39 protein-coding genes and 1 pseudogene (1 of these 40 cut by a window edge) are annotated in these 46,229 nt (G+C 66.2%); 22 read left to right on the plus strand and 18 right to left on the minus strand.

Annotation, left to right across the window (positions count from 1 at the left end):
• From sfnG to WT97_RS33610, 3 genes are all read right to left on the minus strand, one after another.
• A protein-coding gene (gene sfnG / locus WT97_RS27145) for a dimethylsulfone monooxygenase SfnG (protein WP_060354742.1) crosses the window boundary here: on the minus strand, positions 1-660 show its 5' portion. It extends 444 nt beyond the left edge of the window; only the first 660 of its 1,104 coding nucleotides appear in the window; the start codon lies at positions 658-660; its stop codon lies off the left edge, out of view.
• Between the two features lie 37 nt (positions 661-697).
• Entirely contained in the window at positions 698-1,258 is a 561-nt protein-coding gene (gene msuE / locus WT97_RS27150; protein ID WP_060354743.1) for an FMN reductase, read from the minus strand.
• A 184-nt stretch (positions 1,259-1,442) separates the two neighbouring features.
• Positions 1,443-1,745: a hypothetical protein gene (locus tag WT97_RS33610; protein ID WP_257128562.1), complete on the minus strand. Its 303-nt coding sequence runs from the start codon at positions 1,743-1,745 to the stop codon at positions 1,443-1,445.
• On the opposite strand from WT97_RS33610, the gene WT97_RS27155 reads away from it, so the two are divergent.
• Together WT97_RS27155 and dhaL are read left to right on the plus strand one after the other, a co-directional pair.
• On the plus strand, positions 1,735-2,871 hold the full coding sequence (locus WT97_RS27155) for a sigma-54-dependent Fis family transcriptional regulator (RefSeq protein WP_060354744.1): 1,137 nt from the start codon (positions 1,735-1,737) through the stop codon (positions 2,869-2,871). The genes WT97_RS33610 and WT97_RS27155 overlap by 11 nt on opposite strands.
• A gap of 247 nt (positions 2,872-3,118) precedes the next feature.
• On the plus strand, positions 3,119-4,819 hold the full coding sequence (gene dhaL, locus WT97_RS27160; RefSeq protein WP_060354769.1) for a dihydroxyacetone kinase subunit DhaL: 1,701 nt from the start codon (positions 3,119-3,121) through the stop codon (positions 4,817-4,819).
• A 16-nt stretch (positions 4,820-4,835) separates the two neighbouring features.
• Here dhaL and WT97_RS27165 read toward each other — a convergent pair whose 3' ends face one another.
• The gene (locus WT97_RS27165; protein WP_060354745.1) at positions 4,836-5,123 is read right to left on the minus strand and encodes a DUF1330 domain-containing protein; all 288 of its coding nucleotides are present in this window, start codon (positions 5,121-5,123) and stop codon (positions 4,836-4,838) included.
• A gap of 263 nt (positions 5,124-5,386) precedes the next feature.
• Between WT97_RS27165 and WT97_RS27170 the strand changes: the two genes are divergently transcribed.
• Together WT97_RS27170 and WT97_RS27175 are read left to right on the plus strand one after the other, a co-directional pair.
• On the plus strand, positions 5,387-6,772 hold the full coding sequence (locus WT97_RS27170) for an MFS transporter (protein ID WP_059498781.1): 1,386 nt from the start codon (positions 5,387-5,389) through the stop codon (positions 6,770-6,772).
• Positions 6,773-7,074: 302 nt separating this feature from the next.
• The gene (locus WT97_RS27175; RefSeq protein WP_060354746.1) at positions 7,075-8,007 is read left to right on the plus strand and encodes an MBL fold metallo-hydrolase; all 933 of its coding nucleotides are present in this window, start codon (positions 7,075-7,077) and stop codon (positions 8,005-8,007) included.
• A 140-nt stretch (positions 8,008-8,147) separates the two neighbouring features.
• On the opposite strand, the gene WT97_RS27180 is transcribed toward WT97_RS27175, so the two are convergent.
• From WT97_RS27180 to WT97_RS27215, 8 genes are all read right to left on the minus strand, one after another.
• A complete protein-coding gene (locus WT97_RS27180) occupies positions 8,148-9,542 on the minus strand; it encodes an aspartate aminotransferase family protein (RefSeq protein ID WP_060354747.1) in 1,395 nt (464 codons plus the stop codon).
• A gap of 20 nt (positions 9,543-9,562) precedes the next feature.
• The gene (locus WT97_RS27185; protein ID WP_060354748.1) at positions 9,563-11,041 is read right to left on the minus strand and encodes an NAD-dependent succinate-semialdehyde dehydrogenase; all 1,479 of its coding nucleotides are present in this window, start codon (positions 11,039-11,041) and stop codon (positions 9,563-9,565) included.
• Between the two features lie 121 nt (positions 11,042-11,162).
• Positions 11,163-11,633, minus strand: a complete 471-nt coding sequence (locus tag WT97_RS27190) for an Lrp/AsnC family transcriptional regulator (RefSeq protein WP_059498785.1) — start codon at positions 11,631-11,633, stop codon at positions 11,163-11,165.
• A 1-nt stretch (position 11,634) separates the two neighbouring features.
• Positions 11,635-12,684, minus strand: a complete 1,050-nt coding sequence (doeB, locus tag WT97_RS27195; RefSeq protein WP_059790243.1) for a N(2)-acetyl-L-2,4-diaminobutanoate deacetylase DoeB — start codon at positions 12,682-12,684, stop codon at positions 11,635-11,637.
• Between the two features lie 3 nt (positions 12,685-12,687).
• A complete protein-coding gene (doeA, locus tag WT97_RS27200) occupies positions 12,688-13,896 on the minus strand; it encodes an ectoine hydrolase DoeA (protein WP_060354749.1) in 1,209 nt (402 codons plus the stop codon).
• Between the two features lie 10 nt (positions 13,897-13,906).
• Positions 13,907-14,911 carry a cyclodeaminase gene (locus WT97_RS27205; RefSeq protein ID WP_060354750.1) on the minus strand — a complete coding sequence of 335 codons (1,005 nt, stop codon included), beginning with the start codon at positions 14,909-14,911 and terminating at the stop codon, positions 13,907-13,909.
• A gap of 1 nt (position 14,912) precedes the next feature.
• On the minus strand, positions 14,913-15,884 hold the full coding sequence (gene eutB, locus WT97_RS27210) for a hydroxyectoine utilization dehydratase EutB (protein ID WP_060354751.1): 972 nt from the start codon (positions 15,882-15,884) through the stop codon (positions 14,913-14,915).
• A 107-nt stretch (positions 15,885-15,991) separates the two neighbouring features.
• The gene (locus WT97_RS27215) at positions 15,992-17,404 is read right to left on the minus strand and encodes a PLP-dependent aminotransferase family protein (protein WP_060354752.1); all 1,413 of its coding nucleotides are present in this window, start codon (positions 17,402-17,404) and stop codon (positions 15,992-15,994) included.
• 602 nt (positions 17,405-18,006) lie between these two features.
• Between WT97_RS27215 and WT97_RS27220 the strand changes: the two genes are divergently transcribed.
• From WT97_RS27220 to WT97_RS27250, 7 genes are all read left to right on the plus strand, one after another.
• Positions 18,007-18,486, plus strand: coding sequence for a MarR family winged helix-turn-helix transcriptional regulator (locus WT97_RS27220; RefSeq protein WP_059498791.1), 480 nt, complete (start codon positions 18,007-18,009; stop codon positions 18,484-18,486).
• Positions 18,483-20,606, plus strand: coding sequence for an FUSC family protein (locus WT97_RS27225; protein ID WP_060354753.1), 2,124 nt, complete (start codon positions 18,483-18,485; stop codon positions 20,604-20,606). Before WT97_RS27220 ends, WT97_RS27225 begins: the two co-directional genes overlap by 4 nt.
• A gap of 34 nt (positions 20,607-20,640) precedes the next feature.
• The gene (locus WT97_RS27230; RefSeq protein WP_059498793.1) at positions 20,641-20,853 is read left to right on the plus strand and encodes a DUF1656 domain-containing protein; all 213 of its coding nucleotides are present in this window, start codon (positions 20,641-20,643) and stop codon (positions 20,851-20,853) included.
• 1 nt (position 20,854) lies between these two features.
• The gene (locus WT97_RS27235) at positions 20,855-21,823 is read left to right on the plus strand and encodes an HlyD family secretion protein (protein WP_059498794.1); all 969 of its coding nucleotides are present in this window, start codon (positions 20,855-20,857) and stop codon (positions 21,821-21,823) included.
• Positions 21,820-23,316, plus strand: a complete 1,497-nt coding sequence (locus WT97_RS27240; RefSeq protein WP_060354754.1) for an efflux transporter outer membrane subunit — start codon at positions 21,820-21,822, stop codon at positions 23,314-23,316. The genes WT97_RS27235 and WT97_RS27240 overlap by 4 nt, the downstream gene beginning before the upstream one ends.
• Positions 23,317-23,499: 183 nt before the next feature.
• Positions 23,500-23,925 carry a molybdopterin-binding protein gene (locus tag WT97_RS27245; RefSeq protein ID WP_060036986.1) on the plus strand — a complete coding sequence of 142 codons (426 nt, stop codon included), beginning with the start codon at positions 23,500-23,502 and terminating at the stop codon, positions 23,923-23,925.
• Between the two features lie 75 nt (positions 23,926-24,000).
• Entirely contained in the window at positions 24,001-24,588 is a 588-nt protein-coding gene (locus WT97_RS27250; RefSeq protein ID WP_060354755.1) for a nitrogen fixation protein NifQ, read from the plus strand.
• A gap of 668 nt (positions 24,589-25,256) precedes the next feature.
• Here the strand turns inward: WT97_RS27250 and WT97_RS27255 are convergent.
• Positions 25,257-25,928, minus strand: coding sequence for a ProQ/FinO family protein (locus tag WT97_RS27255; RefSeq protein ID WP_059498798.1), 672 nt, complete (start codon positions 25,926-25,928; stop codon positions 25,257-25,259).
• A gap of 636 nt (positions 25,929-26,564) precedes the next feature.
• Between WT97_RS27255 and WT97_RS27260 the strand changes: the two genes are divergently transcribed.
• Positions 26,565-27,149, plus strand: coding sequence for a DUF2889 domain-containing protein (locus tag WT97_RS27260; protein ID WP_059498799.1), 585 nt, complete (start codon positions 26,565-26,567; stop codon positions 27,147-27,149).
• A 104-nt stretch (positions 27,150-27,253) separates the two neighbouring features.
• Here the strand turns inward: WT97_RS27260 and WT97_RS27265 are convergent, their stop codons facing one another.
• Together WT97_RS27265 and WT97_RS27270 are read right to left on the minus strand one after the other, a co-directional pair.
• Entirely contained in the window at positions 27,254-27,745 is a 492-nt protein-coding gene (locus WT97_RS27265) for a flavodoxin family protein (protein WP_060354756.1), read from the minus strand.
• Between the two features lie 173 nt (positions 27,746-27,918).
• Positions 27,919-28,572: a TetR/AcrR family transcriptional regulator gene (locus WT97_RS27270; RefSeq protein ID WP_059790263.1), complete on the minus strand. Its 654-nt coding sequence runs from the start codon at positions 28,570-28,572 to the stop codon at positions 27,919-27,921.
• Between the two features lie 83 nt (positions 28,573-28,655).
• On the opposite strand from WT97_RS27270, the gene WT97_RS27275 reads away from it, so the two are divergent.
• From WT97_RS27275 to WT97_RS27290, 4 genes are all read left to right on the plus strand, one after another.
• Complete coding sequence (locus WT97_RS27275) at positions 28,656-29,780, plus strand: MBL fold metallo-hydrolase (protein ID WP_059790266.1); 1,125 nt, start codon at positions 28,656-28,658, stop codon at positions 29,778-29,780.
• A 129-nt stretch (positions 29,781-29,909) separates the two neighbouring features.
• Positions 29,910-30,926, plus strand: a complete 1,017-nt coding sequence (locus tag WT97_RS27280) for an AraC family transcriptional regulator (RefSeq protein ID WP_060354757.1) — start codon at positions 29,910-29,912, stop codon at positions 30,924-30,926.
• Positions 30,927-32,511: 1,585 nt separating this feature from the next.
• Positions 32,512-33,207 carry a ParA family protein gene (locus WT97_RS27285; RefSeq protein WP_006497839.1) on the plus strand — a complete coding sequence of 232 codons (696 nt, stop codon included), beginning with the start codon at positions 32,512-32,514 and terminating at the stop codon, positions 33,205-33,207.
• Complete coding sequence (locus WT97_RS27290; RefSeq protein WP_059790273.1) at positions 33,200-34,231, plus strand: ParB/RepB/Spo0J family partition protein; 1,032 nt, start codon at positions 33,200-33,202, stop codon at positions 34,229-34,231. The genes WT97_RS27285 and WT97_RS27290 overlap by 8 nt, the downstream gene beginning before the upstream one ends.
• 91 nt (positions 34,232-34,322) lie before the next feature.
• Here WT97_RS27290 and WT97_RS27295 read toward each other — a convergent pair whose 3' ends face one another.
• The gene (locus WT97_RS27295) at positions 34,323-35,639 is read right to left on the minus strand and encodes a replication initiation protein (RefSeq protein ID WP_034208836.1); all 1,317 of its coding nucleotides are present in this window, start codon (positions 35,637-35,639) and stop codon (positions 34,323-34,325) included.
• Positions 35,640-38,076: 2,437 nt separating this feature from the next.
• On the opposite strand from WT97_RS27295, the gene WT97_RS27300 reads away from it, so the two are divergent.
• The gene (locus tag WT97_RS27300; protein WP_059498804.1) at positions 38,077-38,391 is read left to right on the plus strand and encodes a hypothetical protein; all 315 of its coding nucleotides are present in this window, start codon (positions 38,077-38,079) and stop codon (positions 38,389-38,391) included.
• Positions 38,392-38,513: 122 nt separating this feature from the next.
• On the opposite strand, the gene gcvA is transcribed toward WT97_RS27300, so the two are convergent.
• The gene (gcvA, locus tag WT97_RS27305) at positions 38,514-39,458 is read right to left on the minus strand and encodes a transcriptional regulator GcvA (RefSeq protein ID WP_060354758.1); all 945 of its coding nucleotides are present in this window, start codon (positions 39,456-39,458) and stop codon (positions 38,514-38,516) included.
• A gap of 141 nt (positions 39,459-39,599) precedes the next feature.
• Here gcvA and WT97_RS27310 point away from each other — a divergent pair, with 141 nt between their 5' ends.
• From WT97_RS27310 to WT97_RS27320, 3 genes are all read left to right on the plus strand, one after another.
• On the plus strand, positions 39,600-40,898 hold the full coding sequence (locus WT97_RS27310; protein ID WP_060354759.1) for an adenylosuccinate synthase: 1,299 nt from the start codon (positions 39,600-39,602) through the stop codon (positions 40,896-40,898).
• A gap of 259 nt (positions 40,899-41,157) precedes the next feature.
• The gene (locus WT97_RS27315) at positions 41,158-42,108 is read left to right on the plus strand and encodes a LysR family transcriptional regulator (protein WP_059790278.1); all 951 of its coding nucleotides are present in this window, start codon (positions 41,158-41,160) and stop codon (positions 42,106-42,108) included.
• A 291-nt stretch (positions 42,109-42,399) separates the two neighbouring features.
• A complete protein-coding gene (locus WT97_RS27320) occupies positions 42,400-43,371 on the plus strand; it encodes an aliphatic sulfonate ABC transporter substrate-binding protein (protein ID WP_060354760.1) in 972 nt (323 codons plus the stop codon).
• Positions 43,372-43,431: 60 nt separating this feature from the next.
• Here WT97_RS27320 and WT97_RS27325 read toward each other — a convergent pair whose 3' ends face one another.
• A complete protein-coding gene (locus WT97_RS27325; RefSeq protein WP_257126042.1) occupies positions 43,432-44,286 on the minus strand; it encodes an AraC family transcriptional regulator in 855 nt (284 codons plus the stop codon).
• A 713-nt stretch (positions 44,287-44,999) separates the two neighbouring features.
• Here WT97_RS27325 and WT97_RS27330 point away from each other — a divergent pair.
• Both WT97_RS27330 and WT97_RS34355 read left to right on the plus strand, forming a co-directional pair.
• Positions 45,000-45,893 (plus strand): LysR family transcriptional regulator, encoded by an 894-nt coding sequence (locus tag WT97_RS27330; RefSeq protein WP_060354762.1) that lies wholly within the window; start codon positions 45,000-45,002, stop codon positions 45,891-45,893.
• Positions 45,894-46,104: 211 nt separating this feature from the next.
• Positions 46,105-46,229, plus strand: a pseudogene (locus WT97_RS34355) (efflux transporter periplasmic adaptor subunit); the annotation flags it as partial.

The raw sequence follows: 46,229 nt of genomic DNA on the forward strand, positions 1-46,229 counted from the left end.
CAGGTTCTCCGGCGTATTGCCGTTCGTGAAATACCAGTCCGACACGCTCGCCGCGTTGTCGCGCGCCGCGCGCGAGCTGCCGCCCTGGAAGATTTCCGGATGCGGCTTCTGCAACGGCTTCGGGCTCAGCGTGTAATCGTTGAAGCGGTAGAAGTCGCCCTTGAACGTGAAGTTGTCCTGCGTCCAGATGCCCTTGAGGGCCTGGATGAATTCCTTCGAGCGCCGATAGCGTTCGTCGTGCTCGAGCCACGGCTCGCCGATCGCGGTGAATTCGCCCTTGAACCAGCCGCTCACGACGTTGATCGCGATGCGCCCGTTCGAGATGTGATCGATCGTCGCGAGCTGCTTCGCAACCACGGCCGGATGCCACGGCCCCGGCAGGATCGCCGCGAGCACCTTGAGCTTGGTCGTCGCATGCAGCAGCGCCTGGCTGAACGACACCGATTCGTGCTGGTATTCGGCGCCGTAGCCGGCCGTGAAGCGGATCTGGCTCAGCGCATAGTCGAAGCCGGCCGCTTCGGCCGTGCGCGCGAGCTTCTGGTTGTATTCGAGGCTCCAGTCGGTGCGTTGCTCGATCGTGCTGACGACGAGGCCGCCGCTGACGTTCGGCACCCAGTACGCGAATTTGACGCCGTCGGCGGAAGGGTCGGGAAGGCTCATGAAAATGTCCTGGTCGAAGGGGAAACGAAAAAGCGGCTTACGCGGCCGCGGCGGAAAGCGCGTGCGGGCGCAGTTGCGGCACCGCGCGGTCGACGGCGAGCGCGATGCGCTCGCGCAACGCCTGGCTGGCGATCTGGTACCGGTCGAAATCGCCCTCGGACGCGTACACGCCGATCGGCAGCGTGCGCGCCTGGAAGAAGCTGAACAGCGGGCGCAGCTGGTGGTCGATCACGAGCGCATGACGCTCGCTACCGCCGGTGGCCGCGAGCAGCACCGGCACGTCGACGAGCGCGTCGTGGCGCACGAGGTCGAACAGATGCTTGAAGAGGCCCGTGTACGACGCGCGATACACCGGGCTCGCGACGACGAGCGCATCGGCCGTCTCGATCGCGCGAATCAGCGCATCCAGATCGGCCGGCACCTGCGCGCGCGTGAGCGCGCCGGCCAGCCGGCTGCCGATCTCGCCGAGTTCGATCCGCCGCGCGTCGATCGGCAGCGCGGCGCCGAGCGCCGCGACGATCGCGTCGGTCAGCGCCAGCGTGCGCGACGGCCGCTGCAGGCTGCCCGATATCGCGACGACGTTGAGGGGGTGGCTCATGCGATGCGTTCCCGTGGTGAAGCCGCGTGCAGTGCGGCGATACCGGTTCGGGTCAGCAAGGAGCGTGCCATTGGCGCGGATGCGTGAAGGAAATTTCATCCGGATGACGAAGTTTTTCGCTATCGCCTGCCGGAACTGGCGTTCCGCCAAATGCGCGATAGTGGCAAGCATCCCGACTCACGCGTCACATCGATATTCCGCACCACGATGAACCGTGCGCAGCGGATTTGCTGATGCACTGCTGATCAGGCAGCAACGCATCTCGCGCGCCAGCGTCGAATTCGATGCTTGGACGTCGTCGCACCGCCGCTCGTGCGCGCCATTGCAGGTTCCGCAGCAATCGCGCTTTGGTTATCAGAAATCGATGCTTTTCGCGCGCGGCGAAACGTTCAACACTCTGCTGACTACGCAGCAGCCAGACCGCGGCGCCCGCCGGCACGGGCCCGCTTTGCCCGGCCATCCAACGGTTCATCGCCATGACTTCCATTTCCGCATCGCCGCGCCCGCTCAACCTTCGCGTCGTCACCGCGTCCCGCGACCCGGCCGGACTTCAGCCCGCCGAGCACGCGGCGCCGGTGCTCACGTTGCCCGAACGTCACGCGCCGGCCCGCGCGCACGCGCTGGTGTTCGCGGATCCGCGTTCGCTCGCGCTGCTCGAACAGGTTCGCCGCGTCGCGCCGAGCGACGCGAACGTGCTGATCGTCGGCGAGACGGGCACCGGCAAGGAGCTGATCGCGCGCCACGTGCACGCGCTCGGTGCGCGTCGCGACGGGCCGTTCGTCGCGGTGAACTGCGGCGCCTTCTCCGAAACGCTCGTCGACAGCGAACTGTTCGGTCACGAGAAAGGCGCGTTTACGGGCGCGTTCAGCGCGAAGCCCGGCTGGTTCGAAGCCGCGCACGGCGGCACGCTGTTTCTCGACGAAATCGGCGACCTGCCGCTCGCGATGCAGGTCAAGCTGCTGCGCGTGCTGCAGGAGCGCGAGGTCGTGCGGCTCGGTTCGCGCACGGGCATTCCGGTCGACGTACGGGTGGTCGCGGCCACCAACGTCGACCTGCAGCAGGCGGTCGCGGCCGGGCGGTTTCGCGGCGACCTGTTCTACCGGCTCAACGTCGTGCAGCTCGCGGTCCCGCCATTGCGCGACCGCCCGGGCGACATCCTGCCGCTCGCGCGCCACTTCTTCGACATTTACCGCGACCGGCTCGGCGACGGGCCGCGCCGCATCGATGCGCGCGCCGAGCGCCGGCTCGAGGCACACGGCTGGCCCGGCAATATCCGCGAACTGGAGAACGTGATCCATCACGCGCTGCTGGTGAGCCGCCACGATGCGCTGCAGGACACCGACCTGCACATCGCGCCGCCGTGCCTGCCGACCGTTTCCGCGCCGGCAGCCGATTCGTCCGCCGACGCGCAGGCAGCGCTCGAACACGCGCTGCGCGACCTGTTCGACGGCGGGCACGGCAACCTGTTCGAACGTATCGAGGACACGGTAATGCGTGTCGCGTTCGAATTCAGTCACCGCAACCAGATCCGGGCCGCGCAGCTGCTCGGCATCAGCCGCAACGTGCTGCGTGCGCGGCTGATTCGCGCGAAGGCGATCTCCGCGCTGAAGTAGCGGCGCCAGCGCGCGCCGCCGTTCCGCTCCGGCGCCATGGCAACGCGATCCATGTCGCAACGTTCGAACCTGATGTATCGTGGCGCGAAGCGTACGCTTCGTTGCCCGATCCGCGCCGGTCGCCCGCCATGCGACCGTCGGCGACGGCAACCGGTCACGCACGATCTTCCGCAACACGAAAACGAAAGTCGTCCGGCGCGCGTGCGCGCCCGGCCGAGCCCTGTTCACCCGTCCGGAATCCGTCGCCATGAAAAAGCTTGTGAACCGCCCGTCCGACGTCGTGCGAGAAATGCTGGAAGGCATCGCGCGGCAATCGCCGCATCTCGCGATCCTCGGCGACGAGCACGTGCTCGTCCGCCAGCCGCTGCCCGAGCCGTCGCAGCGGCCGGTCGCGATCCTGTCCGGCGGCGGCAGCGGCCATGAGCCCGCGCACGGCGGCTATGTCGGCGAAGGGATGTTGAGCGCGGCCGTGTGCGGCGAAGTGTTCACGTCGCCGTCGACCGACGCCGTGCTCGCCGCGATCCGCGCGAGCGCCGGCCCGAACGGCGCGCTGCTGATCGTGAAGAACTACACCGGCGACCGGCTCAATTTCGGGCTCGCCGCCGAGCTCGCGCGCGCGGAAGGCATTCCGGTCGAAACCGTCATCGTCGCCGACGACGTGTCGCTGCGCGGCCGCGTCGAGCGCGGCCAGCGACGCGGGATCGCCGGTACCGTGCTGATCCACAAGCTAGCGGGCGCTGCCGCCGCGCGCGGGTTGCCGCTTGCCCGCGTCGCGAGCATCGCGCGCGACGCGGCGGCCGAGCTCGGCACGATGGGTGTCGCGCTCGACGGCTGTACGATCCCGGGCGCCGACAAGTCGGGCTTCAGCCTCGCCGATCACGAGATCGAGCTGGGCCTCGGCATCCACGGCGAGAAAGGCGTCGAGCGCCGCGCGCCGCTGCCGGCCGATGCGCTGGCCGACACGCTGTTGTCGGGCATCGTTGCCGATCTCGTGCTCGATCGCGACGAACGCGTTGCGCTGTTCGTCAACGGCCTCGGCGCGACGCCGGACATGGAGCTCGCGATCATGCTACGCGCCGCGTTCGACAACCTGAGCCGGCGCGGGATCGTCGTCGCCCGCGCGTGGGCCGGCACGTTCCTGTCCGCGCTGAACATGCCCGGCTGTTCGATCTCGGTGCTGCGGCTGAACGACGAGCGCGCGGCGCTGCTCGATGCACCGACGCAGGCGCGCGCATGGCCGGGCGGCGGCCTCGTGAACGCGCGGATCCGCGTGGCCGCGACCGCGTCGCAGGACGCGCCGCAGCCGCCGCTCGATGCGGCCGGCCGCGCGTGGGCCGCGCGCCTGCAACCGGCGCTGCACGCCGTGGCGCAGACGCTGATCGACCACGAGCAGACGCTGACGGATCTCGATGCCGCAGCCGGCGACGGCGATCTCGGCGCGAGCATGCGGCGCGCCGCGCAGGCGATCCTCGAATTGCCCGACACCGCGTACGGCACGCCGTCCGGTGCGCTCGCGGCGCTCGGCGCCGCGTTGCGCCGCGCGATCGCCGGCAGTTCCGGGCCGTTCTATGCGACCGCGCTGCTGCGCGCGTCGCGCCGGCTGGCCGATATCGCCGAGCCGTCGCCGCGCGACTGGGCCGCGGCATTCCGAGCGGCGGTGGATTCGATCGGCGAACTCGGCGGCGCGCGGGCGGGCGACCGGACGATGCTCGATGCGCTGGTGCCGGCCGTCGACGCATTCGGCCGCGCGCTGGACAGCGATCGCGATCCCCCGAGCGCATGGACGGCGGCCGTCGAAGCGGCCGAGCAAGGTGCGCAGGAAACGGCGCGCATGACGCCGCGCGCGGGGCGGGCAAGCTATCTGGGCGAGCGGGCGATCGGTACGCCGGACGGCGGGGCGGTGGCCGTCGCGTACTGGTTGCGGGCGTTGCAGCCGCACGTCCGGTAACGGCGCGCGGCCGCGCTCAGACGCCCTCGACCAGCACCGCGCGATAGCGGGCGCCCTTGAACCGGTGCTGGACGACCCGCTGGTATTCGGAGCCGTGATACCACGCGTGCGCGGCCTCCTTCGACGGGAACTCGACGATCACGACGCCTTCCGGGCCGTCCCCCTCGAGAATCTCCTGCGGCCCATATGCGGCGAGCACCTTCACCGGATGGCCGGCAAGGGTCGCACCGACCTGGCTCGAATAGGTGTTGAGCTCGCGCTGGTCCTGCGTGCTTTCCCGCGTAAAAACGATGTAAGTCGCCACGATATGCGCTCCTGATGAATGGTGAAAAAAGGGACGCCACGCACTGCACGGTCCGACGAATCCTGCGCGGCAGCGCGCAGCTTACCGCCGTTCGCCGCCCGGCGCCGCGAAGCGCCAACCGCGGCCTGCGCGGGCCGCCCGCCTCGGCACGGGAAAACCCCGATCCCCACATCGTCCTATGACATCGGGCATCGCAAATTGGCGGGATTACTTTGATCCTCGTCGGCGCCCGCCCGGGCGCATGCTGATAGCGAGGATCCCTCATGCGATACGTGCCATCGTGGACTTCAGTTTCCGCCGCGTCGTCGACTCCCGACGACGCGACCATCCAACGCGGCGACGAGCCGCACTGTCTGCCTCGGGTCGCGATCGCGGCCGCCGCCCTCGGCAATGCGACCGAATGGTTCGATTACGGTATTTACGCGTACGGTCTCGCGTACATTTCCGCCGCGCTGTTTCCCGGCAACACCGCGAGCGCGACGCTGTTCGCACTCGGCACGTTCGCGATCTCGTTCCTGATCCGCCCGCTCGGCGGCCTGTTCTGGGGGCCGCTCGGCGACCGGCTGGGCCGCAAGCGCGTGCTCGCGCTGACGGTCCTGACGATGTCGGGCGCGACGTTGCTCGTAGGCCTGCTGCCGAGCTACGCGACGGCCGGCTGGCTCGCCCCGGCCGCGCTGATCGTGCTGCGCATGGTGCAGGGATTCTCGACCGGCGGCGAATATGGGGGTGCAGCCACCTTCATCGCCGAATACGCGCCCGATTCGCGGCGCGGCCTGTGCGGCAGCTTCCTTGAATTCGCGACGCTCGCCGGCTTCTCGCTCGGCGCGTTCCTGATGCTCGGCTTCGCGCTGCTGCTCGGCGATTCGGCGATGCATGCGTGGGGCTGGCGCCTGCCGTTCCTGGTCGCGGCGCCGCTCGGCCTGATCGGCTTCTATCTGCGCTCGCGCCTCGAGGAAACGCCGGTGTTCCGCGAACTCGAGGAACAGGCGCACCGCCGCGAGAAAAACGTCGCCGCCGCGCTGCCGATCCGGTTGCTGCTGGTGCGCTATGCGAAGCCGCTGGTGCTGCTCGGCGGGCTCGTCGTCGCGTTGAACGTCGTCAACTACGTGCTGCTCGCGTATATGCCGACCTACATGCACAAGGAGCTCGGCGTCAGCGAGAACATGTCGCTGCTGATTCCGCTGATCGGCATGCTCGCGATGATGGTGCTGCTGCCGTTCGCCGGCTGGCTGTCGGACCGCGTCGGCCGCAAGACGATGTGGTGGATCTCGCTCGTCGGGCTGTTCGTCGCGGCCGTGCCGATGTTCACGCTGATGACGCACGGTCCGCTCGGCGCCTTCATCGGCTTCGCGGTGCTCGGCGTGCTCTACGTGCCGCAGCTCGCCACCATTTCCGCGATGTTCCCGGCGATGTTCCCGACCCACGTCCGGTATGCGGGCATGGCGATCGCGTACAACGTGTCGACGTCGCTGTTCGGCGGCACCGCGCCGATCGTCAACGACTGGCTGATCGGCAAGACCGGCAACGCGCTGATCCCCGCTTACTACATGATGGCCGCCTGCGCGGTCGGGCTGATCGCGCTGCTGGCGGTGATCGAGACGCGCGGGTGTTCGCTGCGCGGCGACACCCTTCCCGGCCAGCCGGGCTGACCCGCGCGCCGGCGGCGCCCGGCTTCCCATAAACGGCATCCATTGCATCGCCCGCCGTCCGGCAACGGACGGCGGGCGATGTGCATTTCGAGCGGCGAAGCCCCGCTGACGGATTGTTGTCGCCCGGACAACACGATGTGCACGCGTGCAGCGCTGTTGGCGTATGTCGGCCGTCACTACAATCGCTGGCGACGCTCGATCGAAATCAGGTCGAACCGAAGCGCGCGATCGTCACGATCGCGCTCGCGAACCGCGCGGCGTCGCGCGGCTCGATCCCCACTCGACGAACAGGATTACTGAACATGAACGCACCCATCCGCAACGTCCAGCCCGTCATCGCCCACCTGGGCAACGAAGGTTCGGGCGAGCTCGTCTCGTCCCGTTACGCCGTGCGCATCGGCGAGGTCGACGTCGTGCTGATCAGCGACGGCGTGCTGCCGCTGCCGACTTCCACCATGTCGACCAATGTGAGCGAAGCGGACCGCAACGCATGGTTCGACGGCCGCTTCCTGCAACGCGACATGCTCGACTGGGCGCTCAACATCGCGCTCGTGCGCAGCGGCGACCGTCTGATCCTGATCGACTCGGGCGTGGGCGACGGCTTCGAATACTTCACGCGCGCCGGGCGCTCGGTCATGCGTCTGGAATCGGCCGGCATCGACCTGGCCGCGATCACCGATATCGTGATCACGCACATGCACATGGACCATGTCGGCGGGCTGAACGTCGACGGCGTCAAGGCGAAGCTGCGCCCGGACGTCCGCATTCACGTATCGGCCGCGGAAGTGGCGTTCTGGAAAAATCCCGACTTCAGCAAGACGGTGATGCCGGAAACCGTTCCGCCCGCGCTGCGCAAGGCAGCGGCGCGGTTCGTGGAACTCTATGGCGAAAACATCGTGCAGTTCGACCGGACCGTGGAAGTCGCCGCGGGCGTGTCGGCGCGGGTGACGGGCGGCCATACGCCGGGGCACTGCGTGGTCGACGTCGCATCGAACGGAGAAAGGCTGACGTTCGCGGGCGACGCGATTTTCGAGGTCAACTTCGACCATCCCGACTGGCAAAACGGCTTCGAACACGATCCGGACGCGGCGGTCGACGTGCGTATCGCGCTGTTCAACGAAGCCGCGGACACCGGCGCGCTGCTGGCCGCGGCCCATGTCGCGTTCCCGTCCATCGGCCATATTGCAAGGCACGGAGACGGGTTCCGTTTCGTTCCGGTCGTGTGGGATTACTGAGGGACGGTCGGTAGCCGACGTGCACCGCAGGCGATGCACTGACGGCTTTTCCAGACCGTATCGGCAAGAAAAACGCCGCCGCACTTGCATGCGGCGGCGTCGCCTCGCGCGCCGGAGCGCGCATCAGGGCCGCTTGAACATCACGCGACGGTCGACAGGTTCCGCTCGGCGACCTCGTCCACTGCATCCTTGACGATCGCGACGATCTCGTCAGCCTCTTCCCGCGTCATCACGAGCGGCGGCGCAAAACCGAGAATGTCGCCATGCGGCATCGCACGCGCGATCACGCCGCGCTGCAACGCGGCCGCGGACACCTGCGCACCGATCTTCAGTGCGGGATCGAACGGCGTGCGTGCGTCCTTGTCGGCCATGAACTCGAGCGCGGCCAGCATGCCGACGCTACGCACCTCGCCGACGAGCGGATGCGCACCGAATGCGTCGCGCAGCTTCGCCCCGAAGTACCCGCCGACGTCGGCCGCGTTGCCGACGAGATTCTCGCGCTCCAGGATCGCGAGATTCGCGAGCGCGGCGGCCGCGCATACCGGATGGCCCGAATACGTCCAGCCGTGCCCCATCGGCCCGTGCTCCTGCGAGCCGCGCGCGATCACGTCCCACACCTTCTCGCCGACGATCACGCCCGACAGCGGCGCATAGGCGCTCGTCAGACCCTTCGCAACTGTGATCAGATCGGGCTCGATCCCGAAGTGCTGCGCGCCCATCTTCGAGCCGAGACGCCCGAACCCGCACACGACTTCATCGGAGATCAGCAGGATGTCGTGCCTGCGCAGCACGGCCTGGATCGCGGGCCAGTAGCCGGCGGGCGGTTCGATGATGCCGCCCGTGCCCATCACCGGCTCCGCGATGAAGGCGGCGATCGTGTCGGCGCCTTCGCGTGCGATCAGCTTCTCGAGTTCGTCGACGCAGTACGCGACGAACTGCGCTTCGTTCATGCCGGCCGGCGCCTTGCGATACCAGTGCGGACACACCGTATGCTTCACGCGATCGATCGGCAGGTCGAAATGCTGGTGGAAACTCGGCAGGCCGGTGAGGCTGCCCGTCACGATGCCCGAGCCGTGATAGCCGCGTTCGCGCGAGATGATCTTCTTCTTGTTCGGGCGGCCGAGCACGTTGTTGTAGTACCAGACGAGCTTGACCTGCGTCTCGTTCGCGTCGGAACCCGACATCCCGTAATAGACCTTCTTCATCCCCGCCGGCGACCAGTCGATGATGCGCGACGACAGCTCGATGATCGCGTCCGACGCGTGGCCGACGTACGTGTGGTAGTACGCGAGCTGCTTCGCCTGTTCGTACATCGCGTCGGCGACTTCGGTGCGGCCGTAGCCGATGTTCACGCAGTAGAGGCCGGCGAACGCGTCGATATAGCGCTTGCCCTGGTGATCCTCGATGCGGATGCCCTCGCCGCCGCGCACGATCTTGCCCGGCAGCGCGCCGGTCTCGTGGTCGTATGCGTGCGTCGACGGGTGCATGAAGTGGGCGCGGTCCTCGCGCAGCAGTGCGTCGATCGATTTTTGCATGATGTGCTCCTTTGAATGGGTCAGGCCGTCGCCGCAACCGGCAGGCCGAGATTGCCGAGGCAGAAGTACTTGGTTTCGGTGAACGGCTCGAAGCCCTCGGTGCCGCCTTCGCGCCCGAGGCCCGATGCCTTCATCCCGCCGAACGGAATCGGCGCGCCGGTGAATTTCACGCCATTGACCGACACCATCGCGAAATCGAGCCGCCGCACAAGCTGGAAGATCGTGTCGATGCGTGTCGCGCATACGTAGGCGGCGAGGCCGTACTCGGTGTCGTTGGCCGTTTCGACGGCTTCGTCGAGCGTGTCGAACGCGCTGACGGCCGAGATCGGCGCGAAGTTCTCCTCGTCGACCACGCGCATGCCGGGCGCGGCATCCGCGATCACGGTCGGCTCGTAGAACCAGCCGCCGAGCGCATGCGGCCGCCCGCCCGCGACGATGCGCGCGCCTCGCGCTCGCGCATCGTCGACGCGCGCCACCGTCGCGTCGAACGCGGCCTGATGCATCAGCGGACCGACGTCCACGCCCTGCTCGAACGCCGGCCCCGTCTTCAGCGCGCGCACCGCGTTCGCATACCGTTCGACGAACGCGTCGTACAGCGGGCGCGCGACGAGTATCCGGTTCGCCGCGCAGCAGTCCTGGCCGGACGTCTGGAACTTCGCGCCGACGGCAATCCGCACCGCCTCATCGACATCCGCATCCTCGGTCACGATGAACGGCGCATTGCCGCCCAGTTCGAGCGCGATCTTGCGGATGCCGGCCTTCGCGGCGGTTTCGGTCACGAGCCGGCCGACGCGCGTCGAGCCGGTGAAGCTCACCGCACGCACGCGCGCGTCGCCGACCAGCGTTTCCATCGCCATCTGCGGCTCGCCGAGCACCACGTTGAACACGCCGGCCGGGAAGCCGGCCTCGTCGGCGAGCTGCGCGAGCGCGAGCGCCGAGAACGGCGTTTCGTGCGCGGGCTTCACGACCACGGTGCAACCGACCGCGATCGCGGCCGCCGCCTTGCGCGTAATCATCGCGGCCGGGAAATTCCACGGCGTGATCAGCGCCGCGACGCCGACCGGCTCCATCACGGTACCGAGATGCGCGCCGTCGATGTGGGTCGGAATCGTGCGACCGGCCACACGCTTCGCCTCGTTCGCGAACCATTCGACGAAGCTCGCCGCATAGCGGATCTCGCCGCGTGCTTCGGCCAGCGGCTTGCCCTGTTCCAGCGACAGCAGCGCGGCCAGATCGTCGACGTGACGCAGGATCAGCGCATGCCAGCGCAGCAACGCCGCGCTGCGCACCGCTTGCGGCGTCCAGCGCCAGCTTCCGTAGGCGCGCTGCGCGGCGTCGACGGCCGCGACGATCTGCGCGCGTTCGAGCATCGGCACGTGGCCGATCACCGCCTGATCGGCGGGGTTGACGACGGCGACCGTCGCGGCACTATCGCTGTGGATCCAGCGACCGTCGACGTAGCAAGTCGACTTGAACAGAACAGGGTGTCCGGGCAGCATGCTGCGTCTCCTCGTTGGTGGGCACGGACTTCATTGTGTCGCGCCCGCGCATGCGGAAATTTCGGTTTGCACCGCCGGAAATGCCGGTTTTTTCCGTATTGCCGCGTGCCGGCGCGAACTTTCACAGCCAGTCCGGCGCGCCGCCGGATCCGCACTTCACCACCTTCGTCACGATGTACGTGAAGTAGCGCTCGATGCCGAGGTCTTCCATCAGCAACGCATCGATGAAGCGCTGGTAATGGTCGATGTCGCGCGCGATCACGTGCAGCACGTAGTCGACGCCGCCGCCCGTCGCATAGCACTGCGCGACCTCGGGCGCCGCGGCCACACGATCCTCGAAGCGCCGCATGTCGGGCGCGGTGTGCCGCGACAGTGTCACCTCGACCACGATGCGGCTGCCGGAGAACGCGCCGATCCAGTCGACGTCCGCGCGATAGCCGCGAATCACGCCGCTTTCCTCCAGCTTGCGCACGCGCTCCCACGCCGGCGAAATCGACAGGTTCACGGCCTCGGCGAGCTTCGACTTCGTGATGCGCCCGTCGCGCTCGAGCAGGCGCAGGATCGCGAGGTCGTATCGGTCGAGCTTGACCACGTTATGCGTCGCTCCAGGCCGCCACCGGGATGTTGCGCTCGACGATGTCGGCCACCACCGCGATCGTGTCGCCCGTCTGCACGATGCCCGGAAAATGCCGCGCGGCGAGCAGCCCGCGCCGCCGTGCGACGTACTCGACCGGCGTGACACCCGTGCGGTCGATGTCGTGCACGCGCGCGAGCACGTCGCCGGCTTCGACCTCGCTGCCGAGATCGACGCACATCTCGAGCAGGCCGCGATGCTCGCTGGTCGTGTAGCAAGCGCCGTCCGGCATGTCGAGCAGCGTCGTCGTACGCGGCGCGCCGCCCGCGCCGGCGCGCTCGCCTTCGCGCCGCGCGAGCACGCCGGCATGCGCGAGAAAGCCGCGCACGCCGCGCTCGGCGATCGCGACGCTCGCCGCCGTCGACGTGCCGCCGCCGCCCAGCTCGGTCGACACGAACACCTTGCCGGCTTCTTCCGCCGCGCTGTCGTAAAGGCCGATGCTGTCGAGTTCCAGCATGCGCATCGAATACGGCGCGCCGAACGCGCGCATCGCGCGCTCGCAGCGCGCTTGCTGCTCGCGGTCTTCCAGCACGTGAATCGCCGCGAACGGCACGAAGTCGAGCGTGCGGCCGCCCGCGTGAATGTCCAGCACGTGCGTCGCGAGCGGCAGCAGGTGGCGCTGGAAGTAATCGGCGATCTTCTCGGTCACGGTGCCGTCCGGCCGGCCCGGGAAGCTGCGGTTCAGGTTGCCGGCATCGATCGGCGACGTGCGGCAACCGGCGCGGAACGCCGGGTAGTTCATGAACGGTACGACGATCACGCGGCCGGTCACGTCGGCCGCCTTCAGCGAACCCGCGAGCTTCGACAGCGCGACCGGCCCTTCGTATTCGTCGCCGTGATTGCCGCCGGTCAGCAACACCGTCGGCCCGTCGCCGCGTTTCACGACGGTCACCGGAATCATGATCGCGCCCCACGCAGAATCGTCGCGCGAGTAAGGCAGCTTCAGGAAGCCGTGCTGTTCGCCGTCCGCGTCGAAATCGACGGTCGGCGTAATCGGGGAAGCACGCATCGCCTACTCCTTCACGAACAGCTTGCGCGGCACGTTGCAGAACGTCTCGACGCCGGTCTCGGTGATCAGGATGCTTTCCGTGATCTCCAGCCCCCAGTCGTCGAGCCACAGCCCGGGCATGAAATGGAACGTCATGCCAGGTTCGAGCACCGTACGGTCGCCCGGACGCAGGCTCATCGTGCGCTCGCCCCAGTCGGGCGGATAGCTCGCGCCGATCGGATAGCCGCAGCGGCTGTCCTTCTCGATCCCCGCGCGGCGCAACACCGCGAAGAATGCGTTCGCGATGTCCTCGCACACGTTGCCCGGCTTCGCGGCCGCGAGTCCCGCTTCGATGCCCTCGACCACAGCGCGCTCGCCTTCGATGAAGTGCGCGGGCGGCTTGCCGAGATAGACGGTGCGCGACAGCGGGCAGTGATAGCGCCGGTAGCAGCCGGCAATCTCGAAGAACGTGCCGGCGCCGCGCGAGAATGTCGAGTCGTCCCAGGTCAGGTGCGGCGCGGCCGCGTCCGCGCCGGTCGGCAGCAGCGGGACGATCGCCGGATAATCGCCGCCGAAGCCGTCCGCGCCGCCGATGCCGGTCGCATAGATCTGCGCGACCAGGTCGCTTTTCTTCATGCCCGGCTCGATCGTCTCGACGATGTGCGCATGCATCCGCTCGACGATGCGCGCGGCCACACGCATGTACTCGATCTCGCGCGGCGACTTCACCGCGCGCTGCCAGTTGACGAGCGCGGTCGCATCGAGCCAGCGCGCCGCCGGCAGATGCTTTTGCAGCGACGCGTACGCCGCCGCGCTGAAGTAGTAGTTGTCGAGCTCGACGCCGATGCGCAGCGTGCTCCAGCCGCGCGCCGCGATCACCTCGGTCGACAGGTAATCCATCGGGTGGCGCGCGGTCGACTGCACGTAATGATCGGGATAGCCGACGATATTCTCGTGCGCCATGAACGCGGTGCGCTTCGCGCCGTTCGCGTCCTGGCCGCGGCCGAACCACACGGGTTCGCCGTCCAGCGCCAGCAGCACGCACTGGTGCACGTAGAACGACCAGCCGTCATAGCCGGTCAGCCAGCCCATGTTGGTGGGATCGGTGACGATCAGCAGGTCGATGCCGACCCGCTCCATCGCCGCGCGCGTCTTCGCGATGCGCGCGGCATATTCGCTGCGCGCGAACGCGAGACGCGGCGCGGCGTTCTGGGTTTCGATGACTGCGGACATCTGTCTCCTCTCAAGTCGTGAGGTCGTTGTGAAAAATCGTGCCCACTTCCGCCGCGCGGGCGCGTTGCAGCGCGAGCACGGCAATCGCGGTGTCCTGCGCGCCGGTGCCGGTCAGGTCGCAGATCGTGATGTCGTCGGGATGCGTGCGGCCGTCGCGGCGGCCGGCGATCACTTCGCCGAGTTCGGGAAACACGGCGTCGGCTGCGACGGCCCCGGCCGCGATCGCGTGCGCGAGTTCGCCGGCCACGCGGGTCTGCTGCAGCCGGTCGCAGAAATAGCGTGCCGCGCCAAACACCGACGGCGCGAGTTCGGTCTTGTAATCGGCGTCCGAACCCATCGCCGTCACGTGCAGCCCGGGATGCAGGTCTTCCGCGTGCACGAGCGGCGCGCGGCTCGGCGTGGTCGTCACCGCGATGTCCGCGTCGGCCAGCGCCGCATGCACCGAGCGGGCGACCGTCACATCGATGCCATGCGCCGCGCGCACGTCGGCCGCGAATGCGGTGGCCCGCGCGGTATCGCGCGCCCACACCGTCACGTGCGTGATGTCGCGCACGAGCATCAGCGCGGCGAGCTGCAACCGCGCCTGCTCGCCCGCGCCGACGATCGCCGCGCGGTGCGCATCGGCCCGCGCGAGCCGGCGCGCGGCCACCGCGCCGGCCGCCGCGGTGCGTACGGCCGTCAGGTAGCCGTTGTCGAGCAGGACGGCCTCGGTCAGGCCGGTGCGCGCGGACAGCACGAGCATCAGCCCGTTCAGGCTCGGCAGCCCGAGCGACGGGTTGTCGAAGAAGCCCGGGCTGACCTTGATCGCGAAGCTGTCGAAGCGCGGCAGGTACGCCGTCTTCACGTCCACTTCGGCGTGGCGCTCCGGCAGCGCGAGATTCAGGATCGGCGGCATCACGACCGCGTCGGTCGCGAGCGACGCGAATGCGGCTTCGACCTGGTCGATCGCGGCCAGATCGAGCGGCACCAGCGCACGCAGTTGCGCCTGACCCAGCAAAGTGACGGGATGGGCCATGTCAGTTCTCCGAAACGAGCCGGCGATGCACGGCCATGTCGATGTTCGCGCCGCTCACGACGACCACGATCGGGCCGCTGCGGTCGCGGCGCACGATCCGCTCGTCCAGCAACGCGGCGAGGCCGATCGCGCCGGCGCCTTCGACGACGAGCCGCTCTTCCCGATACGCATGCGCGATGCCGCGCGCGATGGACGGCTCGTCGAGCAGCACGACGTCGTCGGCCAACGCGCGCGTCATGTCGAACGTGTAGCGGTTGTCGAGACCGATGCCGCCCCCGAGCGAATCGGCCAGCGTGGGCTGCTCGTCGACGTCGACCGGACGGCCGGCCGCGAGGCTCGCGTGCATCGCGGCGCCGCGCGCCATCGATACGCCGATCACTTCGATCGGCGGCCGGATCGCCTTCGCGGCAAACGCGACGCCGCTGAACAGGCCGCCGCCCGACAGCGGCACGACGAGCGTCGCCGTATCGGGCAGCGCCTCGAGTATCTCGACGCCGATCGTCGCCTGGCCTGCGATGATGTGCGGATCGTCGAACGGCGGCACGTACGCATGGCCTTCGTCGCGCGCGAGGCGCCGCGCTTCGACCTGCGCATCGTCCTGGCTGTCGCCGACGATCACCACGCGCGCGCCGAGCGCCGCGACCGCCTCGACCTTGTTGGCCGGCACGAGCGACGACATGCAGACGGCCGCGTCGATGCCGAGCGCGCGTGCCGCATGCGCGACCGCGCGGCCATGGTTGCCGGTCGACGCAGTCACCACGCGCGTCACGCCCTGCGCCGCGAGTTCCGCGAGCGCGTTGGTTGCGCCGCGCAGCTTGAAGCTGCCCGTCGGCTGCAGCGTTTCGAGCTTCAGGTGGACGGGTGCGCCAACGCGCGCGGACAGCGCGGCAGACGCGACGAGCGGCGTACCGTCGGCGCGCCCGGCGAGGCGGCGGCGCGCGCGGTAGACGTCGGACAACGACAGGGAGGACATGGAACGCGCGCCTCGCGACGAATGTGATGCGATCCAGTCTAATGTTCCAAATCGCGCTTTCGAATGTCCTGATACATTGCGCGCGACATCGCGGCAGCGCCGCCGGTTCAGTGGAAATCGTTCAGGTGCGGATACTGTTCGAACACGCCCGCGATCGTCTCGAGCGCCGCGTTGCATGCGGCATCGGACGTTTCGGCGCCGATGCACACGCGCACCGCATTCGGCCGCTCCGTGCCGCCGACGAGGAACGGATCGGGCGACGTCACCGCGATCTTGCGGGTGCGCAATTCGCGTACGAGCCGCTCGGCCTGCCAGTAGTCGGGCACGCGTAGCCATGCCGAAAGTGCATTCGGGTGCGCACCGAGCACATACGGTCCCAGCGCGGCCCTCACCATCTCCTGGCGCACGGCGAGCCGCTGGCGCTGCAGTTCGACGAGCCGCCGCGCGGTGCCGTCGGCGATCCAGCGCGTCGCGATTTCCGCGATCGGCGACGTCGCCATCCAGCTGCTCACGCGCAGCACGCTCTCGACGCGCAACGCGAGCCGCCGCGGCATCGCGAGATAGCCGGTGCGCAACCCGGTCAGCACCGATTTCGTCATGCTCGTGCAGTAGAAGCCGAGCTCCGGAATCAGGCTGGCGATCGGCGTGCCCGTCTTCTCGGGGAGCGGGCCGTACACGTCGTCCTCGATCACGTACACGCCGTAGCGCGTCGCGATGCGTGCGATCGACCGCCGCCGCGAATCGGTCAGCAGCGACACGGTCGGGTTATTGAGGGTCGGCGTACACACGAGCGCGCTGATCCGCTCGCTGTCGCACATCTCCTCGAAATGTTCGGGACGAATGCCGTGCTCGTCCATCTCGAGCCCCTTCAGCGTAAACCCGAGCACGTTCGCGGAGCCGATCACGCCGTGATCGGTCAGGCTCTCGCACAACACGGTATCGCCCGGCCCGACGATCGACGCGAGCGCGAGAAAGATCCCGTGCGCCGCGCCGTTCGTGACCAGCAGCGATTCGCGATGCACCGGCATGTTCAGCGACGCGAGCCACGCGGCGCCGGCGTCGCGATGCGCGTCGAGGCCGGCGATCGGCCGGAACGAACGGATCCACGGCTGATCGTCGGTGCCGGCCAGCGCCGCACATACGCCGCGCCACGCGGCATCGTGTTCCGGCGTGTGCACGATGCGGGCGATCGAGAAGTCGACCAGTTCGCGCTCGGTCGTATCGAGGATGTAGTTCGACATCGATTCGGTCACGCGCGCGGCCACGAAGCTGCCGCGGCCGACCTCGCAGCGGATCAGCCCCTGGCGTTCCAGCTCCTTGTATGCGTTGGTGACGGTCTGCACGCTGACGCCGAGGCTCGACGCGACGTCGCGCTGCGGCGCGAGCCGTGCGCCCGGCGCGAGCGCGCCGTTTTCGATGTCGCTGGCAATCGCCTTCACGAGCCGCTTGTATTTCGACTCGATGCCGTGCACCGCGCCGATCGCGTCGCGCCAGCCTGCCGATACCTCGGTCCGTCCCATCTCGATGTCTCCGTCGTGGCTTCCGCATGGTCGCTCAGAAAGACACCCCGAAAATATTGTCCTAGTGCAATCGCGCGCGAAAGCAGGACTTATGGGTCGAATCAGCGGCGCAATCGGCGTGCCCGTATGAGTACAGGCCTCCGGCACTTTTATGGACGTCGCGGGACGCCTGCGTCGCAGAATGCGCGATGCCCAGGGATCGCCCGCGTGCCGACCATCCTGCCGTCGTCGAGCGCCACCGCCGCGACGTGGGGAGCGGCATGCGAGGATGAGGTCGACACGTATGGAACCGCCCGCGCGCTTGCAGTGCCCCCGATTTGCACGCCACGGTCGTTTCGCGAAGTCCGGTTTTTCCCGAGCCGGGGCTTCGAATTTACTGAACGCGCGCGCCGTGCTGACGAGCCGTTCTCGTCTGACGATTCAATATGGTCGGCGCGCCGGCGGCCCGGGGTCATCAGCCTTGCCGCCCGACCATGGCCGGCACGCCGCCCGGATGGCTTCAGACGGGCCGGCCGTGTGCATGCGGCATGTCGTCCGAGTGTCATCCGGATGATCGAAACCGATAGTTTGCTATCGAATGTTTTTGCCCTATCATCTCGCCCATGACCAATCTGCACGACCTCCGCCTCGCCGTCAGCAGCCTGCTCGTGCTCACCGCGCGCAAGTGGCGCCGCACCAGCGACGGCGTACTGACCGCGTACAACGTATCCGAGGCCTGCGCGACGCCGCTGCTGATCGCCGGCCGCCTCGGCGAAGGCGTGCGGCAAGGCACGCTCGCCGAGCACGTCGGCATCGAAGGGCCGTCGCTCGTGCGCCTGCTCGACCAGTTGTGCGCGGCCGGCCTCGCCCGCCGCGACGAGGATCCGCACGATCGCCGTGCGAAGACGATCTCGCTGACGGCCGCCGGCCGCGCGATCACCGCGAAGATGGAGGAAGACCTGCGCGCGCTGCGTGCACAGGTGCTCAAGGGCGTGTCGCGCGCCGATCTCGAAGCGACGCTGCGCGTGCTGAACGCGTTCAACGCGGCCGATCCGCATCCTTCGGCGTCGCACCCGTCCCGCCCCGTCGACTCCGCGTCATGACCTATCCGAGCCTTCGCGACTGGCTGTTCTCGGGCAAGACGTTCGCCGCGTCGATGCTGGCGCTGTACCTCGGCCTGTATTTCCAGTTGCCGCGCCCGTATTGGGCGATGGCGAGCGTCTACATCGTGTCGAACCCGTTCGTCGGCGCGACGCGCTCGAAGGCGCTGTACCGCGCGCTCGGCACCGCGCTCGGCGCGGCCGCCGCGATCTTCTTCGTGCCGCCGTTCGTCGAGACGCCGCTCCTGTTCAGCATCATCGTCGCGACCTGGTGCGGCACGCTGCTGTACCTCGCGATCTCCGACCGCACCGCGCGCAGCTACGTCTTCATGCTCGCCGGCTATACGATGCCGCTGATCGCGCTGCCGACCGTCACCGATCCGTCCACGGTGTTCGACGTCGCGATCGCGCGCACCGAGGAAATCGTGCTCGGCATCGTGTGCGCGAGCGTGGTCGGCAGCACCGTGTTTCCGAACCGGCTCGCGCCGACGCTGATCGAGCGCACCGACGCATGGTTCAAGGACGCCGCGTTCTACGGCCGCGAAACGCTGTCCGGGCATCTGGCCGGCAAGGCGCTGTCCGCGTGCCGGCAGCGGCTCGCCGCGACGATCACCGGCCTCGAATTCCTGCTGAGCCAGCTGGGCTACGACCATGCGCATCCGCGTGTGCTCGCGCGCGCTCAGGCGCTCGCGGGCCGGATGCAGTTGTTCCTGCCGCTGATGTCGTCGCTCGCCGATCCCTTGATCGCGCTGATGCGCGACCTGCACGTGCGTCCGCCCGCGCTCGACGCACTGCTGGCCGACGCCGCGAAGTGGTTCGATGCGCCGCTGCCGGCCGTCAAGACCGGCTCCGACGGCGACATGGCGCACGATCCGGTCGCGGACGACCTGCGCGAGCGCATCGCCGCGCTGCAGCCGCCCGACAGCGCGCTGGCGAGCTGGGACGGCGCGCTGCTGTCGAATGCGCTGTGGCGGCTGCGCCAGGTCATCGACATCTGGCAGGACTGCCGCTCGCTGCGCGCGCTGATCGCGAACGAGTCGGGCGTGTGGCAGCCGCGCTACCGGCACTGGCGGCTCGGCGGCACCGAGCGCTTCTTCGATCGCGGGATGATGCTGTTCTCGACGCTGACCGTCGTGTTCGCGATCGTGTTCGCGTGCTGGCTGTGGATCTCGTCCGGCTGGCACGACGGCGCGGCCGCCGTCACGCTCGTGGCCGTGTCGTGCAGCTTTTTCGCCGCGCTCGACGAGCCGGCGCCGCTGGTGTTCAAGTTCTTCCTGTCGACCGCCGCGAGCGTCGTGTTCGCGGGCCTGTACCTGTTCGTCGTGCTGCCGCACGTGCACGATTTCGCGATGCTCGTGCTGATGTTCGCGGGCCCGTTCATCCTGATCGGCACGCTGCTGCCGCGCCCGCAGTTCAACATGGTGACGATGCTCGTCGCCGTGAACACGGCCACCTTCATCAGCATCCAGAGCGCGTACGAAGCCGATTTCTTCGTGTTCCTGAACAGCAATCTCGCGGGCGTCGCCGGGCTGCTGTTCGCCTACGTATGGACGCGTGCGACGCGCCCGTTCGGCGCGGAACTCGCGGTGCGGCGCCTGCTGCGCTCGGGCTGGGAGGACGTCGCGCGCGCCGCGTCGACGCAGCCGCTCGACGATCAGCGCAACCACGCATCGCGGATGCTCGACCGCGTCACGCAACTGCTGCCGCGCCTCGGCGCGTCCGACGACCATCGCCACCCGTCGATCGAGAGCTTCCGCGACCTGCGCATCGCGCTGAATGCGCTCGACCTGCGCCGCTCGCGCCGCCGCCTGTCGGGCGACGTGCCCGACGCGATCGATCGCGTGCTGGCCGGTGTCACCGATCACTACACGCGCTGCGCGGCCGCGAACGCGCGCCAGCCCGCGCCGCCCGCGCTGCTCGCGACGATCGACGACGCGCTGCAGCGCGTGGCCGGTCGCACCCTGCCGGGCGCCGCGCCGGCCGACGGCGCGCCCGCACCCGCGGCGCCAGCCACGCATCGCCGGCTGCGCGACACGCTGCACGCGCTCGTCGGCCTGCGCCTGTCGCTGTATCCGGCCGCGGCCGCGCAAGCGCCTCAGGCGCCGGACGGAGCGCGCGCATGAGCCGGCTTTCCACCCTGTCCTTCCGACCGCGACCATGATCGGCGAAATCGATATCTTCGGCGTGTTCGTGCCGGCCCCGCTCGTGCTGATGCTGATCGCTTACCTGATCAACATCGTCGTGCGCGCGCTGCTCGAGCGCGTCGGCTTCTACCGCCTCGTCTGGCACCGTTCGATCTTCGACCTCGGCATCTACGTGTTCGTGCTGGCCGCCGTCGTGATCGTGTCCCACCAACTCGTGGCTACCTAACGTGAAAAAAACCTGGCTCTCGGCAGGGCAAGTCCTGCTCACCCTGATCGTCGTCGTCGTGGCCGGCCTCGTGCTGTGGCGCATCATCAACTACTACATGTTCTCGCCGTGGACGCGCGACGGGCACGTGCGCGCCGACGTGATCCAGGTCGCGCCGGACGTGTCGGGCCTCATCACGTCGGTGCAGGTCGCCGACAACCAGGCGGTCAAGCGCGGCCAGGTGCTGTTCGTGATCGACCAGGCGCGCTACGCGCTCGCGGAGCGGCTCGCCGAAGCGACGCTCGCGCAGCGCCGCGCGACGCTCGCGCAGGCGAAGCGCGAATACGCACGCAACCTGCAGCTCGGCAACCTGGTCGCGAGCGAACAGGTCGAGGAAAGCCGCACGCGGGTCGAGCAAGGCGAAGCCAGCGTCGCCGATGCGCAGGTGTCGCTCGACACCGCAAAGCTGAACCTGCAGCGCACGACGATCGTCAGTCCCGTGGACGGCTACCTGAACGACCGCGCCCCCCGCGTCGGCGAATACGTGCCGGCCGGCCGCGCGGTGCTGTCGGTCGTCGACCGCAACTCGTTCCGCGTCGATGGCTACTTCGAGGAGACCAAGTTGCGCGGCATCCATATCGGCCAGCCGGTCGACATCATCGTGATGGGCGAGCCGCATGCGCTGCGCGGCCACGTGCAGAGCATCGTCGCCGCGATCGAGGATCGCGACCGCACGCAAGGCGCGAACCTGCTGCCGAACGTGAACCCGGCGTTCAGCTGGGTGCGGCTCGCGCAACGCGTACCGGTGCGCGTCGTACTCGACGAGGTGCCGGACGATTTCCGGATGATCGCGGGCCGCACCGCGACCGTGTCGATGCGCGGCGCCGAATCGCGCCGCGACGACAATGCGAAACCGGTTGCCGCCAGCGCCGCGGGTGCGGCCTCGACCGCATCCGGTACGGCCGCGAGCGCCGTGGGAGCATCGCAATGAAGCGGCACCGTCTGCGCGTCGCGGCGACGCTCGCCCCGCTTGCGCTCGTACTCGGCGCGTGCAAGTCGGTCGGCCCCGACTACAAGCTGCCGCAACAGGCGTACGTCAATGCGCCGCTCGCGAACCATGCGCTCGACGACGCGAACGGTGCGCTGGTGTCGCGCGACGCGGTGCCCGGCAACTGGTGGCAACTGTACGACGACCCGGTACTCGACGCGCTCGTGCGCGATGCGCTCAAATCGAACACCGACCTGCGCGTCGCCGCGGCGAACCTCGCCCGCTCGCGCGCGGCGCTGGTGGTCGCGAACGAACAGGGCGGCTTCTCGGGCCGCGCGGAAGCGGCCGTGCAGCGTGCGCAGGAATCGGCCGAGCAATACCTGCTCGAAAACAAGCTGCCGGTCGTCAACGAAGGCACGGTCGGCATCAACGTGTCGTACGAACTCGACCTGTTCGGCAAGCTGCGGCGCGGCGTCGAAGCCGCACGCGCGGACAGCGAGGCCGTCAAGGCGGCCGGCGACCTGGCGCGCATCACGGTCGTCGCCGACGTCGTGCGCGCGTACGTCGAAGGATGCTCGGCCGGCGACGAACTCGCGATCGCGAAGCAGTCGCTCGCGCTGCAGCGGCAGCGCGTCGCGCTGTCGCAGCGGCTGCGCGACGCCGGGCGCGGCAACCAGACCGACGTGACGCGCGGCGTAACGCAGGTGCGCACGCTCGCCGCCGACATTCCGCGCTTCGAAGGCCGCCGCAAGATCGCGCAGTACCAGCTCGCCGCGCTGCTCGCGCGCGCGCCGGCCGATCTGCCGAAAGCCGCCACCGAATGCGAACGCCTGCCGAAGCTGCGTCAGCCGATTCCGATCGGCGACGGCGCCGCGCTGCTGCGCCGCCGTCCCGACGTACGCGAAGCCGAGCGGCAGCTCGCCGCCGCGACCGCGCGGATCGGCGTGGCGACCGCCGCGCTGTACCCGTCGGTCAGCATCGGTGCGTCGGCGGGCTCGGTCGGCGTCGCCGCCGACCTGTTTTCGTCCACCACGAATCGCTGGTCGTTCGGCCCGCTGATCAGCTGGTCGTTCCCCGTCAACGGCCAGCGTGCGCGCGTGCGCGAAGCCGAGGCCGCGACGGGCGGCGCACTCGCGCACTTCGACGGCGTCGTGCTGAATGCGCTGCGCGAAACGCAGTCGAGCCTCGCAACCTATGCGGCCGACGTGCAGCGCGCGGATGCGCTGCGCACCGCCTACGAATCGGCCCGCAATTCCGCTGCCGAAACGCATCGCCTCTATGCGGCCGGCCGCGAATCGTTCCTCTCCGATCTCGACGCGACGCGCACGTTGACGAGCGTGCAGGCGCAGGTCGCGGCGGCCGAAGGCCAGGTCGCGGCCGACCAGGTGCGGCTCTTCCTCGCACTCGGCGGCGGTTGGGACAGCGATGACGCAACGGCCGCAGCGGACGCCAGCGCCGCCGCTGCGGCACCCGCGGCCGGCGCGTCGGCGCCGTAGCATCATCGCCGTCGGCACGAAACGCATGCATGGTGCAACGTGCCGTGACGGTGGGGGTTCCTGATTCGCGCGATAACATCCGCGACGCGCTGCGCACCCGCTTTGACGGTACACTGGCCGACGTACTTCCATTGATCTTCCGCCGCGGCCGCTCCGGCCGCGGCATCCACCCGGAGAGTCATCATGCGAACCAGCGCCCGCAACCAGTTCGCCGGCCAGATCGGCGCCGTCAAACCCGGTGCCGTCAACGACGAAATCACGCTGCGCACGCAGGACGGCCTCGAGATCGTCGCCGTGATCACCCACGGCAGCGCCGCGTCGCTGGGCCTCGCGGCCGGCACGAAGGCGTTCGCACTCGTCAAGGCGTCGTCGGTCATCGTGATGGTCGACGTCGACAGCAGCAAGGTGTCGGCCCGCAACTGCGTCGCGGGCACCGTCGCGTCGGTCGCGAAGGGCGCGGTCAATTCGGAGGTCGTGATCAAGTCCGCAGGCGGTGCGGAGATCGTCGCGATCGTCACCAACGACAGCGTCGATCGTCTCGGCCTCGCGCGCGGCACCGCCGCATCCGCGATCTTCAAGGCGTCGAGCGTGATCGTCGGCGTCGAGTGATCGCGTAACGAACGCGATGGCGACTCATCGTGCGCCGCGTAGAAGTGCGAACGGGCTCTCGTCCGGGGACTGACGATGACCGCTTCGGCCGATCGCACGCATGAACGGGTGTTGCAGTCGTTGCAATCGGCAGCGACCAACGTCGACGTACCCGACGCGCAGTTGTTCGGTGCACTCGTCGCGGCACGCGCGGGTCGCAACGAACTCTCGCTGCTGGGCTTGTCTGCCGGCCAGTTCGCCGGCCTGCTGGCCCGGCAGTTTCCGCATCTGCGATCGATCGATACCGCCGCGCTCGCGCCGGCGGTCGCGCCGCCACCGTTGCTGGCCGCTCACTCGGCATTCGTCGCGACGCTGCACGCACGGCTGATGGCCGACGCGAATCCCGCCGTCGCCCGCGACGATGCCGACTGCCTCGCCTCGATCATCGCGCATGCATGCCTGCGCCCCGATCATCTGTGGCGCGACCTCGGGCTCGATGGGCGCGACGCGGTATCCGCGATGCTCGAGCGCTTTTTCCCCGCGCTCGCCGCGCGCAACCTCGCTCATCTGCGCTGGAAAAAATTCCTTGCGCAAGAAGTAGCCGCATCGCTCGGCGTGCCGCCCGGGCCCGCACCCGGGTGCCCGGGCTGCGAGGATTTCGGTTTCTGTTTTCGTCGAGCGTGATGGTTGTCGCGGCGACGTGCGTGCCGATGTCTGTGGCGTCGCATCGTCAGCCGGAACCTGTCGTTACGCGACTTCGACGCCACCTCCCGCTTTCACGCAACCCGTAGATCGCCGGTATTTCACGCAACGACGACCGAATGTTCGTCAAACGTGCAGGCCGGTTGCCGGAGCGCGTTCCGCACCTCCAACAGGATCCGGCGACGAGCGGCTTCCAGTGCGCGAATGCCAATACGTGCCTCGACGACGTGACGGCACTCCGCATGCCGGGACCGACGATCGGCTGTTTGCGTTTCCCATAAACGGGAACCGAGGCTGATCGCGTAGACGCCGGGCTCCATCAGCATCGCCGCGACCGGTATCGCACATAGCGTCGATCGACGATTTCCACGCAAACATTGCGTAAAACAAATTTCAGATTGACGCGCCGAATTAATCAGTGATGCATATTATTTTGCAATCGAAGCGTCTTGCGCGCCAACGTCGATCGATGAGCGTCAGTCGTCCGGTTGCGTTGTCTGTTCGACGAGGGAGGTGGTGTACCGGCAGGTTTTGCGCCAGGGGAGGCAGTCCCGACCTGCGTCTGTCGACGCAGGTCGGTCTGTCGTGTCATGCGCTGCATGCGACTTGCATGCGGGGAAGCACAGTAGGGTCGACGCGCGTCGTGCGAATTACTCGTTGCTGGCCGCTTGTTGTTCGACCTGCGGCGCGGCGTCGGTCTGGACCTTCGCTTCCGCTTCGGCTTGCGCCGATTGCGGCGCGACAGCGGTCTCAGCCTGCTGCTCGATCTTCGGCTGCTGCGGCGCACCCTTGGCCGATTGTGCCGCGCCCTTGCCGGGGCGGCGAGCCTTTAGACGGCGCGCACGCGCCGCATCGTCGTGCGTCACGCGCCCGGCTTCGTTGCCCTGCAGATCGACGCGCACCGCGTCTTCGACGAGGCAGGACCAGTAGCGGTTGCCGCGACACCACGTCGACATTGCTTCGCGCAGTTCGGCTTCGTTGAGGCCGACGGCCTGCGCTTCGCGTGCGAGATCGTCCCAGATGCCGACCTTGAGCGGCACTTTGGGGGCCGGATTCTTCGGGAACGCGCGCGGAAACTTCCGCTGCAGTTTGCCGATTGCGACGATGACCGGATCGACCGGCGCCGACGGCTTCGCCGAAGCAGGCTTCGCCCGGTGCTGCGCCTTCGCGCCGGCAGCCGGCTTGGCGCCGCGGGACGGCTGGTCGCCGGACTTCGGCTTCGCGCCGGCGTCCGTCGGCGCAGCCGGCCGCTTCGCGTTGCGCTCCTGCTTGGCCTTCGCCGCGAGCTGCGCCCGCAATTCGGCAAGTTGTTCAAAACCCATAAATTCAATCCACCAGGAATATAAGGTGTGGTTCGTGCGGCCGTGCCGTGCGGCACGAAAGCGTCGCCGCCATGCGTGCGGCCGGCCTGCCGCCGGTGCGGAATACTACGGGGCCGCATCGTGCACGCCACTCTGTTTTCAGGCACCCGGCCTCGATGCCGGACAAGACAGGATTGGAAGTATACCGGTACGCGGGACGGCCGGTTGACTCGCCGGTCTGCATTTGCCCGATCCGCGACGCCGAAAATGCGTCCGCGCGGTCGTGTTGCGCATTATATGGATACGTTTCCGGATGTCACGCCATTCGCGGCTACCACCGGAAATCGGGCTGTGCGTGCACCCGACAAGCAGTCTTCCGCGCGACGGCCGTCGAACAGCGTCGTGCCGCATCCGCGACCCGTTGCGTGGCCCGCCGACGTCGCGCGACATACCGACCCTCGTTTGCACCGGCATCGGCGCCCCATTCGTTGCGTCCGCATCGATCGCGTCGCGGACGAAGATATCGGAAAGTGCGTAGTATGGCCGAATCGACTTCGTTGGCAGCATGTCCCCGCTGTTTTTAACCGCGCGCCCGATCGTCCGGACGCGATCCCGTTGCCTGCGAAAAGACCCGGTTACTAGCGATGGAGCGGATGCATGGTTTCCCAAGACGACACCCCGCACGACGACGTCACGCGCGAGGAGATTCACCATCGGCAGATCGACATGCGCGGCTATCGACGCAGCGATGGCCTGTTCGAAGTGACGGCCTGCCTCGCGGACCGCAAGACCAGCGATTTCAAGCCACCCGGCGGCACGCGGACGGTCGCCGCGCTGACGCCGCTCCACGATCTCGGCGTGACACTGGTCTTCGACATCGACATGGTCGTGCGCGCCGTATCCACGTTCATCCGTTCGCACCCGTATGCGCAGTGTCCGGGCGGCGGCGACTCGCTGCAGGCGCTCGTCGGATTGAACATCGGCGCCGGCTGGAACAGCGAGGTTCGCAAGCGCCTGCCGTCCTGCGATACGTGCACGCACCTGAAGGAATTGCTCGGCCCGATCGCCACGACGGCTTATCAGACGATGGTCGGCATGCGGCGATCGTCGCTCGATTACCGCGACGGCGACGGCAAGCCGCTCAAGATCGACAGTTGCTACGCATACGGCGCGTCGCGCGATCTCGTAAAACGTCTTTGGCCCGAATATCACCAGCCTCCGGCGACGGCAAAGGGCAGCTAGCGCGCCGGCATTCGGCCGGTTCGGCGTTTGCGGAACGGCATCGAGCGAACGGCCGCAGAGCCTGCCTTCGTCGATTCGGCGGATCGGCGCCGCCGCATCCGTCATCAGAAGATGCCCAGCGCCAGCCCAGCGGCAAGCCCTGCGCCCAGTTCGGCGCAACGTGTGAGCGCGTCGCGGTCGATCGTCTTCGTCGCGAGAATACGCTCCGGCGTCTGCGCATGCGTGCAGACGATCAGGCCGGGCGCGACGTTCTTCAGCCGCCATCCGGTCGCAATCCGGTCGATCTGGCGCAATGCGTTCTGTCCGTCGCTTCCCGCGCAGATCATCGCCGCATACGGACGGCCGTTCACGCGATCGAGCGCCGCGTAGTAGCAGCGATCGAAGAAATCCTTCATCAGCCCCGACATCGCCGCAAGATTCTCCGGCGTCGCGAACAGGTACGCGTCGGCGGCCAGCACGTCGTCTGCACTCGTCGCGTCCGCGCGCTGCAGCCTGACGTCGACGCCGGGCTGCTCGCGTGCCGCACCGGCAGCCGCTTCGGCCATCTGCTGCGTGCCTCCGGTCATCGTGTGATAGACGATCAACAGCGTCTTCATGGATAGTTGCTCGCAATCGGCTTTGGACGCGCCGACGGTATCGTCGAGTTTGGCCCGATGGCCGGTCGGCACGGATGGACGCCATTTTTCGGTCGTTTTCCGCGGATTGGGCGGTTTCGCGCATTGCAACGATTTCGATTCGCCCGTGCTTGCGGATGCTTCCGGTCGCGCATTCAGTCCTGCGTGCGATGCGCTGCTGTGCCGTCGTCCGGTCGCGCGTAGTACGCAAGGAACATGTCGGCAGCCGATTCCGCCACTTTCTGCTGCTCCTGCGCCGTCAACGGCGGCTGACCCATCGTAATCTGCGGCCAGAATGCGAATGCCTTCACGGCCCCATGCAACTGATGCGCGGCGAACACCGGATCGGCGACCGACAGACGACCGGCGGCCGCAGCCGCTCGCACCCAGATCGTGACGTCTTCCTCGCGCTCGCCGAGGCGTTCGACCATGTCGCGCGCCCGTTCCGGCGAATGAATGGCCGCGCCGATCGCGACACGCGCCAGCGCGATAAACGCCTCGTCGTTCATCAACCGCAATTTGCGGTCGAGCAGCGCGAGCAGTTGCTCGCGCAGCGGCACGTCGGCGCGATAGGTCGGCGAGTTGCCCGTCCGGGTCGCATCCCACAGCTTGTTCAGGATCGCGGCGAAAAGCGTCTCCTTGCCCGGGAAGTGGTTGTAGACGGTGCGCTTCGACACGTCCGCGCGCGCAGCGATGCGATCCATGCTCGTCGCATCGTAGCCCGCCGCAAGAAATTCCTCGATTGCCGCGTCGACGATGGCTGCGCGCTTTCGGTCGGTCAGACGCTGAGGGGGAGTGCTGGTATCCATTTGGAAATTTTACACCGGGCAGTTTACTTATCCCAAAAATAAACTACACTGTTCAGTGTACTTTATTCTCCGGACGAACCGACATGGCATCGCCTCTCGTTTTGATTCACCGCATTCTTGGTTTCGCGGCAGCCCGACGTGGCCGGACGCTGTCCGGCAGTTCGCCGCAGCACAATGGCGAGCGCTTTGCCAATGTCGCACCGCGGCCTGCCGAAGGATTGGGGAAGACGTTGAGAATCGCGTGGAACATGCTGGTCAACAAGCCGCGTCATACCGTGCCCGCCGGTGCCTTGCCCGTCGATTCGCTGGCCCGCGCGGAGCTCGACGCGGCGCCCGATCGCAGCCTGTACCGGCTCGGCCATTCGACGCTGCTGCTGAAATTGCGCGGCGAATTCTGGCTGACCGATCCGGTTTTTGCCGAGCGCGCGTCGCCGTTTCGGCGCATCGGCCCCAAGCGCTTTCATGCACCGCCGATCGCGCTGGAAGACCTTCCGCCGCTGCGCGGCGTGATCTTGTCGCACGATCATTACGATCACCTCGACCGCGACACGGTGCTCGCGCTCGCCGCAACCACGAGCGTGTTCGTGACGACGCTGGGCGTCGGCGATCGGCTGATCGAATGGGGTATCGACGCGAACAAGGTCCGCCAGCTCGACTGGTGGCAAAGCATGGACGTAGCCGGGCTGACGCTGACGGCGACGCCTGCCCAGCACTTCTCCGGCCGTAGCCTGTTCGACGGCAACAGCACGCTATGGGCGTCGTGGGTGATCGTCGACGACGACCTGCGCCTGTTCTTCAGCGGCGATACGGGCTATTTCGACGGCTTCCGGGAGATCGGCGAGCGCCTCGGGCCGTTCGACGTCACGCTGATCGAAACAGGCGCCTATGATGCGCAATGGCCGTACGTGCACATGCAGCCGGAAGAAACCGTGCAGGCGCACATCGATTTGCGCGGACGCTGGCTGATCCCGATCCACAACGGCACGTTCGACCTCGCCATGCACCGCTGGCAGGAGCCGTTCGAGCGTGTCACGGCGTTGGCGCTCGTGCGCGGCATCGAGCTGTCGACGCCGAGGATGGGCGAGCGCGTCGATCTCGGCGCACCGCATCGTGGTGAGCGTTGGTGGCGTACGGTCGACGAGCGCGCGGCAGCGCCGGCGACGAAATCGCGACGCTGGCAGTTTTGCGCATCGCAGGCGACGAAGTAGTCCACCAGGGCGCTACGTGCCTTCCGGGCCGATGGTGGTGTCGCGATTCCGGGCGGTGCACGCGTTGTTGGCCTCCTCCCTGCACGTCGGCGGGCTGTCCGTCGTTCCGATTACCCGAGTAGAGAAGTCATGCATCCGGTACCCGTCCGATACATACCCGGCCAACGAGACGATGACGTCGGCATCGCGGCGTTTGATCATACAGGCCACCGTTCGACCCGCCGCAGCCGCGAGAACGAGCTGCGACAGACGCTTGCAGAGCGCGTCGCGAAATGGACCGAAGGTGTCGATCACTTCAACACGGCCATTCCCAACCTGAGCTTTCATCGAAGGGAAGCACCAACGCTGCCGATGGAATGCATGGTCGAACCGAGCTTCGGCCTCGTCGTTCAGGGCGCGAAGCGGGTCATGCAAAGCGGGGACGCCTATATTTACGACGCCGACCGCTTTCTGATCACGTCCCTCGATCTGCCTGGTTCGACGCAGATCATCGAGGCCAGCTCCGACAAACCGTTTCTCGGGCTGGGCCTCAAGCTCGATTTCCGCGTCATGGCCGAGTTGATGATGCAAGTCGCACTGGATCACGACGATACGCCTGCAGGCCGCGGACTCGTCGTCGGCGACATGACCGAACCGCTCTACGACGCGCTGAACCGGTTACTCGCGCTGCTGGACGACCCGAACGCCATTCCCGTTCTCGCACCGTACGTCGAGCGGGAAATTTACTATCGGCTGCTGACGAGCGATCAGGGCGCCCGGCTACGCCAGATTGCGTCCACCGGCAGTCAGTGCAACCGCGTGTCACGCGCGATCCGGTGGTTGCGCGCGCACTATGACGAGTCGTTGCGCGTCGATGATCTCGCGGCGCAGGTTCAGATGAGCAGTTCGACCTTCCATCACCACTTCCGTCAGCTCACCGGCATGAGTCCGTTGCAGTATCAGAAATGGATACGGCTCAACGAGGCACGTCGGCTGATGCTGGCCGAGCGGCTCGACGCTGCGTCGGCGGCCTTCCGCGTCGGGTATGCGAGCCCCACCCAGTTCAACCGGGAATATAGCCGGCTGTTCGGTAATTCTCCGCGAAGGGATATCGATAGCCTGCGAGGTGGCGCGGACGTCTCGCTATCGATCGTGGCGAGTTATTGATTACGCCAGGCGGCGGTGGAGATGTGCCGGCATTGGAGGGGCTCAGTAAAAGTTCGGATCGGCTGCTCGCATGCGGGGTCAAGTGGACAATTCCTCTTCCGGAGACTACGTTGTACTGGTCGCCCCCAGGATTCGTTCCCGCCCCTTCGGCCTGAGCTTCTTCTCGCGATGCGTCGAGATTCCCGGAATCGGGGAGCCGACACATGCGTTGTCACGTGACAACTGGAGCTAAATATCGACGTACGTTGGGTGGATTGGCGACTCGACGCGATTCAAAGGGCACGGATCTTCCGGTACATCGACGACCTTCTGCGGCTCTCCGTCCCAAAACGTATCAAAAACCACAAATCACGTACTAATAAAAACGAATCTGCGCTTGGCCAATCGATTTTCAACATTGGTGCGCCGAAATAGCATACAGCCCCATTTCTCAGCGTCAACGCGTCCATTTTGCGTGAAACAACATGAAGAATATGGCGCAAGCCATTGCTACACAAGGATTTCCGGCAGACATCGATTTTCGAAGAATGTTTCACGACCCGGCCTGTTTGGATCGTCACATCGATCCGGCGCACGGATTCAGCGCCAATTGCTGCCCACATGCGCGGTAATCTCGCGCTTTGCTGTCCGCGTACAGCACCGATATTTGTAGCGAAGCTAGCCCCCCTATTGACTGGCATGAGCGACAACGCCAAAGACTCCCCATTTAAATGGGGACATATCAATGTCGCTGCGATATCTTGGTAGAGACATGCCTTGGCATTTGCTTAGGGGCGTCGTGTCAGCGTACGGGCGCACGTGCGACGACAGAGTGATCAGCCGCCATCGGGTCTGGGCCTCGCCACCCCAGCCGGTCCTTTTCAACTCCGGCCGGTACGCATCACTTTATATATAGCCTCCCGTTGCCCAGCTACCAGCCACCGGCTCTTGTTGTCACGTGACAACTCATCGATGCGCTCACGAGTCCTGTGGACCCAAAGCTACCGACGATGCCTCCTCCGAGCATATGCTTCCTACGCCCTGAGGGTTGGCTCAACCATGACTACGCCTTAAGGATCGCAAAGTCGCTCCGGGGTCGGCTTCGAGGCGTTTGTCACGTGACAACTCATCTCGTTGCCACATCAGCGGACGTCGTCACGGGGCCCTAGTCGGAATAAAGCAATTTCTCCGCCGCCCGAGTCGCAATCGCGTCAAGGACTTCTCTGCAACGTACATCTCCAGAAAGAATCGAGTGCCAGGCGACTTGTCACGTGACAACTGTCTGTTTTCGCGCCGCAGACAACATCACGGGCATGCGTTCATATCGAGCCACGAGTGAGATCAACGCACGATGAGGCGCCAAGTCTCCGTGCAATGGCTTCGTTACTGATGCCAAAGACAGTTGGATTTCTGTTGTTTATTGTTCTTTCTTCAATCTTGATCGATGGCCTTTATCGAATCACTGTCCGTGTATAGCACCCGGCCATTCGGCCTATTTGTCACATAACAACCACAACGATCAATAGAACATTCGTGATGCGGAGCAATTTTCTGGACATTCGAAGAATAACTACATATATTACGCAAAACTCCGTGGAGGAATTCAATGGCTTTCAAGATCGCCGTCAGTAATCAAAAAGGTGGAACTGGAAAGACAACCATCTCCGTCAACATCGCGGCTGCGTTCGAAGCCGGCGGCAACAAGGTCGCGCTGATCGATGCCGATCCTCAAGGCACTTCGGTCCGCTGGGTCACAAGTGGCGAGAACACACTCCCGATGACGGTCCTGTCGCTGGCGCCCGCCGGCCGCGGCATCGGCGGCGAGATCAAGAAGCAGGACGCAAATTTCGACGTAATCGTCGTCGATTGCCCTGGGAACCTCGAAGATCCGCGTATTGCATCCGTCCTCGAAGTGGCGGACTTCTGCCTCGTGCCGCTTTCGCCGTCGCCGGCCGATCTGTACAGCACCGTCGCGATGATCCGCATGATCGAGTCGATGCGCGCCGTTCGAAATCCTCAACTTTCTTCCGCATTAATGCTGAATAGCGTCAATGGAAAAACTAAAATGCGTGAAGAAATTTTAAAAATTCTAAGAGCTGAAGAAATAGGGGAGCATCTGCTCGATAGCCAGATAGCGCAACGCGAGGTCTATCGTCAGACGTTCGCACTCGGCACCACGATCCATCACCACAATCGATATCTGAAGGGCCTGAAGGAAGCCCGCGCGGAAATCGAAAAGCTGGTCACGGAAATGGCCCAATACATCGCGTCGACGCGCGCTACCGGAGCCGCCCATGGCTAAGGACACCTCGAAAGACAAGAAGCCTGCCGGCAACCTGCATCTGGCAGCCGGCCTGTTGCGCGGGCTCGCGCAGGAAAATGCGGCACTCGAGACGCGGCTGCCCGAGCCGGCGGCCGCATCGGCTGCCGTCGTCGAAGCGACGCTCGCCAGTGCCTCGGCAGCAACCGCGCCCGCCGGTACGCCCGATCTGGGCGCGCCGCAGAAAGTGCTGGTCAAGGACTGCATCCCGAACCCGTTCAACCCGCGCGTGTTCTACTCGGAATCGAGCCTGCACGAACTCGCACTGACGTTGAAGCGGGAAGGGCAGATCGAGCCGATCAAGGTCACGCGGCTCCCCGAGTTTCCCGGCAAGCTCGTCGTGATCGACGGGCAACGCCGGCTGCGTGCGACGAGCATCAACGGCGACGAAACGATCAATGCGACGTTCCGCACGGATCACACCCCCGAGCAACTCTATACGATCGCGTATCGGGCGAACCACGACCACGAACGCCAGACGATCTTCGACGATGCGGTCGCGTGGAAGCGCCTCCTGGACGAAAAAGTCTTTGCCGACCAGAACACGCTGGCAGAGAAAATCGGCAAGGACAAGGCATCGATCAGCAAGACGCTGTCGCTGAATGCGTTGCCGAACACGCTGCTGGAACGGATGGCCAGTGCGAGCGACGTGGTCGGTCTGCAGGCCGCGTACTTCCTGAAGCTGATCTTCGAACGCCTGGGCGAGCCGACGGCCGACCGGCTGCTGACGGCCGTGATCGACCGGAAGAAATCCGTCCGCGATCTCGAGAATTTCCTGCGGACGCAGAGCGACGGCGCCAAGAAGGCCGGACGCACGCGCTACAGCGTTCGTCATGACTTCGCGCTCGAATCGCGCGCGATCGGCCAATTGAAGACTTATCCGGACGGGCGTCTGGACCTGCAGCTCAAGGGCGTCGACGCATCCCACCAGGAAGCGCTTGCCGACAAGCTCAAGACCGTCATCGACGCGTACGTCGCCGATCTGGCGACGGCCACGTCGAAGTAACGCGCCACCGGCACAAGGCCTCGCCTCCGCGCTGCGTCGCGAAGCCGAACCGCACGACGGTCCGGCGCACGGCACGGTAGCGAGGCCTCGTTCAGTTGCCGGCGAGGCTGCTTTTGAGCAGGAATTCCAGCAGGTCGTCCGAGGTCGGCTCGCCCCAGGTGTCGAGCGCGAGCCATCGGAAGAAGCTGGTCTGCGCCAGCTTGCTCGCCTTCTTTTTCGGCGACAACGTCAAGTCCTTCGAACCCGCCACCGTCTCGTTGTAACGCTCGATCAGCTTGGTCTGGTCGTCGATCTCCAGTTCGCGGAAATACGCACCGGCTTCCTCGACCTTCGCCGCCAGATACTTGTCGCGAATCTGTTCCTGCTTGCTCTGCGCGGATTCCTTCGCCGGCGCGACCGTTTCGGTCCCCTGCCCATCGGCCAGCGTGTAACCGTGCGTCAAAGCCTTGCGGAAATACGCGGCCACGTTGTCGACGGGCGCCGCATTCTTCTTCGTAGTCCGATTGAGCGTATAGGCGATCGCCGCCTTGATGCGCTGCACGCCGTATTGCGTGATCAGCCGGCGCGCTTCCGAGCGCGGAATACCGAACTTCGCGACCTCGTCGACCAGCGCTTCGTTCTTGACGTCGCCGTCTTCGACCGTATCGGTGCTTTCCTTGCGTGTCACCTTGAATTGCACCGCTTCCACGCTGCGGCCGGATTTGTGTTCGATTAGCTCGAGCGTGTGGTCCGATACTTCGTTCACCTCCTGGATGCACGGCACCAACACCTTGCTCTTGAACAGCTTGTATTCCTTGTACGACTGCGATGCCTTGTCCTGACCGAGAATGAGGTCACGGAATTTCGGCAGCGGAATCTTCGCGGTGATGCCGATCCCTTCGTAGCGCACCGTGTTTTCCCACAGCGCGAGCGAGTGCGACCGCCGGAATTCGCGGGCGATCCGCATATCGATCAACGCGTAGATTTCGGGATTGAGCAGTTCGCTGCGGATCTGGTCGGAGAAGCTGTACTTCAACACCGATTGCTCGAGTTCGGCGCCGGCGAGCAGGCCCGACGCTTTCCAGACCGTCGAACGGTCCGCGGCCAGGTAGTCCCAGTTGACGACGGTACTGATCAACGAGTTGACCGTGTCCTTCACGTACTTCGTGTTGTTGCTGTTCAATCCGCTCTCGTGCGACAGCGACGCGATCGAGATCGAGAAGCTCGTCCGGCCCGGTTCGAACGCCTCCTGCCGAAGCGCGTTCTTGATCAACGAGCTGAACATCTTGCGCTGCTGCAGACCGATCTTTCCCGACTTCGGTGCGATATGAATCGCCTGGACCGCCTTGCGCAGCAAGTCGGGAGGCTCGGGTGTCTGAAACAGCGAAACCTGTTTGTCTGAGCCTTTGCTTGCGGGCTTGCGCGGCATCGTGGTGTCCGGGTAAGGTTGCCTTATTGAAAGCGGACTTTATACCTTTTCGTGCCGCGGAGCAACGCCCTTGTTCCAGCATCACTTTCACTATCCGACATAACTAGCGGATATAAAAGGAAAAACCTCGGCTGCGCGATTCGTGCGGGGCCCCATATCCGTCTACCTTTTGGTCAAAAAGCCTCCCAAAAGCCGCTACCTTTCCCGGGTGGACAGAGAAACCCGGCACAAGATTTGCCACCGCGAAGGTACCCATCCATGGGGGTAAATGAGCGGAATCGAGATCGCCGGAAGGATACATGGTGCCCTGCAACACGACCGAGGTTTCTCCCATAAATTGCTACCTTCATCGATTCCCATAGGAGGCTACCCGTCAGCACCGTCGACGGAATTGTTTTTCGTCCTGACGGTAGAAAACGCTCCCATAAACGGCAACCATCTATTTTCCCCATAAAAGGTAACCTGTCCACGGCCTCGGCCCTGTCTATGGGAACGCTTCGCGGGATCCTTGTGCAAAAGGCGCCGAATTGATCAAGACCGACTCCCATGAATGGGTACCTTCGAGGCTTCCCATAACTGGCTACCCTACGAAAATCGCTGTGCCAATATCCAACTACCGACCGAGAAAAACATCCCAGAAAAGGCTACCTTCATGGGTTCCCATAGACGACTACCCAGCGCGATCTACGGTCGATTTCCCATAACCGGATACGTTCGCCCCATATCCACAACCCTGATTCCCCACAACCCGGTACCCCAAACCCCAAATCCACAGACCTGAAACCCCATGTCCTTCCACCTGTGCTCCCATAAATGGGTACCGAACACCGCTCAAACCCTTACCCGACAAGGCTGTGAGCCGTCTAAAAGTAGTTAAAGAAGTAAACGTGGTTTACCAAAGATGTAAACACACGTGTGCTTGCACAGAAAGACGAACCCCATAAACCGCTACCAATGGGAGCCGTCTGTGGGATACCAGACGCCCGGAACGCTCGATTCAGGCTGACGCGGCCCCCGTTTGAGGCCTGTTCCTGGACGACTTCAAGCCTGACAAGACTTCCCGAAGAGGTGAGCGCCCACTCACAAATATCGAAACGTAGAAACTTATGGGAAGAAATCCCCGGATTCAGCGTAGAGGTTCCCGTTTATGGGACCCAAAAACTTGCCCGGTGGCCCTCTTGGCACCTGTGATTGACCGGCGGCATGGATCCCTCGCTTTCCTCCACTGCAGTTCGAAATCATCCCGGATTGCCAGCGAGTGGTTTTTTGTACTCGCGCAGCATCGTCTGCGGACAAGTTTTTGTCGATCGCCTGTGATGCCGCTCGTCAAATTTAGCCTGTGGACTGTGCCGCGAGGAATCCGCGCCGGGCTGTTTTTCATCTCCACGCCCATCCGTTTTTCTACCTTTGGAGCCCCACCCGGGAAGTCGTGCTGTACCCGTCACAGGCAACGAGGGACTCACACGAGGCTCGAAAACGAACCGGGTGCCGAAATGCCACCGCACAGAGTGGGGCCGCCGGGGACGATCTTGACGGGATGCATCGAGATCGTTGCGAACCAACGTGAAGATGCCGTCGGTGCCGAAGCTCACCGTAATCGAATTCCACGATGCTCCCGGACATGCTCACTTTTCCGAAAACCGGAATCCCGTAAAAGCTCACCGATCAAGCGAAGCACAAGTATCAGCAAGCTGTGTAGATTGCCGTTCCGTCCGCCAAAGCATCATCGACGGGTGCAAACAAGAAACGATCAGCATCCCCATACGTGACGCCCGATGCGTCGGCAAGCCCGGTCGTCGCATGGGCAGACCGGCCTTCACAGAGCCATGTGCACATCCGCGAGACGAGCGCTGCTCGTTCACGATGGATTTCGGCCCATTCGTGTAATCAATCATGCGACGTCTTCACCACTCGCACAGCCCCGCCATTTTCGTCAGACCTTGCCAGTCGACAACAAGCGTTGCCTCCACAGCCAGCCTTCTGCGTCACAAGGCGGCAACGGTTGCCGGACGAATCGCCGCACGCCGCAACGACGCAACATAAGCGTGATCGCCGACGACGCGAATCGTGGTCGTTTATGGGAGGAACCGTCGTTCGAGCCGCGTCGAACGATGACGCGACGCACGGATCGACTACTGTGCGGCGATCGTGCAAGCACGACGATACCCACGTCGCGCACGAGCGTATCGATATCACCACCAGTGAAACAGCCGGCGGCGCCGCGCGTCGCCGCGTGCCCAACGATTTCCGTCACCGAACCCGCGAACCAAGGGTCTCCCATACGTGTATCCCAATTCCGTCAGCACGTTGGCGCCACATTTTTTGCGACACGGTTATGATGCTCTGGTCCTGATCGCGACATGACGACTGGTCAGGGCAGGGGCGGTATCTCGATGGTTTTCAAACCGTGATGGTCATCAAAAAAGAGAGTTCAGCGATGCGAATCCAGATCAGAAAACTCACGCTGGCTGCGACTGCAGCCGCTTTCCTGTTCGGCTCGGCCGTTCCGGCGTTTGCGCAGACCGACGCCGCCAGCGCACCGGCTGCACAGGACGCCAAGGCCGCGAAGAGCGAAGCGCGCAAGGCGGCCAGGGCCAAACGCAAGGCCGAGCACAAGGCTGCGCGTGCGAAGAACACCGCCGAGCTGAAGAAACTCGAAGACGCCGGTTACAAGCCGGCGGCCAATGATCCGAACTATCCGCAGAATCTGCAAAACGCGGAAAAGAAGGCCGGCGCCGCAGCCAGCCAGTAAGCCGGTAAGCGTCGTCCGGCGGCAAGCCACGGTTCGATCCGCGGCTTGCCGTGTGCGTCGCGGTCGCGATGCACGAAGGCAAGCACGTCCGCACGTTTACCCGATTCGATTCGGAATCCTGCCTATCGTGAAGAGGCACGACACGACACGCATGCAGCGGCTGTCAGCGCCGCCCGCCCGACGCAGTTGCTTCCCGTTGCCTTCAACCAGTCCTTGAACGCGCGTACGGCGTCGTCGTCCGCCCGCGCCGACGCCACATACGTGAAGTAGCGCCACGGCGGCAGCGCCGGTTCGCTGAACGGCTGAACGAGGCGGCCTTCGGCGATGTCGTCGGCCACGAGCGCGATCGGCCCCATTGCGACGCCGAGACCGTCGAGCGCGCCTTGCAGCGTCAGGTAGAAATGCTCGAGCGTGAGCGAGTGTCGCGGGACGAGATTCGGGTGCCCGGCCGCGGCGAGCCATTCCGGCCACATGCCCGGATAGGTTGCCGCGTGCAGCAGCGTGAAGCCCGCGAGATCGGCGGGCGTATCCAGCGACCGGCCCTCCAGCAACTTCGGCGCACACACCGGCAGCCGGATTTCGGACAGGAACTCTTCCGCAACGTATCCATCGATGGCCTGCGGGCCGCCGCGAACGATGAGGTCGACCTTGTCGCGCAGCTTTTCGATCGGCTCGTTCGACGTCGACAGCCGCACCTCGATGGCCGGATGCGCAACCTGGAACGACGACAGCTTGGGGACGAGCCAGCGCAGCGAGAACGTCGCGGGCGCGCTGACGCGCAGTACGCGCTGCTGTGCATGGCCGAAGTGCTGCGCGGTGGCGAGTGCGATCCGGTCGAACGAAGCGCCGACCTCGGCGAGGTACGCGCGCCCGGCCGCGGTCAGTTCGACGCGCCGGTTGTGGCGTTCGAACAGCGGCCGGCCGAGCCATGCTTCCAGTTGCTGCACATGCCGGCTGATCGCGCCGTGCGTGACGCACAGCTCGTCGGCGGCCAGCGTGAAGCTGCCGAGCCGCGCGGCGGCTTCGAACGCGCGCAGCGAATTCAACGGAGGGAGTCGTCGGGCCATTGCGTCGGTTCGCGTGAAATTTACTCACACGAGGGTTCAGGTTTAATCGTTTGATCGGGCGATTCGGCTACGCCAATATGGCACACAAACGGCCGACCTGGGCTGAACAAGTGTCTGAATTTCTCACATGGAGTACGGAACATGCCGAACGTGGTGGTCGTGGGCGCCCAATGGGGTGACGAAGGCAAGGGGCGCATCGTGGACTGGCTGGCGGCACAGGCTGATCTCGTCGCGCGCTACAACGGCGGCCACAACGCGGGTCACACGCTGGTCGTCGGTGGCCGCACGTACAAGCTCGCGCTGCTGCCGAGCGGCATCGTGCGCGGCAAGCGCGGCGTGATCGGCAACGGCGTGGCGCTCGACCCGGAAGCGCTGCTCGCGGAAATCGGGCGAATGGCCGCGCTCGGGTTGTCGGTCACGCCGAACAACCTGTCGATCGCGGAGAACGCGACGCTGGTGCTGCCGATTCACCGTGCGATCGATCAGGCGCAGGAGCGTTTGCGCCGCGAACCCATCGGCACCACGCTGCGCGGGATCGGGCCGGCCTACGAGGACAAGGTCGGGCGTCGCGGGCTGCGCGTCGGCGATCTCGCGGAACCGGGCGGGCTCGCGGCCAAACTCGACGTGCTCGTCGACCATCACAACGCGTGGTTCCGCGGCTTGGGGCTCGACGCGTACGATCGCGACGCGATGCTGACGACGCTGGTTGCGCTTGCACCGAAGATCCTGCCGTTCGTGCGTCCCGTCTGGGCCGACCTCAACGACGCGGCCGATCGAGGCGAGCGCATTCTGTTCGAGGGTTCGCAGGCCGTGATGTTGGACATCGACTGGGGCACGTATCCGTTCGTGACGTCGTCGGGCACCGTCGCGTCGGCCGCGGCGGCCGGCACCGGGCTCGGTGCGGTGAAGCTCGGCCACGTGCTGGGTGTCACGAAGGCGTATGCGACGCGGGTCGGCGGCGGCCCGTTCCTCACCGAGCTGACCGACGCGACAGGCGAAACGCTGCGTGCGCGCGGACAGGAGTTCGGCGTCAATACCGGCCGGCCGCGACGCTGCGGATGGCTCGATGCCGCGCAATTGCGTCAGGCCGTGAGGGTCTCGGGCATCGATTCGCTGGCGCTCACCAAGCTCGACGTGCTCGACGGCTTCGAGTCGATCGAGCTGTGCGTCGGTTACGAATTCGACGGCGTGCGTGTCGACCATCTGCCCGCGAGCCTCGACGCGCAGTCGCGCGCGAAGCCGCTCTACGAACGGTTCGAAGGCTGGCAAGGCTCCGTGAAGGGCGTGCGCGAGCGTGCGGCGCTGCCCCGAGCCGCGCAGGACTTCATCGCGCGCATCGAAGCGGTGGCGGGCGCGCCGGTTTCGATGATCACGACCGGCGCGGAGCGCGACGATACGATCGTGTTGTGCAATCCGTTCGATGCGGCGGGCGCCGCGTAACGCGCGAGAGACGCGAAGGGCGCCGATCGCGAGGGGCTCATGGTCGGCGGGTGGTTTTTGCCGCCCGCTTCCGTTGGCTGTCGGCACCTTCGATACGCATGTACGCGCGGCTCGGCGGCACGATTCCGCATCCGGATCGTGCCGCATACGGCGAACTGGACACGCCTGCAACGCTGCTGTACTGTTCCGCACGATTCGCGCCAGACCGGCGTGTGCCGGCGGCACGGTGGCGCGATGTGACAATCCCGGGGACAGGTCGATGGACACGTTACAGATGATGCGCATTTTCGTCCGGGTCGCGGAGGAGGGCAGCTTCACGAGCGCGGCCCAGCGCCTGGACATCACGACGGCCTATGCGTCGCGCTCGGTCGCGCAACTCGAAACGCATCTGCGCACGCGGCTGCTCAACCGCAGCACGCGCCGCATCGCGCTGACCGACGCCGGGCAGCGCTATCTCGACCGCTGCCAGCGTATCCTCGGCTATATCGACGAAGCGGAAGCCGAGGCGGCCGATGCACAGGCGAAGCCGTCCGGACGGCTGCACGTTCACGCGACGACGAGCTTCGGCCAGTCTTACGTGGTGCCCGCGGTCGTGCGCTACCGTGAGCGCTATCCGTCGGTCGCGGTCGAGCTGACGCTGTCGCAGCACGTGCCCGACATCATCGACGAAGGCTACGACGTGTCGCTGCAGCTGAGCACGACGGAGCTGCCCGATTCCGGGCTGGTGTCGCAGCGGCTCGGCGACGTGGGCAGCGTGTTGTGCGCGTCGCCTGCCTATCTGAAGACGCGCGGCACGCCGCGAACGGTGAGCGATCTCGCCGGTCATGCGTGCCTGCAGATCGTCACGCCGCTTTTTCCGCGCGACCGCTGGCATCTCGACGGCCCGAACGGCCGCGAAACGTTCGAACTGCCGGTGCCCGATTTCCAGGTGAATATCGCCGATGCGCTCGGCGCCGCGCTGCGCGCGGGGCTCGGGATCGGCTCGCTGCCGATACCGGCTGCGCTGCCCGCGCTCGCGAGCGGCGCACTGGTGCGCGTGCTGCCCGACTACCGGCTGCAGAAGCTGACGGTCTATACGTTGTATGCGTCGCGTCAGTATCTCGATGCGAAGATCCGCACGTTCGTCGATTTCCTGCGGGAATGCGTGCCCGAGCTGCTCGCCGCCGACGAGGCCGCATTGAACGCTTGCTGCCCGTCCCGTCACTCCTGATTTACGCAAGGCCTGATTTACGCAAGGTCGGTATCGTGAGTACCGACCACCGTCTTCCGGCTCGATGTAATTGATTCGGAATCCTGCATTAAAATCGGGAGACGAATGCATGCGCACGGACCGTTCCGGACAACGCTGCTCGTGCCGGCGGCAGGTCCTTATGAAAACGCTTGCTTTCGATATCGAACATCGTTGGTTCGGCGTGCGGCGGCCGCCTTTTAGAATCGGTTCGACCTGCTTCATCGCCTGCGCGCGCTCCCGCTCGCGCCCACTTCATCGAACCGAAACGACATGGCAGATCGATACTCCAGTACCCGCCGCCGGCTGCTTCATGCCGGCCTGGCAATCGCGGCAGGCGCCGCCGCCCACCCGGGCCTTGCGCTGGCCAGTGCGGCCGGCACGCGTACGTTGCGCATCGGTTATCAGAAAGGGCCGCTCAGCCTGCTGAAGGCGCGCGGCACGCTGCAGGGCAAGCTCGCGACACTCGGCGTGAACGTCACGTGGACCGAATTCCCGTCGGGCCCGCCGCAACTCGAGGCGCTGAACGCGGGATCGATCGATTTCGGCGATGTCGGCGAAGCGCCGCCGATTTTCGCGCTTGCGGCCGGCGCGCCGCTCGTCTACTACGCGCAGACGCCGGCCGGTCCGGCAGCCGAAGCCGTGGTCGTCGCGAAGGATTCGCCGGTCAAGACCTTTGCCGACCTGCGCGGCAAGCGCATCGCGCTGGTGAAGGGATCGAATACGCACTTCCTGCTGGTCCGGCTGTTGCAGGCCGCGAAGCTCGGTTATACCGACGTCACGCCGGTCTGGTTGTCGCCGTCCGATGCGCGGGCCGCATTCGAGAACCGCTCGGTCGATGCGTGGATCATCTGGGATCCGTTTCTCGCGGTGGTCCAGCAGGCCTTCGGCGCGCGCATCGTCGCGGACGGTACGGGGCTCGTCGAGAACCGCGGCTACTACTTTGCATCGCGCACGTATGCGCAGCGCAATGCCGACGTGCTCGATGCGGCCGTGTCGGAACTGGCGACGATCCAGCGCTGGCTCGATGCGAACCGCGCGCAGGGCGCGGCCGAATTCTCGAAGCTATGGGGGATTCCGGAGCCGGCCGTGGCGCTCGCATTCCGCCGCGCACGCTTCGGTGTCGAGCCCGTCACCCGCGACACGCTCGCGTACCAGCAGCGCATCGCGGACGTGTTCCATCAGGCCGGCATCCTGCCGAAGCGCGTCGACGTCAGCCTGGCCGCACCGCCCTCGCTCGCATGAGCCGGGAGCCGGCCCGACGATCGGGTTCGCGGTGAGCAGCGAGCCCGTTGCGATATCCGTTCATGGTGCGACGCGCGACAGCGGTACCGCTTCGCCGCGCAGTCTCGCGACGTCGCGGCCCGGCGCGTCGCCGAACAGCCGCGCGTATTCGCGGCTGAACTGCGACGCGCTCACATAGCCGACGCTTCGGCACGCCTGTCGCGCGTCCATCGCCGACAGGCACATCAGGCGGCGCGCCTCCTGCAGCCGCAGCACCTTCTGGCATTGCAACGGGCTCATCGACGTGACCGCACGGAAGTGATGGTGGAAAGTCGACGGGCTCATCTCCACCCGTCGCGCGAGCGCGTCAACCGCTATCGGATCGAGGTAGTGGTCGCGAATCCATGCGACGGCGCGCGAGATCCGTTGAGTCGTCGAACCGGCGTCGCCGATCTGCGCGACGCGTGTGCCCGACGGGCCGCGCAGCAGCCGGATGAGGATTTCGTCGACGATCAGCGGTGCGAGCAGGTCGAGGTCGTCGGGCTGTGCGATCAGTTGCATCAGCCGCGCGACGGCGTCGACGATTTCGGGCGTCGCGTCGAGCGTGTCGAGCGCGCGGTAGTCGACGGTTTTCGGCAGCCCGTGCGGAAAGACCACCGGCGTGAGCGCCGCGATGCGGTGCGGATCGAGCGCGAGTTGCGCGTAAAGGAACGGTTCGGCCGGGTTTGCGCGGGTCACGCGTCCGGTCACGGGCAGGTCGGCGGTGGCGACCAGCATCCGCGATTCGTCGATCGGGTAGGTCTCGTCGCCGACCCGCATCGACTTCGCGCCTTGCCCGACGATGCTCAGGCACGCGTGGTGCACGCCGTGGTTCCACTGCGGCGACGGCGCGCAAGCGCGCGCGACGCGCATGCCGCGCAACGGGAGGTCGAACATGCCGTCGTGCGGCGCGTACGCAGCGATCAGCGCCGCGAGCCGGGCCGCGGGCGACCGGGCGCGCGTCCGAGCATCGTGATCAGGCGGGTTGCGCGGTTGTGGTGGCGTTTCGGCGTCGATTTCCATGTTGCGTAAGCGGGTGGCGGCGTGGTCGATGCAATGTGCGCGGCTGCGATCCGCTGTCGCGGTGCAGGCACGGCGGTCACATCGTACGGCCAGTTGCGTGCGCGGGATTGCCTAAACCTGTCCGAAATTAGCCCGATCATCCGGACCTGCATGGTCGGCGATCGTGCTGTCGTCGTTGCACGGTATGCAGCGCACAAATTCGGAAATTAAGGCAAAACAATCGCAGGATCGGGCAAGCCATTTTTCGGTGGTTTCCCTACCATTGCACCTGCTGAAGGAAATGCGATTCAGCGCGCCCGGATGATGCGGGCAACATCGTCCGCGTGATGCGCGGCCGCCGCCATGCCGCGTGCGTCGCCCCGCGAATCGCCGGAAAAGACTCAGGACTGCTATTGAACGATCGTGCATCGGGCTTGCCGAGGCCGGTTTGCGTCCGTTGCAAGCCGGCCCGTGCGTGTCGCACGTGTCGACCGACCCGGCTGAGCCGGTGTCGGTGCCGCCGCATTGGCCGGGCCGTTGGGGGCCGGCTGTGGCGCGGCGGCGGTGCAGGCATACGGGCAGTCGTTCGCGCAGGGAAATCCGGACAAATGGACCAACTTCAATCGATTCGGGCATTCGTGACGGTGGCAAGAGAAGGCGGGTTTCGCCGGGCGGCGACGCGGTTGCGCGTGTCGACGGCGATGGCGAGCCGGCTGGTCGATGCGCTCGAGACGCGCCTCGGTGCGCGCCTGCTTCAACGCAGCACGAGCCACCAGTCGCTGACGGAAATCGGCGAGCTGTATCTCGCGCGCGTCGAGCGGATTCTCGGCGCGATCGACGAGATCGACGGCCGCTTCGTCGCGATGGGCAGCAAGCCGGAAGGCGTATTGCGCGTGGCCGCGCCGGTCGCGTTCGGGCTCAGCCAGTTGAGCGCGTTGCTCGATCGCTTCGTGCACCGGTTTCCGGACGTGCGGCCGACGGTGACGTTGACCGATACCCACGTCGACCTGACCGCCGAGGACATCGACGTCGCGTTCCTGACGGACGACATGCCGGTGTCCGGCGCCCATGCGCTGCATACGCTGGCCGCGTACGAATCCGTGCGGGTCGCGGCGCCAGGTTACGTCGCCGCGCACGGCGGCGCGGCTGCGTCGGGCGACTGGCCGGACATCGCGGCCGTGCGGCTGGAGCAGCCGACGGCTGTCGACGATCACGCGGCCGGGAATCGGTCCGGCGCGACGCCCGGCAATACGGGCGTCGGCCATCTCGAGATGGCGCGGCGGCTGGCCGTGGCCGGCATGGGCGCGACGGTGCTGCCCGCGTATCTCGTCGACGCCGATCTGGCGGCCGGCACGCTGGTGCGTGTTGCGCCGGCCCACCCGCTCGCGCCCGTCACGCTGAAGCTCGCGCATGCGCGCGCCGCGCGTCTGCCGGCTGCCGCTCGTGCGTTCATCGAATTCGTCGGCGCTGCGTTCCGGCCCGCGAGCCAGCGGTCTGGCTGAACCCGCGGCAACGTGAGCCCGCCGGACCGCGGGCTTGCCGTTCTTTTTCGGAAGCGGTTCGGTACACGAACGCTTCGCAGGGTGCAACGCACACCCGCAACACGCGTCCGCATCCGCGGTGGACAGGAAGCTGCAGGTCCGCCGCGCGTCAGGGCCATGAGGAGATCTGGTGATTCCCATTGAAGGTCGTCTAATTGTGAGAGGTCGCTCCATGCGCGTCGAACGGGTTCCATACCGCTTAATCACCGCCGCAACGGCTGCCGTTTTCCTGGCCGCGTGCGGGAAAAAAGAATCGGCACCGCCGCCGCAAACGCCGGAAGTCGGCGTCGTCACCGT

Source organism: Burkholderia sp. MSMB1459WGS (assembly GCF_001534535.1).
Classification (GTDB): Bacteria; Pseudomonadota; Gammaproteobacteria; order Burkholderiales; family Burkholderiaceae; genus Burkholderia.

What these genes read in the sequence shown, in the direction of transcription:
- WT97_RS27265 (WP_060354756.1), bottom strand. Translation starts at nt 27,745, where the DNA reads ATGAAGACGCTGTTGATCGTCTATCACACGATGACCGGAGGCACGCAG.
- WT97_RS27180 (WP_060354747.1), bottom strand. Translation starts at nt 9,542, where the DNA reads ATGCAAAAATCGATCGACGCACTGCTGCGCGAGGACCGCGCCCACTTC.
- WT97_RS27215 (WP_060354752.1), bottom strand. Translation starts at nt 17,404, where the DNA reads ATGGGACGGACCGAGGTATCGGCAGGCTGGCGCGACGCGATCGGCGCG.
- WT97_RS27230 (WP_059498793.1), top strand. Translation starts at nt 20,641, where the DNA reads ATGATCGGCGAAATCGATATCTTCGGCGTGTTCGTGCCGGCCCCGCTC.
- eutB (WP_060354751.1), bottom strand. Translation starts at nt 15,884, where the DNA reads ATGTCCTCCCTGTCGTTGTCCGACGTCTACCGCGCGCGCCGCCGCCTC.
- msuE (WP_060354743.1), bottom strand. Translation starts at nt 1,258, where the DNA reads ATGAGCCACCCCCTCAACGTCGTCGCGATATCGGGCAGCCTGCAGCGG.
- WT97_RS27325 (WP_257126042.1), bottom strand. Translation starts at nt 44,286, where the DNA reads ATGTTCGACCTCCCGTTGCGCGGCATGCGCGTCGCGCGCGCTTGCGCG.
- WT97_RS27290 (WP_059790273.1), top strand. Translation starts at nt 33,200, where the DNA reads ATGGCTAAGGACACCTCGAAAGACAAGAAGCCTGCCGGCAACCTGCAT.
- WT97_RS27185 (WP_060354748.1), bottom strand. Translation starts at nt 11,041, where the DNA reads ATGCTGCCCGGACACCCTGTTCTGTTCAAGTCGACTTGCTACGTCGAC.
- WT97_RS27275 (WP_059790266.1), top strand. Translation starts at nt 28,656, where the DNA reads ATGGCATCGCCTCTCGTTTTGATTCACCGCATTCTTGGTTTCGCGGCA.
- WT97_RS27170 (WP_059498781.1), top strand. Translation starts at nt 5,387, where the DNA reads ATGCGATACGTGCCATCGTGGACTTCAGTTTCCGCCGCGTCGTCGACT.
- WT97_RS33610 (WP_257128562.1), bottom strand. Translation starts at nt 1,745, where the DNA reads ATGGAAGTCATGGCGATGAACCGTTGGATGGCCGGGCAAAGCGGGCCC.
- WT97_RS27225 (WP_060354753.1), top strand. Translation starts at nt 18,483, where the DNA reads ATGACCTATCCGAGCCTTCGCGACTGGCTGTTCTCGGGCAAGACGTTC.
- WT97_RS27300 (WP_059498804.1), top strand. Translation starts at nt 38,077, where the DNA reads ATGCGAATCCAGATCAGAAAACTCACGCTGGCTGCGACTGCAGCCGCT.
- doeA (WP_060354749.1), bottom strand. Translation starts at nt 13,896, where the DNA reads ATGTCCGCAGTCATCGAAACCCAGAACGCCGCGCCGCGTCTCGCGTTC.
- WT97_RS27255 (WP_059498798.1), bottom strand. Translation starts at nt 25,928, where the DNA reads ATGGGTTTTGAACAACTTGCCGAATTGCGGGCGCAGCTCGCGGCGAAG.
- WT97_RS27285 (WP_006497839.1), top strand. Translation starts at nt 32,512, where the DNA reads ATGGCTTTCAAGATCGCCGTCAGTAATCAAAAAGGTGGAACTGGAAAG.
- WT97_RS27245 (WP_060036986.1), top strand. Translation starts at nt 23,500, where the DNA reads ATGCGAACCAGCGCCCGCAACCAGTTCGCCGGCCAGATCGGCGCCGTC.
- WT97_RS27155 (WP_060354744.1), top strand. Translation starts at nt 1,735, where the DNA reads ATGACTTCCATTTCCGCATCGCCGCGCCCGCTCAACCTTCGCGTCGTC.
- WT97_RS27320 (WP_060354760.1), top strand. Translation starts at nt 42,400, where the DNA reads ATGGCAGATCGATACTCCAGTACCCGCCGCCGGCTGCTTCATGCCGGC.
- dhaL (WP_060354769.1), top strand. Translation starts at nt 3,119, where the DNA reads ATGAAAAAGCTTGTGAACCGCCCGTCCGACGTCGTGCGAGAAATGCTG.
- WT97_RS27260 (WP_059498799.1), top strand. Translation starts at nt 26,565, where the DNA reads ATGGTTTCCCAAGACGACACCCCGCACGACGACGTCACGCGCGAGGAG.
- WT97_RS27220 (WP_059498791.1), top strand. Translation starts at nt 18,007, where the DNA reads ATGACCAATCTGCACGACCTCCGCCTCGCCGTCAGCAGCCTGCTCGTG.
- WT97_RS27270 (WP_059790263.1), bottom strand. Translation starts at nt 28,572, where the DNA reads ATGGATACCAGCACTCCCCCTCAGCGTCTGACCGACCGAAAGCGCGCA.
- WT97_RS27280 (WP_060354757.1), top strand. Translation starts at nt 29,910, where the DNA reads ATGCATCCGGTACCCGTCCGATACATACCCGGCCAACGAGACGATGAC.
- WT97_RS27175 (WP_060354746.1), top strand. Translation starts at nt 7,075, where the DNA reads ATGAACGCACCCATCCGCAACGTCCAGCCCGTCATCGCCCACCTGGGC.
- WT97_RS27315 (WP_059790278.1), top strand. Translation starts at nt 41,158, where the DNA reads ATGGACACGTTACAGATGATGCGCATTTTCGTCCGGGTCGCGGAGGAG.
- WT97_RS27205 (WP_060354750.1), bottom strand. Translation starts at nt 14,911, where the DNA reads ATGGCCCATCCCGTCACTTTGCTGGGTCAGGCGCAACTGCGTGCGCTG.
- WT97_RS27310 (WP_060354759.1), top strand. Translation starts at nt 39,600, where the DNA reads ATGCCGAACGTGGTGGTCGTGGGCGCCCAATGGGGTGACGAAGGCAAG.
- doeB (WP_059790243.1), bottom strand. Translation starts at nt 12,684, where the DNA reads ATGCGTGCTTCCCCGATTACGCCGACCGTCGATTTCGACGCGGACGGC.
- gcvA (WP_060354758.1), bottom strand. Translation starts at nt 39,458, where the DNA reads ATGGCCCGACGACTCCCTCCGTTGAATTCGCTGCGCGCGTTCGAAGCC.
- WT97_RS27240 (WP_060354754.1), top strand. Translation starts at nt 21,820, where the DNA reads ATGAAGCGGCACCGTCTGCGCGTCGCGGCGACGCTCGCCCCGCTTGCG.
- WT97_RS27250 (WP_060354755.1), top strand. Translation starts at nt 24,001, where the DNA reads ATGACCGCTTCGGCCGATCGCACGCATGAACGGGTGTTGCAGTCGTTG.
- WT97_RS27295 (WP_034208836.1), bottom strand. Translation starts at nt 35,639, where the DNA reads ATGCCGCGCAAGCCCGCAAGCAAAGGCTCAGACAAACAGGTTTCGCTG.
- WT97_RS27330 (WP_060354762.1), top strand. Translation starts at nt 45,000, where the DNA reads ATGGACCAACTTCAATCGATTCGGGCATTCGTGACGGTGGCAAGAGAA.